The organism is Staphylococcus sp. HMSC055C03 (assembly GCF_001809385.1).
Lineage (GTDB): Bacteria > Bacillota > Bacilli > Staphylococcales > Staphylococcaceae > Staphylococcus > Staphylococcus simulans.
The window spans coordinates 57,672-115,342 of sequence record NZ_KV797483.1; the positions used below are offsets into that span (position 1 = coordinate 57,672).

59 protein-coding genes and 2 pseudogenes (1 of these 61 only partly in view) are annotated in these 57,671 nt (G+C 36.5%); 25 read left to right on the plus strand and 36 right to left on the minus strand.

Translation table 11 applies throughout. The annotated features are described in order from the left end of the window. Nucleotides 1-512: 512 nt before the first annotated feature. The 4 genes from thrS to tarA all read right to left on the minus strand — a co-directional run bounded on the left by thrS (nt 513) and on the right by tarA (nt 5,419). Nucleotides 513-2,420: a threonine--tRNA ligase gene (thrS, locus tag HMPREF2603_RS03740; RefSeq protein ID WP_060803716.1), complete on the minus strand. Its 1,908-nt coding sequence runs from the start codon at nt 2,418-2,420 to the stop codon at nt 513-515. Nucleotides 2,421-2,848: 428 nt separating this feature from the next. Next, nucleotides 2,849-3,199, minus strand: a complete 351-nt coding sequence (locus HMPREF2603_RS03745; RefSeq protein ID WP_023015450.1) for a DUF2200 domain-containing protein — start codon at nt 3,197-3,199, stop codon at nt 2,849-2,851. Between the two features lie 32 nt (nt 3,200-3,231). Beyond that, complete coding sequence (locus HMPREF2603_RS03750) at nt 3,232-4,428, minus strand: MFS transporter (protein ID WP_060803717.1); 1,197 nt, start codon at nt 4,426-4,428, stop codon at nt 3,232-3,234. Between the two features lie 235 nt (nt 4,429-4,663). After that, entirely contained in the window at nt 4,664-5,419 is a 756-nt protein-coding gene (gene tarA / locus HMPREF2603_RS03755; RefSeq protein ID WP_060803718.1) for an N-acetylglucosaminyldiphosphoundecaprenol N-acetyl-beta-D-mannosaminyltransferase TarA, read from the minus strand. Between the two features lie 137 nt (nt 5,420-5,556). Between tarA and HMPREF2603_RS03760 the strand changes: the two genes are divergently transcribed. The 3 genes from HMPREF2603_RS03760 to HMPREF2603_RS03770 all read left to right on the plus strand — a co-directional run bounded on the left by HMPREF2603_RS03760 (nt 5,557) and on the right by HMPREF2603_RS03770 (nt 7,479). After that, a complete protein-coding gene (locus HMPREF2603_RS03760; RefSeq protein ID WP_023015453.1) occupies nt 5,557-6,114 on the plus strand; it encodes a sugar O-acetyltransferase in 558 nt (185 codons plus the stop codon). 110 nt (nt 6,115-6,224) lie between these two features. Then, nucleotides 6,225-6,977, plus strand: a complete 753-nt coding sequence (locus HMPREF2603_RS03765; RefSeq protein WP_057510155.1) for a M50 family metallopeptidase — start codon at nt 6,225-6,227, stop codon at nt 6,975-6,977. A gap of 10 nt (nt 6,978-6,987) precedes the next feature. After that, nucleotides 6,988-7,479, plus strand: coding sequence for a GNAT family N-acetyltransferase (locus HMPREF2603_RS03770; protein ID WP_070501939.1), 492 nt, complete (start codon nt 6,988-6,990; stop codon nt 7,477-7,479). Between the two features lie 114 nt (nt 7,480-7,593). Here HMPREF2603_RS03770 and HMPREF2603_RS03775 read toward each other — a convergent pair whose 3' ends face one another. Both HMPREF2603_RS03775 and HMPREF2603_RS03780 read right to left on the minus strand, forming a co-directional pair. Next, nucleotides 7,594-8,211, minus strand: a complete 618-nt coding sequence (locus HMPREF2603_RS03775; protein ID WP_257243693.1) for a phosphatase PAP2 family protein — start codon at nt 8,209-8,211, stop codon at nt 7,594-7,596. Between the two features lie 156 nt (nt 8,212-8,367). Beyond that, a complete protein-coding gene (locus HMPREF2603_RS03780) occupies nt 8,368-9,024 on the minus strand; it encodes a metal-dependent transcriptional regulator (protein ID WP_002481410.1) in 657 nt (218 codons plus the stop codon). Between the two features lie 125 nt (nt 9,025-9,149). Here HMPREF2603_RS03780 and HMPREF2603_RS03785 point away from each other — a divergent pair, with 125 nt between their 5' ends. The 5 genes and pseudogenes from HMPREF2603_RS03785 to lif all read left to right on the plus strand — a co-directional run bounded on the left by HMPREF2603_RS03785 (nt 9,150) and on the right by lif (nt 13,493). Then, nucleotides 9,150-9,863, plus strand: coding sequence for a metal ABC transporter ATP-binding protein (locus HMPREF2603_RS03785; protein ID WP_023015455.1), 714 nt, complete (start codon nt 9,150-9,152; stop codon nt 9,861-9,863). A gap of 24 nt (nt 9,864-9,887) precedes the next feature. Continuing rightward, complete coding sequence (locus tag HMPREF2603_RS03790) at nt 9,888-10,724, plus strand: metal ABC transporter permease (protein ID WP_002481408.1); 837 nt, start codon at nt 9,888-9,890, stop codon at nt 10,722-10,724. Beyond that, nucleotides 10,721-11,653 (plus strand): manganese ABC transporter substrate-binding lipoprotein MntC, encoded by a 933-nt coding sequence (gene mntC / locus HMPREF2603_RS03795; protein WP_002481407.1) that lies wholly within the window; start codon nt 10,721-10,723, stop codon nt 11,651-11,653. The genes HMPREF2603_RS03790 and mntC overlap by 4 nt, the downstream gene beginning before the upstream one ends. A 382-nt stretch (nt 11,654-12,035) precedes the next feature. Continuing rightward, a pseudogene (locus HMPREF2603_RS13330) lies at nt 12,036-12,130 on the plus strand. A gap of 121 nt (nt 12,131-12,251) precedes the next feature. Next, on the plus strand, nt 12,252-13,493 hold the full coding sequence (lif, locus tag HMPREF2603_RS03800) for a lysostaphin resistance FemAB family serine transferase Lif (RefSeq protein WP_142351472.1): 1,242 nt from the start codon (nt 12,252-12,254) through the stop codon (nt 13,491-13,493). A gap of 107 nt (nt 13,494-13,600) precedes the next feature. Here the strand turns inward: lif and HMPREF2603_RS03805 are convergent, their stop codons facing one another. Beyond that, nucleotides 13,601-15,649 carry a cation:proton antiporter gene (locus HMPREF2603_RS03805; protein WP_060803720.1) on the minus strand — a complete coding sequence of 683 codons (2,049 nt, stop codon included), beginning with the start codon at nt 15,647-15,649 and terminating at the stop codon, nt 13,601-13,603. 305 nt (nt 15,650-15,954) lie between these two features. Between HMPREF2603_RS03805 and HMPREF2603_RS03810 the strand changes: the two genes are divergently transcribed. Both HMPREF2603_RS03810 and HMPREF2603_RS03815 read left to right on the plus strand, forming a co-directional pair. Next, nucleotides 15,955-16,158 carry a DUF1659 domain-containing protein gene (locus HMPREF2603_RS03810; protein ID WP_060803721.1) on the plus strand — a complete coding sequence of 68 codons (204 nt, stop codon included), beginning with the start codon at nt 15,955-15,957 and terminating at the stop codon, nt 16,156-16,158. 15 nt (nt 16,159-16,173) lie between these two features. Continuing rightward, a complete protein-coding gene (locus tag HMPREF2603_RS03815) occupies nt 16,174-16,386 on the plus strand; it encodes a DUF2922 domain-containing protein (RefSeq protein WP_002481403.1) in 213 nt (70 codons plus the stop codon). Between the two features lie 52 nt (nt 16,387-16,438). Here the strand turns inward: HMPREF2603_RS03815 and HMPREF2603_RS03820 are convergent, their stop codons facing one another. Further along, nucleotides 16,439-16,663 carry a hypothetical protein gene (locus HMPREF2603_RS03820; protein ID WP_002481402.1) on the minus strand — a complete coding sequence of 75 codons (225 nt, stop codon included), beginning with the start codon at nt 16,661-16,663 and terminating at the stop codon, nt 16,439-16,441. A 322-nt stretch (nt 16,664-16,985) separates the two neighbouring features. On the opposite strand from HMPREF2603_RS03820, the gene HMPREF2603_RS03825 reads away from it, so the two are divergent. Continuing rightward, entirely contained in the window at nt 16,986-17,909 is a 924-nt protein-coding gene (locus HMPREF2603_RS03825; RefSeq protein WP_060803722.1) for an efflux RND transporter periplasmic adaptor subunit, read from the plus strand. Between the two features lie 326 nt (nt 17,910-18,235). After that, nucleotides 18,236-18,610 (plus strand): global transcriptional regulator SarA, encoded by a 375-nt coding sequence (gene sarA / locus HMPREF2603_RS03830; RefSeq protein ID WP_002481400.1) that lies wholly within the window; start codon nt 18,236-18,238, stop codon nt 18,608-18,610. A 138-nt stretch (nt 18,611-18,748) separates the two neighbouring features. Here sarA and HMPREF2603_RS03835 read toward each other — a convergent pair whose 3' ends face one another. From HMPREF2603_RS03835 to HMPREF2603_RS03890, 12 genes are all read right to left on the minus strand, one after another. Continuing rightward, nucleotides 18,749-19,462: a hypothetical protein gene (locus HMPREF2603_RS03835; protein ID WP_060803723.1), complete on the minus strand. Its 714-nt coding sequence runs from the start codon at nt 19,460-19,462 to the stop codon at nt 18,749-18,751. A gap of 116 nt (nt 19,463-19,578) precedes the next feature. Continuing rightward, a complete protein-coding gene (locus HMPREF2603_RS03840; protein ID WP_002481398.1) occupies nt 19,579-20,085 on the minus strand; it encodes an SA0570 family protein in 507 nt (168 codons plus the stop codon). A gap of 166 nt (nt 20,086-20,251) precedes the next feature. Continuing rightward, nucleotides 20,252-21,076, minus strand: coding sequence for an alpha/beta fold hydrolase (locus HMPREF2603_RS03845; protein WP_060803724.1), 825 nt, complete (start codon nt 21,074-21,076; stop codon nt 20,252-20,254). Then, nucleotides 21,051-21,794: an HAD family hydrolase gene (locus tag HMPREF2603_RS03850; RefSeq protein WP_060803725.1), complete on the minus strand. Its 744-nt coding sequence runs from the start codon at nt 21,792-21,794 to the stop codon at nt 21,051-21,053. Before HMPREF2603_RS03850 ends, HMPREF2603_RS03845 begins: the two co-directional genes overlap by 26 nt. Before the next feature lie 58 nt (nt 21,795-21,852). Then, on the minus strand, nt 21,853-22,812 hold the full coding sequence (locus HMPREF2603_RS03855; protein WP_398575015.1) for a FecCD family ABC transporter permease: 960 nt from the start codon (nt 22,810-22,812) through the stop codon (nt 21,853-21,855). Further along, the gene (locus HMPREF2603_RS03860) at nt 22,802-23,707 is read right to left on the minus strand and encodes an ABC transporter substrate-binding protein (RefSeq protein ID WP_060803726.1); all 906 of its coding nucleotides are present in this window, start codon (nt 23,705-23,707) and stop codon (nt 22,802-22,804) included. Before HMPREF2603_RS03860 ends, HMPREF2603_RS03855 begins: the two co-directional genes overlap by 11 nt. A 136-nt stretch (nt 23,708-23,843) precedes the next feature. Continuing rightward, a complete protein-coding gene (gene argS, locus HMPREF2603_RS03865; RefSeq protein WP_060803727.1) occupies nt 23,844-25,508 on the minus strand; it encodes an arginine--tRNA ligase in 1,665 nt (554 codons plus the stop codon). Next, nucleotides 25,509-25,925: a YwiB family protein gene (locus tag HMPREF2603_RS03870; protein WP_002481392.1), complete on the minus strand. Its 417-nt coding sequence runs from the start codon at nt 25,923-25,925 to the stop codon at nt 25,509-25,511. A gap of 130 nt (nt 25,926-26,055) precedes the next feature. Continuing rightward, nucleotides 26,056-27,240 (minus strand): amidohydrolase, encoded by a 1,185-nt coding sequence (locus HMPREF2603_RS03875; RefSeq protein WP_060803728.1) that lies wholly within the window; start codon nt 27,238-27,240, stop codon nt 26,056-26,058. 156 nt (nt 27,241-27,396) lie between these two features. Continuing rightward, complete coding sequence (locus HMPREF2603_RS03880) at nt 27,397-27,924, minus strand: YwhD family protein (protein WP_142351473.1); 528 nt, start codon at nt 27,922-27,924, stop codon at nt 27,397-27,399. A 64-nt stretch (nt 27,925-27,988) separates the two neighbouring features. After that, entirely contained in the window at nt 27,989-29,287 is a 1,299-nt protein-coding gene (locus HMPREF2603_RS03885) for an HD domain-containing protein (RefSeq protein ID WP_060803730.1), read from the minus strand. Between the two features lie 33 nt (nt 29,288-29,320). After that, nucleotides 29,321-29,797: a GNAT family N-acetyltransferase gene (locus HMPREF2603_RS03890; protein ID WP_060803731.1), complete on the minus strand. Its 477-nt coding sequence runs from the start codon at nt 29,795-29,797 to the stop codon at nt 29,321-29,323. A gap of 424 nt (nt 29,798-30,221) precedes the next feature. Between HMPREF2603_RS03890 and HMPREF2603_RS03895 the strand changes: the two genes are divergently transcribed. Beyond that, nucleotides 30,222-30,455: a hypothetical protein gene (locus tag HMPREF2603_RS03895; RefSeq protein ID WP_002481387.1), complete on the plus strand. Its 234-nt coding sequence runs from the start codon at nt 30,222-30,224 to the stop codon at nt 30,453-30,455. A gap of 151 nt (nt 30,456-30,606) precedes the next feature. On the opposite strand, the gene HMPREF2603_RS03900 is transcribed toward HMPREF2603_RS03895, so the two are convergent. From HMPREF2603_RS03900 to pta, 6 genes are all read right to left on the minus strand, one after another. After that, nucleotides 30,607-30,948 (minus strand): YuzB family protein, encoded by a 342-nt coding sequence (locus tag HMPREF2603_RS03900; protein ID WP_002481386.1) that lies wholly within the window; start codon nt 30,946-30,948, stop codon nt 30,607-30,609. A 162-nt stretch (nt 30,949-31,110) separates the two neighbouring features. After that, the gene (locus HMPREF2603_RS03905; protein WP_060803732.1) at nt 31,111-32,187 is read right to left on the minus strand and encodes a phosphomevalonate kinase; all 1,077 of its coding nucleotides are present in this window, start codon (nt 32,185-32,187) and stop codon (nt 31,111-31,113) included. Beyond that, on the minus strand, nt 32,184-33,179 hold the full coding sequence (gene mvaD, locus HMPREF2603_RS03910; RefSeq protein ID WP_060803733.1) for a diphosphomevalonate decarboxylase: 996 nt from the start codon (nt 33,177-33,179) through the stop codon (nt 32,184-32,186). Before mvaD ends, HMPREF2603_RS03905 begins: the two co-directional genes overlap by 4 nt. Before the next feature lie 5 nt (nt 33,180-33,184). Then, complete coding sequence (gene mvk / locus HMPREF2603_RS03915) at nt 33,185-34,108, minus strand: mevalonate kinase (RefSeq protein ID WP_002481383.1); 924 nt, start codon at nt 34,106-34,108, stop codon at nt 33,185-33,187. A 460-nt stretch (nt 34,109-34,568) separates the two neighbouring features. Continuing rightward, nucleotides 34,569-35,408: a lipoate--protein ligase family protein gene (locus HMPREF2603_RS03920; RefSeq protein ID WP_002481382.1), complete on the minus strand. Its 840-nt coding sequence runs from the start codon at nt 35,406-35,408 to the stop codon at nt 34,569-34,571. Next, nucleotides 35,408-36,397 (minus strand): phosphate acetyltransferase, encoded by a 990-nt coding sequence (pta, locus tag HMPREF2603_RS03925; protein WP_060803734.1) that lies wholly within the window; start codon nt 36,395-36,397, stop codon nt 35,408-35,410. Before pta ends, HMPREF2603_RS03920 begins: the two co-directional genes overlap by 1 nt. A gap of 168 nt (nt 36,398-36,565) precedes the next feature. On the opposite strand from pta, the gene hemQ reads away from it, so the two are divergent. The 4 genes from hemQ (at nt 36,566) to HMPREF2603_RS03945 (ending at nt 40,378) form a co-directional block, all read left to right on the plus strand. Beyond that, on the plus strand, nt 36,566-37,315 hold the full coding sequence (hemQ, locus tag HMPREF2603_RS03930) for a hydrogen peroxide-dependent heme synthase (protein WP_023015472.1): 750 nt from the start codon (nt 36,566-36,568) through the stop codon (nt 37,313-37,315). An 809-nt stretch (nt 37,316-38,124) separates the two neighbouring features. Next, a complete protein-coding gene (locus HMPREF2603_RS03935) occupies nt 38,125-38,907 on the plus strand; it encodes a threonine/serine exporter family protein (RefSeq protein WP_070501941.1) in 783 nt (260 codons plus the stop codon). 15 nt (nt 38,908-38,922) lie between these two features. Then, nucleotides 38,923-39,384: a threonine/serine exporter family protein gene (locus tag HMPREF2603_RS03940; protein ID WP_060803735.1), complete on the plus strand. Its 462-nt coding sequence runs from the start codon at nt 38,923-38,925 to the stop codon at nt 39,382-39,384. 205 nt (nt 39,385-39,589) lie between these two features. Further along, nucleotides 39,590-40,378, plus strand: coding sequence for a hypothetical protein (locus HMPREF2603_RS03945; protein ID WP_060803736.1), 789 nt, complete (start codon nt 39,590-39,592; stop codon nt 40,376-40,378). A 592-nt stretch (nt 40,379-40,970) separates the two neighbouring features. Here the strand turns inward: HMPREF2603_RS03945 and HMPREF2603_RS03950 are convergent. The 5 genes from HMPREF2603_RS03950 to HMPREF2603_RS03970 all read right to left on the minus strand — a co-directional run bounded on the left by HMPREF2603_RS03950 (nt 40,971) and on the right by HMPREF2603_RS03970 (nt 44,800). Then, the gene (locus HMPREF2603_RS03950) at nt 40,971-41,597 is read right to left on the minus strand and encodes a DedA family protein (protein ID WP_023015475.1); all 627 of its coding nucleotides are present in this window, start codon (nt 41,595-41,597) and stop codon (nt 40,971-40,973) included. 195 nt (nt 41,598-41,792) lie between these two features. Then, nucleotides 41,793-43,295 (minus strand): APC family permease, encoded by a 1,503-nt coding sequence (locus HMPREF2603_RS03955; protein WP_002481373.1) that lies wholly within the window; start codon nt 43,293-43,295, stop codon nt 41,793-41,795. Nucleotides 43,296-43,360: 65 nt separating this feature from the next. Further along, the gene (locus HMPREF2603_RS03960) at nt 43,361-43,744 is read right to left on the minus strand and encodes a DUF423 domain-containing protein (RefSeq protein ID WP_002481372.1); all 384 of its coding nucleotides are present in this window, start codon (nt 43,742-43,744) and stop codon (nt 43,361-43,363) included. Between the two features lie 20 nt (nt 43,745-43,764). Next, the gene (locus HMPREF2603_RS03965) at nt 43,765-44,142 is read right to left on the minus strand and encodes a DUF5327 family protein (RefSeq protein WP_002481371.1); all 378 of its coding nucleotides are present in this window, start codon (nt 44,140-44,142) and stop codon (nt 43,765-43,767) included. Beyond that, nucleotides 44,135-44,800, minus strand: a complete 666-nt coding sequence (locus HMPREF2603_RS03970) for a uracil-DNA glycosylase (protein WP_060803737.1) — start codon at nt 44,798-44,800, stop codon at nt 44,135-44,137. Before HMPREF2603_RS03970 ends, HMPREF2603_RS03965 begins: the two co-directional genes overlap by 8 nt. Nucleotides 44,801-44,907: 107 nt before the next feature. On the opposite strand from HMPREF2603_RS03970, the gene thiD reads away from it, so the two are divergent. Next, nucleotides 44,908-45,738 (plus strand): bifunctional hydroxymethylpyrimidine kinase/phosphomethylpyrimidine kinase, encoded by an 831-nt coding sequence (thiD, locus tag HMPREF2603_RS03975; RefSeq protein ID WP_023015477.1) that lies wholly within the window; start codon nt 44,908-44,910, stop codon nt 45,736-45,738. Between the two features lie 207 nt (nt 45,739-45,945). Here the strand turns inward: thiD and HMPREF2603_RS03980 are convergent. Both HMPREF2603_RS03980 and HMPREF2603_RS03985 read right to left on the minus strand, forming a co-directional pair. Further along, nucleotides 45,946-47,493 (minus strand): annotated as a pseudogene (locus tag HMPREF2603_RS03980) (bifunctional metallophosphatase/5'-nucleotidase). 21 nt (nt 47,494-47,514) lie between these two features. Then, nucleotides 47,515-49,095 (minus strand): hypothetical protein, encoded by a 1,581-nt coding sequence (locus tag HMPREF2603_RS03985; protein WP_060803739.1) that lies wholly within the window; start codon nt 49,093-49,095, stop codon nt 47,515-47,517. A gap of 238 nt (nt 49,096-49,333) precedes the next feature. Here HMPREF2603_RS03985 and HMPREF2603_RS03990 point away from each other — a divergent pair, with 238 nt between their 5' ends. The 4 genes from HMPREF2603_RS03990 to phnE (HMPREF2603_RS04005) all read left to right on the plus strand — a co-directional run bounded on the left by HMPREF2603_RS03990 (nt 49,334) and on the right by phnE (HMPREF2603_RS04005) (nt 52,800). Next, nucleotides 49,334-50,284: a phosphate/phosphite/phosphonate ABC transporter substrate-binding protein gene (locus tag HMPREF2603_RS03990; protein ID WP_060803740.1), complete on the plus strand. Its 951-nt coding sequence runs from the start codon at nt 49,334-49,336 to the stop codon at nt 50,282-50,284. 137 nt (nt 50,285-50,421) lie between these two features. Beyond that, nucleotides 50,422-51,195 carry a phosphonate ABC transporter ATP-binding protein gene (phnC, locus tag HMPREF2603_RS03995; RefSeq protein WP_060803741.1) on the plus strand — a complete coding sequence of 258 codons (774 nt, stop codon included), beginning with the start codon at nt 50,422-50,424 and terminating at the stop codon, nt 51,193-51,195. Nucleotide 51,196: 1 nt separating this feature from the next. Next, complete coding sequence (gene phnE / locus HMPREF2603_RS04000; RefSeq protein WP_060803742.1) at nt 51,197-51,991, plus strand: phosphonate ABC transporter, permease protein PhnE; 795 nt, start codon at nt 51,197-51,199, stop codon at nt 51,989-51,991. Further along, nucleotides 51,988-52,800, plus strand: a complete 813-nt coding sequence (gene phnE, locus HMPREF2603_RS04005) for a phosphonate ABC transporter, permease protein PhnE (RefSeq protein ID WP_023015483.1) — start codon at nt 51,988-51,990, stop codon at nt 52,798-52,800. The genes phnE (HMPREF2603_RS04000) and phnE (HMPREF2603_RS04005) overlap by 4 nt, the downstream gene beginning before the upstream one ends. Nucleotides 52,801-53,408: 608 nt before the next feature. Here the strand turns inward: phnE (HMPREF2603_RS04005) and folE2 are convergent. The 3 genes from folE2 to HMPREF2603_RS04020 are packed head-to-tail and all read right to left on the minus strand — an operon-like array spanning nt 53,409 to nt 55,341. Continuing rightward, a complete protein-coding gene (gene folE2 / locus HMPREF2603_RS04010; RefSeq protein WP_023015484.1) occupies nt 53,409-54,287 on the minus strand; it encodes a GTP cyclohydrolase FolE2 in 879 nt (292 codons plus the stop codon). 16 nt (nt 54,288-54,303) lie between these two features. Beyond that, nucleotides 54,304-54,969, minus strand: coding sequence for a bacillithiol biosynthesis deacetylase BshB2 (gene bshB2 / locus HMPREF2603_RS04015; protein WP_057510138.1), 666 nt, complete (start codon nt 54,967-54,969; stop codon nt 54,304-54,306). A 12-nt stretch (nt 54,970-54,981) separates the two neighbouring features. Continuing rightward, the gene (locus tag HMPREF2603_RS04020) at nt 54,982-55,341 is read right to left on the minus strand and encodes a YojF family protein (protein WP_002481360.1); all 360 of its coding nucleotides are present in this window, start codon (nt 55,339-55,341) and stop codon (nt 54,982-54,984) included. 340 nt (nt 55,342-55,681) lie between these two features. Here HMPREF2603_RS04020 and nagB point away from each other — a divergent pair, with 340 nt between their 5' ends. The 3 genes from nagB to hxlB all read left to right on the plus strand — a co-directional run. Next, complete coding sequence (gene nagB / locus HMPREF2603_RS04025) at nt 55,682-56,410, plus strand: glucosamine-6-phosphate deaminase (protein ID WP_023015486.1); 729 nt, start codon at nt 55,682-55,684, stop codon at nt 56,408-56,410. A gap of 91 nt (nt 56,411-56,501) precedes the next feature. Further along, nucleotides 56,502-57,134 carry a 3-hexulose-6-phosphate synthase gene (gene hxlA, locus HMPREF2603_RS04030; protein WP_002481358.1) on the plus strand — a complete coding sequence of 211 codons (633 nt, stop codon included), beginning with the start codon at nt 56,502-56,504 and terminating at the stop codon, nt 57,132-57,134. A 3-nt stretch (nt 57,135-57,137) separates the two neighbouring features. After that, nucleotides 57,138-57,671, plus strand: the 5' portion of a protein-coding gene (gene hxlB, locus HMPREF2603_RS04035; protein ID WP_002481357.1) for a 6-phospho-3-hexuloisomerase. 12 nt of this gene lie beyond the right edge of the window; the window shows 534 of its 546 coding nt (coding positions 1-534); it begins with the start codon at nt 57,138-57,140; the stop codon falls past the right edge of the window.

The following is a 57,671-nucleotide window of genomic DNA, read 5'->3' on the forward strand; positions in this document are numbered from 1 at the left end:
TAATCAGTATGCCTATAACAGCAATTGATGGTTAAAATAATTCTGCGTTAAAATTTAAAACGCGCTAAGTATTGAAATAAGGTAACAATGCATATATTCTGCTGATTGAATTCCCACAATTCATCACCGCCAGCAGTGCCCTCAACTTTCTTATGCTTCACGTTACTATTTCAAACTTACAACACAACCCTTACTCAAATAAAACAGAGTTTAAGTCGCTCTGAATGATAATCATCGATCAAACGCACACCTGTTATATGGAAATGAGCCCAAACAAAATGTTTAAACTCAATCTTGAAAATCACACGACGATTCAGAACGTGATTAACCCTGCATTCTGAATCCTACCCTCATTAATAAAAATGTCAAAAAACCTGTGTTCAATTAAGCTCCCTCAACTACTTAATTGAAACACATGAAACTATAAAATAATAACCCTTAAAAATAAAACGCATTGCAGCTACCCTTTCTACTGCAATGCGTATTTTTTATATTCAATTATCGTTTTAAACTTACTCTACTGAGTTTAAAACATCTCTTTCTGCTTTTAATTGTTCGATGAAGTCTTTCACATCTACGCTAGTTTCTTCAGAAGCACCGCGTTTTCTTACCGCAACTGTACCATTTTCTACTTCGTTATCTCCCACAACAAGTGTATATGGTACTTTTCTTAAGTGTGCTTGACGGATTTTATAACCCATTTTTTCGTCTGAAAGATCTAGATCTACTCTGAAGCCTTCAGCTTTCAATTGACGTTTCAAGTCTTTTACCGCATCTAAATGCAAGTCTGCATTGACAGGAATCACTTCTAATTGTACAGGTGCTAACCATAATGGTAAGTTTCCGCCAAAGTGTTCAAGTAAGATACCGATAAAACGATCGCTTGAACCATAAATTGCACGGTGGATAACCACTGGACGTTCTTTTTCTCCGTCTTTATTAACGAAAGTTAAATCGAATTTTTCAGGCATTTGGAAATCTAGTTGTACAGTACCGCATTGGTGACTACGTCCTAATGCATCTTTGATATGGATATCAATTTTAGGACCATAGAACGCGCCGTCTTTTTCATTGACTGTATATTCAAAACCATGTTGATTCAATACATTTTCTAATGATTGTTCAGCGAAATCCCAAAGTTCGATTTCACCCATAAAGTCATCTGGACGAGTAGAAAGTTCAATACTGTAATCGAAGCCGAAGACACTATAAACTTTATGAATCAAACCTAAGACATCTAAGATTTCTGATTCGATTTGGTCACGACGTACAAAGATATGTGCATCATCTTGGTTGAATGTTCTTACACGGAATAAACCATTTAAAGAACCGCTTAATTCATGACGGTGGACTTGACCGAATTCAGCCATACGAATTGGCAAGTCACGATAAGAATGTAAATGATTTTTGTAAATCAACATATGTCCAGGACAGTTCATTGGTTTTAATGCATAAGTTTGTTCATCTACTTCAGTGAAGTACATATTGTCTTGGTAGTGATCCCAGTGACCACTGTTTTTCCATAAAGTTTCATCCATGATAAATGGAGTATAGACTTCTTCATAATCCGCTTCAAACTGTAATTGTCTCAACATATTTTGTAATTCCAAACGAATCACTTGGCCGTTATGCGCATAGAATGGCATACCTGGTGCAAATTCTGAGAATGAGAAGATATCTAATTCTTTACCTAAACGACGATGGTTCACTTGTTCATATTTATCAATAAACGCTTGATGGTCTTCTAAGGCTTTCGCATCTGCGAATGCAAAACCAGATACACGTTGTAATGCTTCGTTGTTCACATCACGTAACCAGTTAGTTGCGGATACTGCTTGTAAACTGAAGTGTTTCACTTTAGATAAATTGTGTACTAAAGGTTGGTCGATAACTGCTGCGTAATCTCCATGCACTGCAACTTTCACAGGCTCTGAGGCTTGTTCAATATGATGTTGCATAAAAGCATTTTCATTAAATTGGTCTAATGCGTCTAATTTTGATAATTCACGAACTTCAATTGGATGATTGGCGCTTACTGCTTTTTGAATGTCTTTAGAAACTTTTTCTAAATCCGCTGCTTTCAAGTTTTCTTCAGGTTTGAAGTCTACAAAGAATTGTTCTTTGTTTACACCGAATCCCGCAACTTTTGCACCGTGTTTTTCTAGGACTTCACCTGCTAAATAACCTAAAGTATAACGAATGGCTTCTAACCCTTTTTCATCTTCATATGTCAAGAATTCAACTTGGCAATCTTCTCCGATGTATTCGTTCAAACCATAAAATGTGCCATCCACATTCGCAACCGCAACTTTTTTCGCAAAAGAACTGCCGATTTGTTGCGCAACTTGGTAAAGTGTTGTGCCTTGTGCCACCTCCAATTTGCGTTGATCTGGTAAAGTAACGATAACTTGTTCTGCCATAATTATTGCCTCCTTAAATTCTAATGGTTGATTTTATTCAATAAAAAAACTGCACTTATCCTCTGATAACAGGGACGAGTGCAGTTTATGCTCGTGGTACCACCCACATTCGAAACAAGTCATTAAACAAGACTTCAATTGGAGTTGCTCTCCTAGAAGTCTCAACTTGCTTCCTCATTAGAATGGCGTAACATGCCATTAGTCGGTATGCTTTCACATACATCTCAAAAGGAGTAAAACACAGTTTAAGTAATTAGAAAGCTTCCAGCCGCTGACTTTCTATCTCTGACTTAAATCTTGTATTTCATATCTTTTTCATCGAATCCGTTTTTAAATTAAGTACATTGTATCGTAACGATTACGATTCTGCAATATATTTTTTATAAGTTCATCATTTTGTAAAACTTGAAAACGTTTTATTCTTTAAATCATTTCCTCATTATTTTATTTAATGGCTTACCTTTTGCGAGCTCATCTACGATCTTATCTAAATAGCGAATTTCCTGCATTAAAGGTGCTTCAATGTTTTCAACACGAATGCCGCAAATGACACCCGTAATTAACTTGCGGTTCGGATTTAAGTCAGGTGCTTGCGCAAAGAAATCTTCAAACGGTACTCGCTCATCTAATACTTGTTGTAAACCTGCTTCATCATATCCTGTTAACCAAGTGATTACTTCATGCAATTCATCTTTTGTACGCCCTTTTTTCTCAACCTTTGTCACATAATGCGGATAAACACTTGCGAATGCCATATCATAAATTTTATGTCTTGCCACGCATGTCACTCCTCTGCTTGTATTTATTTCTATTATACCCCTTCTTTTGATGGCATGTTGATGCCGTTATCAAACACATCTTTTGGCACAATTTTAGTAAATACAACTACTATCATGACGAAAACTAATCCTGTAATCAGAAATACAAGCGTGTAATTGAAACCAAGAATAAAGCTGAAGAACATAATACTTAAAGGTTTGGTGAATTGACTGAGCGCAAAGCTGACAGAGAAGACCCTTGCTTTATAACTTTCCTCGATACGTTTTTGGAAGTAGATTTGAAGTGGAATATTACTGTATTGTGCGCTGAAACCTAATACAATATAAACGCCAATTAACGCTAACACCCCAGCTAAATTTCCCATTGCCATCATCGTAATCAATGCCAACGCAAAGAAAATCATCGCAATCGTGTAGCTCGATCCAATTAAATATAAACGTAAATTTTGTTTAGGCGGGAAAATCGCAAGAATGATACTGCCTAACGCCATGCTGATTGTTAAAGAAGCCTCTATCCATCCAAATGCACTTGAAGATACATGCATCTTTTGAATGGCTAATATTGAAATGCCAATCGGTATCGCATACAAAATAATATTAATCACTGCCAAATAAACCACCATCGTCGCTAAATCCTTTTTAGCCCATATGTAGTGAAAACCTTTTTTGAAATTATTGATGAAAGCTTGGTTCTCTTTTTCCACATGTCTGTTTAAAGGTATAAATGCTATCGTCAACATGGCGAGTGATTCAGTCACTAAAATCACATATCCCATTTGTTCAATAGAAAGGAATCCTACCACAATACCGCCGATTACTGGCGCTAAGAATGATGTGGCCATAATTACAATATTCCTTAAAGACACAAAGCGCTCTAATTGCTCCCCTGTTATCTTCGCTAAATTAGATTCAATGATTAAACCTACTGGCACATCAGTCGCAGTAAGCATCATCATTAAAATAACCAGTGCCCATAAATGATTTTGATACCCCACTAAAAACACAGTGATGGATAGCACGCTTAATAATTGCGCAATGAAGATTATCTTTCGATTACTTTTATAATCGGCTAGGTTCCCCATAATTGGACCTAACACAATTTGAACTACAGCCATCATACCTATAACAAAACCGTATAATGCACCATTGCTTGTTTCTCTTAAAATATAAAACGAACAAGCAAAGAAAAAGATTTCCGAACCAAAGGTCGAAACTAAATCGAAAATCAATAATAGAATCCCTTTTTCATGTTGTCACCTCTTGATGTTTGTTGTTTATGCTCTTAAAGAAATGATTGTCACAAATCATGTCTCAATCATGCTTATCAAGACACTTCATATGTGAATGATACAATATTACTTTATTTTTCTAAATATTCAATACACATTATGTAGATATCATATTTTGTTCATAAAAAAGCCTGCTCTAACTTTCCTGTATTGTTAGAGAAGGCTCATTTAAATATTATTTACGCTTCAAACGTTTACGGAAAACTTTGGATACAAATCTAGGTAATCTGCGCATTCTTGCCATACGTTTCCAGTCTGTAATTAAGCGGTAAAACCATTCAAGATTCGTTTTACGGAAGAATAGAGGTGCACGCTTTTTTGTACCGCTATAAATCTCAATGGATCCGCCGACACCCATCAGTAATGTATGTTGAAGGCGATGACGGTGTTGTTTAATCCATTGTTCTTGTTTAGGATAACCCATACCGACAAAAACATAATCTGGATTAAATTTACTTACTTTACGAACCACTTGTTCATCTTTTAAATCAATATAACCGTGATGTGCATCGAAAGTCACATGAGGATATCGATGTTGTAGCTCTTGTTTGGCTTTTGCGACTACAGCTTCAGATGCACCTAATAAGAAGACACGCTGATGATAACGCTCAGCAATTTCTAAACACTTTGCCATAAATTCGATACCTGGCACACGTTCTTTTAACGGGGTATCTAATATTCTGCCTGCTTGAATAATCCCTGATCCATCTGGAATGATATAATCTGCTTCACTGATTAAATCATAATAACTTCGATTATCTAATGCGTAATCTACAATTTCAGGATTTGCAGTCACAACAAACATGTTATCAGTTGTATCTGTTTCTCTAAAATGCATGACCGCTTCTTTCATCTCGTCCATTGTGACGTTATCAAATTGAACAGACAAAATATCTACTTTATTCTGTTTATGCTTATGTTGAATACTCATCGCTTCAAACTCCTAACTTGCACCTCTGATTAATAAAAGTTCATTTCATCTTATTATACACGCCAGTTGAATTGATTGCATTCCTCACTATAAGTGGTAATCTGAATTTATTATGAGAATCAAAGAGGTTAGATACTATGACAAGTGAAAAAGACAAAATGTTGAGCGGCCAGCTCTATGACTCAAGAGACCCTGAATTAGTAAAGGAACGTCATAAAGCACGCCACGCAACAAAAGCAATCAACAATGCCTTTTCTATTAAAGAACGTATGCATTTATTCCGCCAAAGTGTAGGGGCTTGCGGTGAAGAAGTCTTCATTGAGCCAGATATCCACTTTGACTATGGTTATAACATTACAATTGGAGACCATTTCTATGCGAACTTTAATGCGACGATGTTAGATGTCGCAAAAATTACGATTGGCAATCACGTACTCTTAGGTCCGAACGTTCAGTTGATTACCGCAACTCACCCTTTAAATCCTAAAACACGTGCCGCTGGATTAGAGTTAGGCTACCCTATAACAATCGGTAATCATGTTTGGATCGGCGCAGGTGCGATTATTTTGCCAGGTATTACCATTGGCGATAATGTTGTTGTCGGCGCAGGCAGCGTCGTCACTAAAGATGTACCCGCAAATCAAGTTGTCGCAGGTAATCCAGCACGTTACATCAAAGATGTGCCGAATGATTAAAATAGGTCCGAAGACGCAAGACGTAAATGCTAAAAATTCATACAATGAAGATAAATCATAAGTTGAGGTCATGTATCTCAACTTTTTCTAATTCAAGAAGAGGTTAAATTATGCAGTTGATTAAAGATATTCTAAGCACTTCTATGACACTCCATTTATATTGGGTAGTATTAATCGCTATTGCTTATCTATTTGTGCATCGCAATCGTCATAAACCAAGTTTTGCGATTCTAGACATTATATTAAATTACATTCCGGTACTGACACATGAATTCGGTCATATTCTATTTAACAAAATCAGTGGCGGTCATACAGAGGATTTAGTGATTGTTACTTCTCCTAGAGAACGTATACAGACCTCGCGACAAGGCTTTGCGGTCACCAGAGCTAGAAGTAGAGTGACGATGATAATTACGACACTTGGTGGTTATATGATGCCTCCGTTGATGTTGGCAGTCGGGCTCTTTGCGGGTTATTATCATTATCCTTCACTCTTCGTATTCAGCTATCTAGCTATCTTTATTTATTTTGTGCTGATTACTTCAAGAAAAGGTATCCCTATTTTACTCACGCTCTTATTAGGTGTCATGATTTATGGTTTAGTTCAAAACGGTCAACCTGAATTCATTGTCATTATCTTATCATTGATTTACCACTTTATTTTAGGTGTGCTGTTCGGAGAGTTGCTACAATCGACTTGGACGATTATTACTTTGACTTTTACGAAACATGTTATCGACTGGGATGGTTTAGCTTTACGTCAATTAACCGGCATCCCTGTCGTAATTTTCAGTTTGTTATGGATTGCCTTTAACGTTTATATCGTGTACGCTATTATCACTATTCTACTTTTACAGAATTAAGGTGATAAAAATGGTAAAGCTTCGTCCAGCAACACAAGTCGATTTATCTTTATTTACAAAAGTTTATAATCAAGCCATCGCTGCACGTAACATCACAGCAGATATTGATGAAATGACAGAACAAGAAATGGCACACGTCTTTGATAAACACGATGCCATGCGTCCATTGTTTACAGTATACGATGAAGAAATGCGCCCAATTGGTTTTGCGAGTCTGAATTACTTTTACGGCAGACCTGCTTATGATGAAACTGCAGAAGTCAGTATCTATTTGGATCAACAGATTAGTGGGAAAAGTATTGGTACTAAAGTGATGCAACGTCTAGAACAAGAAGCCAAAGCGTTAGGGATTCGCTTCTTAACTGGCTATGTTTTCGCACAAAACATACCATGTAATAAATTATTTGAAAAACAAGGCTACGTTCTTTGGGGAGAAATGCCGCAAATCGCACACATCGATAATCAACGCTTAGACTTAAATATTTGGGGCAAACAAATTTAATAGAGATGAATAGATGAACAAAAGAAGCTTTGCGACACCGCAAAGCTTCTTTATTTTACTATTTTATATAAAACATCTTACCTTTTCGCAGTAAATTGATTTGAGGCAACTTCGTTAATAACAAGCGATACCTAAAGAGACACCGCCTATCACATCAGTTAAAAAGTGTGCGTGAAAGTACATTCTTGAAAATAAAATACTTGCCCATAACACTGAAAGCAAACCAGCAATTGTCACTTGAATTGCATGATGTTTCACTTTCGGTAAAAACACCGCAAATATAATGATCACAATCAGCGTACTAGATAATGAATGCCCGCTTGGAAAAGAAAAACCTGTGTCTGCTAACAAATGGTCATACGGACGATGGCGATGAATGACATCCTTAAAAATAATTCCTAAGATACCTCCTGAAGCCACTGTGCCTAACAACCATAAACTTAACACATAGTAACGCTTGAATAATAAAATAATCGCAATGACAATAGACATCACTACAAAGGTTAAAACATCTCCATATGTAGCCAGTGCATTCATATAATCATTAAGAAAACCATGACCAAACTGCATTTTCGGTTCACCAAACGTTTGAATAAACCATCGTAATGTCGTTTGATCCATATATCGTAAAAAATCTAACTTTAAATAATTCCCAATCATTATAAACAAAAAGATCAGTAAGCTGACAACTAACACTATTTTTTCTGATTGATGTGCTGTATTCTCCTTCATCCTTATACCTCTTTTATCTTTTTTATTATTATATGACGATTTTTTGAATTATCCATAGGTACAAAGAATGATATACATCTCATTAATTAGAACGACAAAAAAGACGTAATCTAAATAGATTACGCCAATGATGAACCACTCTGATTCCTATTCTATTTATACGTCCGCTAATTCCCCAAAAATATGTGCCGCGTTTTCATAACTTAAAATAATTAATGGGTCATCCCCTTTTTGAATAGCAATAACTTCGTTAGTATCATCACGAGATATCACCGTCACCGCATCCCCGATTGAAATAAATTTACTAGAAAGATAAATTAATAATTTCGTACGGTCTCGTACACGACGAATCACGATTTGATCTCCTGCTTGGAATGTTTTTAAGGATTCATTGTAAATTTCTTCAAATTTACCATCTCTTGGGATGATACCGCCATGTGGGCATGTTGTCGGATAATTCAACAATGAGTCTAAACGTTCGACAAACAAATCAGACACTCTATGTTCAAGCACTTCTGCTTCTTGGTGCACTTCTTCCCAGTTGTATTTCAATATCTCGATTAAGAAAAGTTCTAATAAGCGATGACGCTTAATAATTTCTAATGTATGGTTGAAACCTTCTTCGGATAATTTGACACCCTTATAAGGTTTGGTAGTTACATAGCCCGCTTTTTCTAAACGATTGACCATCTCACTCACGGATGGGGGTTTAATATTTAAGTATTGAGAAAGTTTTTTATTTGTAACGAATGAAGTTGCGCCGCCATTATTCAAAATCGCTTTGAGGTAATCTTCTTTTTCTTCCGTTAACATCTTGTCACCGTTCCTTCCATCCAGATTCACTTTATTGTATCACGAAAAGACTTGACACGCGAAAATTCATGTCTTATGATGAAATAAATTAGGTTACCCTAAAAATTCTTTTAGGAGGTGTGATATTGTTAGAAATTGAGAATTTGGATTTGTATTTAGGCAATAAGCATGTCTTGCGAAACATCAACTTGTCTATTCCTGTTCACGGTGAAATTATCGGTATTATGGGTCCGAACGGTGCAGGAAAATCCTCATTAATCAAAGCGTTAATCGGAGAGTTTAAATCACAAGGTGTCCAATTGTTGAACAATCAACCAGTCGAATCACAACTTAAGAACATCACATACATACCGCAAAAAGCCTACTTAGATTTAGATTTTCCAATTGATGTTGAAAACGTCGTACTATCAGGCGCTTATAAAGAGATTGGGTGGTTTAAACGCCCTTCTGCACAAATTAAACAACGCTTAACTCAATTATTAGAAGAAATGGAATTAACACATTTACGTAAACGCCAAATTTCTCAATTAAGCGGTGGACAGCTGCAACGTGTATTAGTTGCACGCGCCTTGATGTCGACGAGCGAACTTTACTTATTAGACGAACCTTTTGTAGGAATTGATTTTACGAGTGAACAATTAATTATGCGTAAAATAGAAGGCTTAAAGGCCGAAGGCAAATTAATTTTAATCGTGCATCATGATCTATCAAAAGCAACTACTTATTTCGATCGTGTCATTCTGCTCAATCAAACTTTACGTTATTTCGGACCAAGCGAAGAAGCAATGACCACAGAACGATTAAACGAGACATTCATGAATCAACCACAGCGCCATTAAAGAATTAGAAAGAGAGTCAAAATTATGTACGAATTTATACAACAACTCACACAATATCAATTTTTAAACCGCGCTCTGATTATTTCCATTTGTGTCGGCATTGTGTGCGGAACAGTCGGCAGCCTGATTGTTTTAAGAGGGTTGTCACTCATGGGTGATGCGATGAGCCATGCTGTATTGCCTGGGGTTGCACTATCATTCCTCTTCAAAATTCCGATGTTTGTCGGAGCTTTAGTTACTGGAATGCTAGCCAGTCTATTCATCGGTTTTATTTCTGAACGAAGTAAAACTAAACAAGACGCAGCCATCGGCATCAGCTTCACAGCATTCTTAGCTACCGGAGTTATTATTATCAGCTTGATCAATAGTACGACGAACTTGTATCATATTCTATTCGGTAATTTGCTAGCGATTACCAATAGTGCATACTGGTCGACTATTGTGGTCAGCATAATAGTACTCTTGCTTATCATCATTTTTTACCGCCCATTAATGATTTCTACTTTCGATCCAACCTTTAGTAGAATGAGCGGTTTAAACACAACAGCCATCCACTACTTTGTGATGCTGCTCTTGTCACTTGTGACAGTTGCAAGCATTCAAACTGTGGGTATTATACTCGTTGTTGCACTGTTGATTACACCCGCTTCAGCAGCTTTTCTCATCACCAAGAAATTATGGTCTATGATGATTGTAGCCAGTCTGATCAGTGTAATCAGTTCAATAATCGGTATGTATTTCAGCTACATTTATAACATCCCTAGTGGTGCAACAATTGTCTTGTGTGCGTTTGCTATTTATGTCGGTACATTTATCTATTCTAAATTGACTCTCAAAATCAAAAAAGGAGTTACATCATGAAAAAATTAGTACCATTATTAGCTATCATGTTATTACTGTTAGCAGCATGCGGCGGAGGCAAAGATTCAAACTCAACAGCCTCTGATAATCATAAACTTAAAATCGTCACAACCAATTCAATACTATATGACATGGCCGACAACGTAGTCGGGGACCATGCGGATATACATAGCATAGTTCCTATCGGCCAAGATCCTCATGAATATGAGGTCAAACCTAAAGACATCAAAGCCTTAACAGACGCAGATATCATCCTTTATAACGGATTGAATCTGGAGACAGGTAATGGTTGGTTTAAAAATGCTTTAGACCAAGCTGGCAAAACAACTAAAGATGATAGTGTCGTACGCGTTTCTAAAGATGTAAAACCAATTTACCTGAACGGTGCTGAAGGCGATGAGACAAAACAAGATCCTCACGCTTGGTTAAGTCTAGAGAACGGCATCAAATATGTAAAAACAATTCAGCAAGCTGCAATCAATCATGATAAAGCACACAAAGCAGACTACGAAAAACGAGGTGATGCTTATATCAACAAGCTTGAAAAGTTAAATAAAGACAGTCACGACAAGTTCGATGACATTCCTAAAGATCAACGCGCTATGATCACAAGTGAAGGCGCATTTAAATATTTCTCAAAACAATATAGCATCACTCCCGGCTATATTTGGGAAATTAACACTGAAAAACAAGGAACACCTGAACAAATGAAACAAGCAATTAAATTCGTTAAAGATCACAACTTGAAAAATCTATTAGTCGAAACAAGTGTCGATCATAAAAGCATGAAGAGCTTGAGTGAAGAAACAGGCGTTCCAATTTCAGGAGAAGTCTACACAGACTCTATTGGCAAAAAAGGCAGTAAAGGAGATTCCTACTACAAAATGATGGAATCTAACATTGAAACCGTTCATCAAAGCATGAAGTAAACAATTTATCCTTTCAATTAGCGGAAAAAGACCTCCTAGTATGTCCATTCCATTTCCGCTAATCCATAAATAATCTATCCTAAACATAAATAAGCTGTGGTCTTTCCTCCCACTGGACCACACACCACTTTAAGAAAATCGGTGCTTGCGATGACATCGATTTTCGAAGCGACAGTTCCCCTCAAGAGCTGTCGCTTTTTTGTGTTTAATTCACTCAATCTTTCATCACAAGATCACATCTTCACCCTTTTAAATATAAACAACAAAAAATTTAGTCATTTATTATATTTCTTTAAATATCTTCAATTGTTTATCTACAAAATATTTATAAATTTCCTTTACTTTTAGAAAAACTAAAGTTATGATTAATTTAGTTATTCATGGAGGGATACCCAAGTCTGGTTTAAGGGGGTTAATATTTATTTATTAATTAGGAGCACGTCAGTGCTTGCGTTGGTTCGAATCCTTCTCCCTCCGCTTAGTTTTAAACAATATTGATATCGGTTGATAAGTTAACAATTGCGGTTACTTAATCAATCGATTTTTTTGTGTATATCCAATCAATATTAAAAAATTCTATATGAAAGTAGGTCTTTTTTTGAATTTTTCTAAGTTAAACATTCAAGAATTTGAAAATTTTGTTAATGAAAATGCATCACATTATACCCAATCATCCTCACATTTCAATTATCAAAATGAGCATCAAAATAATGTACATTTAGTCGGCGTAAAAAATGAAACAGGTGATGTATTAGCTGCTTGTTTACTGACTGAGGCACGTTGTTTAAAGTTCTTTAAATATTTCTATACACATCGCGGTCCAGTCATGAACTTTAAAGACCATGAGTTAGTCAGATTTTTTTATGAAAACTTAACGACATATCTAAAAAAGCATAACTGCTTATATGTTTTAACTGATCCTTACCTGTTAGAAAATATTCGAAGTTGTGACGGAGAAATCCTTGAATCTTATGATAACGAAACTTTTATGAATGTGATGAATTTATTAGGTTACCGTCATCAAGGGTTTACTACAGGTTATTCTCAAACAAGTCAGATCAGATGGTTGTCTGTCTTAAACCTAGAAAACAAAGATGAAAAACAATTGTTAAAAGAAATGGATTATCAAACACGCCGTAATATTAAGAAAACCTATGAAATGCAGGTGAAAGTCCGTGATTTATCAATTGATGAAACAGATCGATTTTTTAAATTATTTAAAATGGCTGAAGAAAAACACGGCTTCAAATTTAGAGATCAAAGCTATTTTGAAAGAATGCAGAAAACATACGCTGATAACAGTATGTTAAAGCTGGCTTACATCGATTTAGAAGAATTATTAGAGGCACAAAATGCGAAAGTCGCTGAGTTAAATACAGATATTGAAAATGTTCAAGCGGCATTAAAAGAAAACCCTAATTCTAAGAAAAACAAAAATAAATATGCGCAATACCAAAAGCAATTAGCAGCACAAGAACGAAAAATTACTGAAACGAAAAAATTGATAGAAACAGATGGACCTGTATTAGACTTAGCTGCAGCTTACTATATCTATAACCCTCATGAAGTTTACTACCTATCCAGCGGTTCAAACCCTAAATACAATGCCTATATGGGTGCGTACAGACTCCAATGGGAAATGATTCAATTTGCGAAAAATAAAGGTATTGATCGCTATAATTTTTACGGTATTACAGGAGATTTCAGTGAAGATGCTGAAGATTTCGGTGTTCAAAAATTCAAAGAAGGCTTTAATGCCCATGTTGAAGAATATGTCGGCGACTTTATTAAACCGATTAAACCTTTCTTTTACAAGATTTATCAATTGTTAAATAGATAAAAGTTAACTATTCTCAACTATCTAACAATTTATAATAGTTCTTTCTTTTATCTTACTATATGAAAAAGCACAGCCTGTTTGTTATGCAGGCTGTGCTCTATTTATAATTATGTTAAACGGTCCACTAAGACCATTTCATCATAGTTAATCGCTTCACGTAATTTTAAAGCTGTTTTTTCACTGATTTCTTCATCTTCGACCAATTCATTCAAAATATGTCGTTGTTCACGTAAAGCATTGAGCTTGATTCTAGCTACATTATTACGATGACCCGTTTTATTTGAGAAGATATTAGCCGCTGTCAGATTATCTGAACGCATTAAATAACTATCACAAATTGTGCCGATTTCTAATTTGTTATCAGTATTAGCTTCTTTTTTTAATCGTTTGACTACATTGTAGTGAACGATACGCATAATATTCGAAATTTCTTTTAAGTTCTGTTGCACATCTAATGAGGAAGATGCGTTTGTTTGTACACGCACACGACGTCTTAAAATAGCTACTTTAATGCGCATAATAATTCTGCGAATCAATGAAGCTTGACGATACACTTGTGTACGTTCGGCATAGCGCATATAGTTATCAAAATCACTTTGTGTAATTCTGCCTTCTTTCACGAGCTCGTTTAATGTTTCTGTCTCTGTATCAATCGCAATCCCTTGTAAGCGTTCAAGTTCTCTAGAGTTTTCATCATCATCGTCAATCACTTTCATAAAAGCAATACGATCATGATAAATTTTAATGACATTACCATAATTGAATGAAGTTTCAGGCGTCGCATGTCTTCTTAAGTAGTCAATTGTCTGTTCAAGAATATAGATACGAGCTTCTCTGAAACTCATTCCTTCCACTTCGACTTTCTTCATGACTGGTGTAATTAACGGTAATAAAACTTGAGCAATTACCAAACTTAATACCACCATACCTGCAGAAATAAAGAGTAAGTCATTACGATAAACAAATGATGTATGTTCTCCAAGCATATAAGGAAACGTCAAAGCAATGGCTAATGAAATCGTTCCATGTACCCCGCATAAAGTCATAATCATTGCGTATTTACTACGTTTAGGTTTCGTTTCTCCTTGTTCTTTATTCTCACCATCATTCATTGCGCGTTGGAATGGACTGACCGGTAAGTAGAAATACGGATATAAAACATACACCCATAAGAAACGAAATACATATACCGCTAAGGCAATCAAACCTGTAATTCCAAGTAAGAAGACTAGGTTCTGTGGCTCTGTTTTAATAATGTTTTTAACAGTTTCAGGTACAATATAGCCTAAAATTACGAATACAAAGCCATTTAATACATAACTCAATAAGTTCCATGTTTGTGTATAACTCAATTTCAACTGGTTACTGATTTGATTAATCCGATCACGCTCAAAACCATGAACTAGTCCTGAAATCACTGCCGCGATAATACCTGAAGCATGGAAGACTTCTGCCGCAAGATATGACACAAATGGTGTCAATAACTGAATGAATACAAACATATTATTGCTTTCTACACCTTTACGTGCTAATACAATGCGTAAACGAACTAAGATAATACCGACAAGCAGACCAATAACTAAACCGCCGATTGAAGTAATTAAGAACTGACCAATCGCATCCGTAATAGAAAATGCGCCTGTAATCAGTGCTGCGACAGCAATTTTGAATGAAATGATACCTGCCGCATCATTTAACAATGACTCCCCTTCTAAGATTGTCATAGAACCTTTTGGTAGAATTTTCCCTTTCGTAATTGCCGACACAGCTACCGCATCTGTCGGACATAAAACAGCAGCTAACGCAAAGCCGGCTGGCATGGGTAAGCTTGGCCATACCCAATGAATAAAGAACCCTACCCCTATGACTGTTGTAAATACTAAACCTAACGCCATCATCATTACTGGTTTTATGTAGCGCTTCAAACTCACACGCGATACATTAACACCTTCAATGAATAGTAAAGGTGCGATCAACGCAACCATAAAAACTTCTGTATCAAATCTAAAGTTTACCGGAATTGGTGTTAAAAAGATCAGCGCTCCTAAAATGATTTGGATAAACGCTAGTGGTACTTTAGGGAGAAATAATGAATGGATTAATGAACTTAAAATAATTGCTGCTATAAAGACCAAAAGACCTTCAATAATTTCCACAGCGTCACCTCTTTCTTTGTTGTATATACTTCATATATCTTTCTTCAGTATCATTGAAGATTCCGACCATATATCAAGTGTCTATGTTTAATAATACTATAATCAATTGTGTGAAATCTATTCTAAAAACTTCATCATCTTATAGATATTGCGATGATTCATCTACCTTAGAGAAGAAGCCTTATATACCTGTTTAATTACCCCGTCACACACTCCTTCAAAAGTTTTTGAAATTAATTTTACAAAAGGGTGTGCTTTTTTTCTAGAAATTTCGATATATAGAGTGAGCAAGGAGGTGAACAGAAATGAAAACAATCAAAGAACTTGCAGTGACACTTATTCGTGTCGAAGACAAAAAAGAAGCAAAACCAGTTATCAAACGTCGTAGATTTGCCCGTTTAAACCCACAAAGCACTGAAGCACAATTAAACAGCTTCAAATCAGCTATTGAAAAATTAACAAGTGAAACATACGACAACATCGAAGTCACAACAGTAGAAACTTTATAAGAGGAGAATCAGATTATGACAAAATCACTAGAATTGATTTATATCAATGAAGCACACAAACCGGTCAAATTCCAAGTTCCAGATATTAAACAACAAGTATCTGAAGAATCCATCCGTAATGCGATGAGCACTTTGTTAGAAAGTAATGTATTAAATCCTCCATCAGGTAAAATCATTGCGATTAAAGGAGCACAAATCGTAGAAAAAGAAACACATGTTATCTTCTAATTAAATATAGCCGAGTTTGCTCAACATTTGAGTAAACTCGGCTATTTTTTGATTATTGCCTCGGTTGAATTACATCTCCGAAAAACACGCGTTTACTACCTAACTTTCTACATAAAGCATAATCATCATAAACATCCACGACTTGCGCTAAATTTTTATATGAATGCTTAGCGTTCAATACTTCTATAAATTGGTGCTGTTTAATACAAGCACTATGTCCTGCATCTATAAAAAATGTTTCCTCGTCTAACACCCGAATGATAGTCATTTTTGTCATGATGCGCCCCCCCTTTTCCCACTTTTCATAAATCGCTTTATGTAAAACATCTCGTTTCAACAAATTATATATTGATATTTCAAAAAAATCTACAACTTTTACAATTTACAAATAAAAAGTGACACAATTTACCTATTACTTAACACAGAGCATAACGAGATTAAGTTGATATTCGTCGTTTTTCAGTGCATTTGTGTTATTTTTCTACTTTTTTTATATTTATTAAAAATATGCGACAAGATAATTAATTTAGGCGTTGCACCAACCATTATTTACATTGTATAATAACCAAGAAATTAAATAAGATGAGGTGAGCATAATTTTGTTTAAACACCCCTGGTTGATTGCCTTAATACTCCTTCTCCTTTTAAGCGCAACTGCCGTCGGATTATATGCCGCATTCCGACATTACACACTTCAGGCAACTCAAAACGTTAAAACGTACACCGCAACCTATAACCGACCGATTCAATTTTCTGGTATTCAATCTGCTGAAACAACACAATCCTTTTACTATGATGCTCGTATGGGAAGCATCCATGACTGGTATAGTGCTGAAGGTAAAATGATAAAAAAAGATCAGCCCTTGTTCGAATACTACAATAAAACACTTGAACAACAATTAACTGCAGTACGTATGCATTTGAATACTTTAGATAGTCATCAGCATCGTCAAAACTTCCTAAATATGCATACCTATTTGGAACAAGAATATGATCGTATTCAGCTTGGACTCAGAACACAAGTCTTCAGTATGTCAGAAGGCATTGTCCATATTATTGATAAGCATCCAAGTAAGAAAAATCAATTATTTGCGCAAATTCACAGTTCAAAGCGTATAATTAAAGCTTATATTTCTGAGACTGAACTCAAACAATTGAAACTTAACCAATCTGTTGAAATTAAAACAAAAACAACGGAACAGTTTAAAGGCAAAATTTTGAGTATTAGTCATTATCCTGATGTTACAAAAAGTGAAACAAATAAATCTTATTACGAAGTTCAAATTTCTACTAATGGTGTTATACCTGTAGGAACCCACTTTCAAATTACGATTCCTACGCACTTAATTGCTCTTCCAAAGGACGTACTATATGATAAAAACGCAATATTAATTAAAAGAAATGAACAAATGGTTAAAAGAATTATTAAATACCATGAAAAATCGGGTATGGTTATTATTAGTGAAGGTTTATTACCGGGAGAAAAAGTTATTGCTCAACCCAAAAACTTCACATTAAACTAGAGTTCTTATATAATTAACCAATATCAAAAGGCTAAATAGAAAAAATAGACATTATCTTAATTTATAATGTGTAATTCAAATGATGTTCAATAAATTTTCTGGGTTCATTGGGTAATTTTTTGAAAGTATCATTTGTTTGAAATAGCCATTGTTTTATAATGTTTTTTTGTTTACATTTCATTTTTATTTAGTTATAATTAAATAAATAATAGGGGCAGGAATATTTTGATGTAATAGCATCTAGTCCCAATTATGAAATTAATGTTAATATTAGTCTATTTGCCAATAATACTACGATAATGGGAATGTCAAGGGAGGAAATACAAATGGCAGTATCAAAAATTAAAAATTCATCTGATCTTTTAGCAATGGTGACATATGCTGACAAGATGAAAAGCATTATTAAAAAAGAGTTTACAATCAGCTTCGAAGAGTTTGCAGTGTTAACTTTCCTTAGTCAATCAGATGACGAGGAATATTTCTTAAAAGATATTATTAATCACTTAAACTACAAACAACCACAAGTTGTTAAAGCTGTTAAAAATTTATCACAAGAAGATTACTTCGATAAAAAACGTAACGAACAAGATGAAAGAACTGTTTTAATCTTAGTAAATTCTAAACAACGTGAAAAAATCAATGAATTATTAAATCGTATTAACGAGCGTATCTTAACTGCAAACAAAGAAATCAAAATCTGATCAGCTGACGATAGATTATAAAGGATAATACAAAAAGCGTGATGCTTAGAATGACATACATTCAAAGCACCACGCTTTTTGTTTACAACGAAAATACGTATTTTATTGTCATTTTGTATTTTATTTGGACAACTCTTATTATTTCCCTCGTGTAGATAACTTGATTGAATAAAAGATAATAACCGCCAAGATTAATACCCAAATGATAATCGTACCGATTTGTGCTATATTAGGGTCTAAAATAACCGCATCAATCGTTTTTTGTGCTAACAATAAACCTACACCTGTAAATTCAAAACGCTTATAATACAGGCCTAAACCAGCCATAATTAAGCCGAAAAAGAACATAAAAATATGCGCATATTTCGTTACGACTATAACACCAAGATCAATATTCAAACCATGCAGTGCCACTAAAATAGCCGCCACAATCACAATGCCTATCCCTATCATCACTTCAGCTTTATTGCTATATAAATAATTCTTTCGCACAATCCTAAAATATACAAAAACAGTAATTGGAAAAATGATTAAACAATAGATGAGTGATAATCCTGTCGCAGCCTGAAATGGCACGAACTGTTTATCGTACAGGTAAGAGATTAATAAGAAATTGATAATGAAAAAGAGAATCGGATTCAGCTGTAAACCAAATAAGTTCCTTTGAATGGTTAAAATAATCTCTGCCGGTGCCTTTTTACGATATTCGATATAATCGACGTCATGCGCTTCAGATTTCGGTAAATCTTGACGAATTTTCTCTTTAATATCGTCAATCATGTTTGGCGCAATCCCTTTATAGTTGAAGTAATCACTGATATTTTCTAATAAAATTTTGTCATTCGGTCGCATGATGTGACTCCTTTAAATTTACTATCCTTACTAATTTATCATGGCACAATTGCTTAGTTCAATCAATATAAAGAAGACAGGAGTGTACAACACCCCTGCCTTTATTTCATGTATACTTATTTACCAATATCAATGCGATAAAGTTTTAAGTTTTTATCTTTTGGTGATTGGCTTGTAAATTGATAAGAAGTATCTTTATCTTTAATATAACCGAAGTTTCCTGTAACTTCATTATAGTTATATCTCCAAGTGACCGTATTGCCTAACTGTTTACGTACAGTATTAAAGCTTGGGCCATCTGCTTTGTTGTATTTCATTGTAACGTGTGTTACCTTGCCGTGGTCTTTTTGACCATCAGCAGTCACAATCAATAAGCCTTTGTCAGAGTTAAACTCATAATAGTGTTTTGTTTTATCAGGTTTATAAGAGTACCCTGTGAGTTTTTGTGATTTCAAAACATCTTGGATGTTTTGACCTAGCTTAACGCCTTCTAGAGAAGTATCTCCGTGGTGGATTTGTTGAACGGTTTGAATCGTATTTCCAGACGCTGCATCTGCTTGAGAGATGCCTAGTCCAGTTACCACTGTTGCAGAAACAATAGCCGCTGAAAGTAATTTTTTCATAAGCAATAACTCCTTTGCTCTCTTTTTGTAAATTTCTTGTAACTTTTTCTGCGCTTATTACACTATACCCCTAATTACCCTTGATGTAATCAGTCTCTAGATGTAATCTTTTGTAATATTGTATAATATATTGGAGTTTAATTGCTAATATTAATGATTAAAAACTTTACTGTTGCGTAGTTACGCGTTTCTGCTCATCTTCTAATACTTCATTCACATTGATAAATGCTGTTACAGTTTCTAAGAAAGCTTTCTTTTCTTCACCCATCGGATACAATCCTGAATGTTCAAACGTTTCAACTTGTGCTTGAACGATTCCTTTTGTATAAGTATCTAACTCTTGTGGGGTTAAACGTTCATCATATTTTCCGACGATAATTAATGCCGGTGCTTTAATTTGATGTAAGTCTAAATCAATTTCAGTTTGTTCAAATGATTTTGTTACCGCTTCTTTTTCAAGTCTTGTCATTAATGTCAGTGTATCAGAAAAGTGTTTCAACATTTTTCCTGCTTTTTTCGGTGAACCATACGTATGTTTATCTAAGAATTTTTGTTGTTTGTTTTCTTCTAACGTTCTGATTTGATCTGCGTACTTTCTGTATAAACGCGCTTCTGGCAATTCTGCTTGTAATGTTGCTGGGTTTATTAAAATAATACCATCACTATACTCAGCGTATTTAGACGCAAAATCTGCCGCAATCGTCGCACCCAGTTCTTGACCGATAAAGAATGCATGTTTGATATATAAGTAATCTAACAAGTCTTTAATATCTTCTACATAATCTGCAAAATCAATATTTAAAGGTTTATCTGAATAACCATGCCCACGTAAATCTACGCTGACGACTTGGTAATCATATGATAATTGCGTCGCAATATCATCGAAAATCGAATAGTTCTCAAAAGCGGAATGAATCAACACAACAGGTTGTCCGCTTCCCTTTGTTATATAATTTAACGTCGTATTATCCTTCGTCGTAAATAGTTCCATCTGCTTTTTCACTCTCCTTAGAATGTGGGGCGATTTTTGGTAATATCTCTAGCAATTCTTCCAAAGTTGAAATTTCAAAGTCCATCTCTTCAGGTTCTGGTGCCAATTCTACTTCATCATCTTCATGATTGAACCATACACTGACCATACCCATTGCACGGGCCGGTGCAACATCATTTAAGGCATCATCACCGACGTACATCACTTCTTCAGGCTTAACATCTAATTGATCCATGATATCTTCAAAGATTTTAGGATGCGGCTTTCTAAACCCTACCATTTCAGAAGTAGATAAAAAATGAATATAGGATAAGATACCTAAGTTTTCTAAACGGTATTGTTTAATTTTAGATTTACCATTCGCAATCACACCTGTCAAATAACCTCTTTGGATTAAACGCTCTAGTGTATATTGTGTATCATGGTAAGGGAACACGTAACGATAAAAATGTGTTTCAAAATCGCGGAACAAATCTTTCCATGTTAAACGATCGACATGAAATCGTTTGATAATCGCTTTATACAGTTCAGGCTTATCATGATCTTCGTCATCATCTAATTCAATAAACTGTTTTTTAAAATCACGCGCTTGAACATGAACTAAATAATCATGAAATCGTTCATATTGTTCTTCAATAAACTTCTCTCTTGATTTATTACGATCCAACAGCGTGCCTTCTAAATCGAATACGACTGCCTTAATCCCCTCTAAATTCATAAGCTTCTCTCCTATAAATGCCTATTTGGCATCTGTGATTATTTCTTTATTCATCAGATTATTCATACGAGTGTTTCTGGGTTGCGATTAAATACCCGAGTACAGGTATTCCTAATAAAGCAAGAATGATACTTGCTGGAATTTCAATCGGATTCCATAATTGTGCACCTAACGTGTCCGCAAAGACCATCACTGTACCGCCGACAACGCCGTTCAGCAACATTTGTACACCCAATGTAGTCTGCGTCGTTCTTCTAATCAGCTGTGGCACAATCATACCGATAAAACCAATAATGCCGGTATACGAGACAATAATAGCTGTCATGATAGATGATAAAGTTAACACCATAAACATCATTTGTCTGACATTCAAACTTAAAGAACGTGCTTTCAACGTTCCGACTTGCAGTAACTTTACCTTCGGCAGCAGTAAGCCTAGTAGCACGATACATAACATCATAATGGGTGCAATCACGTATACTTCATGCAATTCTGCATTAGAAAAACCGCCGAACATATACATCACAATACTTTTCATTCTGCGTTCATCAAGTAGAATCAATAGATATAAAAACGCATTGAATAATGCACCTATCATGATACCTGATAATATCAACGCGCGCATCATATAACCTTGTGAAATTGCGGCAGTCACCCCTAAAACAATAGCTAAAGTTAACATACTTGCAACAATTGAAGCGAACGGAATCCATAAACTGCTTAAACCGATAAATACAGCTAAACCGCTACCTAAAACAGAACCGCTCGCTAAGCCTAAAGTCAGGCTATCTGCAAGCGGATTATTCAAAACGGTTTGAAACATCTGGCCGGCTATCGATAAACCGATACCAGCCAACAATGCCTCGAACACTCTCGGTAAGCGCACTTCAAACAAAATACTATGATTTAAGGGGTCCGACCAGCTGCCTAAATTCCAAAACAAGCTGATTGCGATACTCGCGATTAACGCGAGACACCATCCTATAATAATAGTGGTTTGTTTCATATTATTTTTCATCGCGGTAAATCGCATCTCTTAATGCTTTAAGGCCTTGGTCGATACGAGGACCTGGTCTTGAAATCGTATCACCATCTACCGCTTCAATTCGGCCTTTCTTCACAGCTTCTAAATTCTCAAAGCCGCCACGTTTACGAATAATTTTCAAGTAATCCGAACGTGTGATACCTTCTGTCGTAATTAAAACATTTGGGTCATGTTTAATAATACTTTCCTTGCTGACTTTCTTCCAGCCTTCTAGATCTGCGAAACTATTTTTCGCATGCAGTTCTTCAATCATATAGTTGAAGAATGTATTTTTTCCGGCTGTATAAATCTCTGGTTCATGTGAGACTTCTAAAAAGACAGTCGGTGCTTTTTCATGCTTCGGCACATCTTTCAACACAGCGTCAACACGATGTTTTGTATCATAAACTAATGTGTCAGCTTGTGATTCACGACCTGTGATTTTACCGATTTGTTTGAACGTACCATAAATTTCGTCAAAGTTATGTGCTTCAGGTATGTAGACGACTTTAATGCCTTTTTTCTCTAAATCGCCTAATACTTTATCACCCATACCTTTTTGTGATTCATGCGCCAAAATCAAATCTGGCTTTGCTTTTAATAACTGCTCTTTATTGAGTTTCATCGCATCAAACTTCTGTTTATGTTTAACACTCTTAGGATAGTCATCCACTGTAGACACTCCTATAACTTCTTTACCCAAACCGAGTTGATAGAGTATTTCAGTGTTACTTGGCATCAACGAGATAATACGATGATATTTTTGCGTTTGCTTTGTCTTTTCTTCTGATTGGTTTTTGTTGTCTGCTTTCTCTTTATTACTCGGTGCAGAACACCCAGCCGCAACTAAGATAATTAAGATTAAAAACACCCATAATTTCTGTTTCATCAATTTCTCCTCATACTTGTATTGTAAATCTCATTTTAGCATATTTACGCGGGCTGAGAAGATGAATCTTACAAAAATTTTACAAGTTTAAAAATAAAAAAAGAAGCACCCGTCAAGAATGCTTCTTTATATAATCTTACATCGTATGAGGAGCAGTTACCCCTACTAATGCCAAGGCATTGCGTAATGTAATTTGTACTGCCACAATCATAGAAACGTAAGCTTGTGTTTTAGCTTCATCGTCTGTTAAGACTTTATCAGCGTTGTAGAATTTATGGAAAGCTGCTGCTAATTCTTGAATATAGTTGGTTACACGATGTGGTGCGCGTTGTTCTGCAGCACTTTCAATCATCGGTTCAAATTCTGCAACTTTCTTCAATAAATCAATCGCTTTATCATTTTTAATAACACTGAAATCTGCATTTTCAGATGGCACTACGCCACGTTCACCCGCTTGTTTTAAGATAGATGAAATACGCGCATGTGCATATTGTGCATAATAAACAGGGTTTTCAGCTGAGTTTTCTTTCGCAAGTTCCATATCAAAATCAAAGTGCGTATCTGGACTACGCATTGTTAAGAAGTAACGTGCCGCGTCAATACCGACTTCATCCATGATTTCACGTAATGTAATCGCGTTACCCGTACGTTTACTCATTTTAACTTCTTCGCCATCTTGCATTAAACGCACCATCTGCATGATTTGAATTTCAAGACGTTCTGCATCAATACCGTATGTTTCAACAGATGCTTTCAGACGGTTAATATAACCATGATGGTCTGCGCCGAATAAGTTGATCAAGATATCTTGGCCGCCGTCACGGTGGAATTTGTCATAGTGATATGCCACATCTGGTAAGAAGTAAGTGTATGTGCCGTCTTTTTTGATTAATACGCGGTCTTTATCATCATTAAAGTCCGTTGTACGTAACCAAGTCGCACCATCCGCTTCATACGTATGACCATTTTCTTTCATTAACTCTAAGACACGTTTGATTTCGCCTGAATCATATAACGTTGTTTCACTGAACCAATCATCAAAGTGTGTATTGAAATCAGCTAAGTCTTTTTTAAGTTTTTCCATTTCATAATCGACGCCTAATTGTCTGAACACTTTTAAGCGCTCATCATCAGGGAGTTCTTGTAGATCAGGGCGTTTTTCCGCTAAATCTTTACCGATATTCACGATATCTTTACCATGGTAGCCATCTTCAGGTAATTCTGCTTCTTTACCTAAAGCTTGATAGTAACGTGCTTCGATAGAGCGTGCTAAATTCGTAATTTGGTTACCGGCATCGTTGATGTAATATTCACGTGTAACATCATAACCAGCCGCATCTAAGATATTACATAACGTATCACCGACTGCCGCATTACGCGCATGTCCGATATGCAAATCACCTGTCGGGTTCGCAGAAACATACTCCACTAAGATTTTTTGGTTCTTTTTCTTTTCAGAGCGACCAAAATCTGTATCTTTTTCTAAAGCTTCAGGGATAATCGCAGTTAAGTATTGGTTATTTAAATAGAAGTTGATAAAACCAGGTCCTGCAATTTCGATGTTCTCAACATTCGCTTTAGATTTATCTAAATTGTCCACGATAGCTTGCGCAATTTCGCGTGGATTACGTTTTGCGATTTTTGTTAGCACCATCGCAATGTTTGTAGAGTAATCCCCATTTTTTGGGTCTTTCGGAATTTCCACTTTGACTTCAGGAACTTCTTCTGCAAGTCCAGCGGCTTTAACACTTGCTGTTATTTCTTCAATTAATGTTTGTTTGACTTGATCAATAATATTCACTTACTTCAGCTCCTTATAGGTAATTTGGTAAAGGTATGTGCCCATCTTCTCTTCGTTTTGGAAGAGTTCATAACGAATTTTAAGTTTTGATTGGTCTGGTTGTACGTAATGATGAATGCTTAAAGTACGAATAGTTAAAGGAATTTTGCCCGTCGGTATCTCGTATAAAGATACGGTGTCTTTTCCTTCAACAAAATGCAGGTTCTGTTTAATATTCCCGCTGCGCATTAATCTAACTTCATCTTCTTGAATTTTCAATGTAATATGCACCGTCAAGTCTTCAACTTGTTCATCATAGCGGATAAATTCAGCATTCCGCTTCTCTTGCCAAGTGCCATCTGTTTCAAATTCAAATTCATCAAACTCATCATCGCGTTCAATCGTCTGTAATGTTTGGATACGAATGTTTTGATTCAAAGACGCGCTCACCCTATTCTGAATTATTCATTAATATACCAAATTATAACATAAAGATACAGCACACACAGTGACTAAATTCACACTGTATGCGCTGTACATCATAAAATCAATTAAATTTTTCTGCTTATTAAGATTCATCCTTCAAATAATCTAATACAACCGTACCGACAGCTTCAGCCGCTGTCATCATTGAAGATTCACTGATATTAAATTTAGGATGATGATGCGGATAAACTTCACCTTCTTCAGGTGCTGCTCCTGCATAAATGAATACACTTGGTACTTCTTTCGCATAGTATGCAAAGTCTTCTGATGGTGGCCATGGATCACAGCGTTCTACTTTTTGAATCGCAGAACGTTCTGCGTTATTTAAGGTATCAGCTACGTACTCTGTAAAGTCTGGATCATTGTATACCGCTGGATAATCATCTAAATACTCATAGTCGCAAGTCACACCGAACGTTGTTTCTAAACCATCGACGACACGTTGTAACTCTTGTGCGATTTTATCTTTCGTTTCATCATGCAAACCACGGACGTCACCTTCGATTTCCACTTTATCTTTAATAATATTGAACTGGCCTTTCGCATCGAAAGAACCGATTGAAACGACACCTGTTTCAAATGGGCTGATACGTCTTGAGACTACACTTTGTACCGTTGTCACAAAGTTCGCCCCCGCTACAATCGCATCATTTGCGTCATGTGGAGAAGAACCGTGTCCACCTTTACCGTGAATGACTAATTTAAAGTAACCACGTGCAGTTTGCACGTTGCCTTCACGATAATAAATCGTACCACGTTCACCATTACTCATCACGTGTACACCTAAGACATGGTCTACGCTCTCTAGCACACCATCTTTAATCATACCGATGGCACCACCTGGCGGCATTTCTTCAGCTGGTTGGTGAATCACGACCACTTTCCCAGAAAATTGATCTTTCATTTCAATCAACGTTTCAGCCAAAATCAACATATACGCCGTATGTGCATCATGCCCGCACGCATGCATCACGCCTGGATTCTCTGACGCAAATGGCAGTCCTGTTGCCTCTTCAATCGGTAAAGCATCAAAGTCAGCACGAATCGCAATCGTTTTCCCTGGTTTACCGCTATCTATAGTGACTTTCACCCCATTGTCACCGACGTTTGTTTCTACTAAACAATCCTTATCTTTATAGAAATCCGCAATATACTTTGGTGTTTCTACTTCTTTAAATGATAACTCTGGATGTGCATGTAAATACCGTCTGATTTCGACCATACGTTCTTCTTTCTCTTGTAAACGTTTGATTAATTCTGAACTCATATGCCCTCTTCCCTTTTATTATTTAACTATTGTGATTATTCAAAATATAATACTTACACTCTAACATTCTTATCCTTTTTAAGTATAAAAATAACTTAGTATTAAGAAAGAAAAACAGAAACCACATGACGTGATTTCTGTCTTTAATGATTGCTTTTATTTATCGTGTAGTGCTTCTTTTAATTCATCACTTGAGTTATCCCACATGTCTTTATCATGATTTTTTAAGAAATCACGGATAATCCCAATATTTTCATCACCGATATGATCAATGACAATTTTATGTTTCATAGATTTATCCATCATGTTGACATGTTCAGGCATACTCTTATAACCTCTGCGGATTTTCTTGTTCACTAATAAATAACAAGCTGTCAATCCAGCATAGTAAGCACCTTGTTCACCACGTTCAGTTGTCACCCAGCATAACCAATAAGCTTTTGCTTCAGGGCCTTCAACAGTTTCTTTATCTGTAATCCATTTAACACCCTTTTCAACATCTGCACGTGCATGCATCGCACCAATATCAATAAATGCTTCTTTTTCTTGTAAATCTATAAATACAGGTGCAACGTTATCCAAACTGATTGCCCCGATATTCGTTCCTTTATGGCCATCTAACGGGTCATTTTTAATAATATTGAATTGAAAACCCTTATTCTCTGCCACAAGCCACACCTCCATTTTTAATTACCTTTATCTATTTTACCGTATCATCTGATACTTTTCGAACACAATCGTTTGACTATCAATTCAATTCGTTCAAAATACTGAGAATACGTTCACGAACTTTTTCATCTTCAATGTGATGCACCAGTTCTTTAGGATAATATAATTTATAATCTTGGCGATTAATGCCTGTAATACTTTGAATAATCATAGATTGACTGCTGATTTCTCTAATATTGCCATTACGTTGCAGTAGATGAATCGGTTGGCGATTAGACCCCGGTCGGTCATAATCGTAAGGCAAATCAGAGAAAGATTCACTGACGAAGTAATAATCTGGATTAATACCGCCCGCTTCAAACAGCTCTCTTAATTCATTCATCGTAATAATCGAGCCGTCAAACGGCAGATGTTTAAATAAATCACGATTAATAAAACGGCGTGCTAAGTCGCTTAAAATGGTATCATCTTCTTTAACCCAAGCTTTCAAGTAATACAGCACCACCGCTTCATCCAACTCTACATACTGTTCAATCGTCATCGTTCCTTCAAAGAACGGAATAAAGTCTTTAGGGAACAATTTAAATTGATAACCTGATTGATATAATTCCTTCGCACGTTTTAAACAATTGTTTAAAATCACTTCTCCAGCACGACTTACCGGATGGAAATAAATCTGCCAATACATTTGATAACGGCTCATAATAAAGTTCTCTACCGCATGCATCCCGCTTTCTTTAATCAACACTTCATCTTTAGTTGGACGCATTAACCTTAAAATACGTTCCATATCAAACATCCCATAAGAGACTCCTGTAAAATAAGCATCGCGTTGTAAATAATCCATACGGTCTGCGTCAATTTGTGATGAAATCATAGAAATCACCAGCTTATTCGGATGTGTTTTATTGATGACATCAGCAACAGCTTTTGGGAAATCCGGTGATACTTTACTTAATACCGCATTAACTTCTGTATTCCCTGTAATAATCGCTTGTGTAAATGCCTCGTGATCGGTATTGAAGATTTTCTCAAAACTATGAGAGAACGGACCATGGCCTAAATCATGAAGGAGTGCTGCACATAATGCCAACAGACGATCATCATTATTCCATGCTTCACGTCCCGCAAATGATTCATCGATGATGCGACGTACAATTTCATAGACGCCTAATGAATGGCCGAAGCGGCTATGTTCTGCTGTATGGAAAGATAAATACAACGTACCGAGTTGTTTGATACGACGCAAGCGTTGGAACTCTTTTGTTTTCACCAAATCCCAAATCACTTGGTCTTTGACATGAATATAGCGATGAATCGGATCTTTGAATACTTTCTCTTCATATAATTTTTGAGTACCGTAATCTGTCTCAGCCATGAGTATCCCTCCATCGTGTTAGCATTATTTTCATTAAAATGCTTTCTTCATCAAGGCAAGGTCCATTACTTCACCGTATACTTCACGGTTATACGCACGCACCATTTCAAATCCTTGTTGACGGTAGTATTCAACACCCTCTTCGTTTTGGTTATCCACTTCAAGATACACTGCATCATATTGTCCTTTAAAGTGTTCTAACCCTTTCTTAAGCAACGCTGTACCATAACCTTTACGTTGTGCTTTAGGGTGAATATAATGTGCAGATAAGAAAAGTTCGCTGCCGTTAATAAAATTCGCAAACCCGACAATTTCGCCTTCTTCTTCTGCCACTAAAAATAATTGTTCTTTTAATCGTTTAAGTAAATGCTGCTCGTTATAAGCTGCTGTAAGCAATTCATTCACTGTTGTCGCAGCATAAATATTTAAATACGTGTCATACCATGCTTTTGTTGCCACATCTCTGATGCCGACAACATCTGCTGGTGTTGCTTCTCTCACTGTACGCATCGTTAATCACGTCTCCTTACATAGTTCAACTTTCAAAATGAATAAATTAATTATATCATATAGTTTCTCAAATTGTGGTAAAACGCACTCTCATTTTACCTTGTACTTATCATCTTTACCCTGTTTTTTCATTGTCTTTAACTTTTACATTTAAAACCCTTTTTTCATACTCTAATTTTTATTATACTTAAAACCTCTTTGCTCGATATTTACGTATTAAGCAAAATTCATGAAGGTGCTCTAACCCATATCGTGTATTAATTCCGCCCTATTTACACTAAAATTGAACAAAAAGTAAAGTTTTTGTAAAAAAGATGAATAACTCATATATAAGCGGGGTATATGAATTTTGCAAGAAGAAACTCAAGGTACCCTATCTAATTATGCTTAAGGGACTAAAAATTCAATAAAAGGTGATTAAAATATGGATGATACGAGCTTTGGTAACATTTATATTGACTCACAACCTGTTACGTTAGATTGGGACACTTTAGTTACAGATGAATCAGAAATGGTGGTAGATGGTATTCCACCTTCACTGATTGATAAATGGGTGAAACGTAAAGAATTAATCCCGTCTTATACTAAAGATAATTTACGTCACTTCTATACTAAAGATGTCTTAAATGCGTGCAGATCATATGTGGAAGTTTACTAAAAGAATCAAACATCACGAGTGCAGTCACATCATGTTCATTAAACAGTCAATATAGAAACGAATCTCGCGATAATTATAACGATAAGAAAGTAGGCCCGTTGTCTGGTAGCACACCAGTCATACGGGCCTGTTTTTTATATACTTTGTATCATTATTTTGCTTGTTTACGTTTGGCTAATTTTTCTTTTAATTTTCGATCTTGTTCTTCTTTTCTGCGTTTACGTTCTTCATTACGTTTACGTAAACGTTCTTCCTCTTCAGGGTCGCGAGGTTTTTGAAGTTGCTTCTCAACTTTTTCCATCAATTCATCTTCCGTCAATGCGGCTAATGGACGGTTATTCACGAAAGCAAATGTCTTTCTGCGACCTGGACCGCAGTATGATTGGCAGCCCACCTCTATTTCAGCATCTGGATCTAGTTTCTTTAATTTTCTTTCCAAGGATTTGCAATTTACGGCTTGGCAATCATCACAAATCAAAAATTTGTTTTTCACTGCTCTGTCCACCTCACTTTATCTCTATAATTTGTTTTAAACTATTTCAACTTTATCTATTTTACTCTTTTTCCGTAATTTTTCAAGCAACGATTTTGTGACCGCTTTAAACATCAAAAAACTGCCGCACCGTAAAGTTGACCGGTGAGACAGCCTGATGTCTTATTGTCCTTGATAAACGTGGAAAGGTAAAGGCTTAATCCGAGAGGCTTTCCAGCTTTCATAAATAGACTGGCGATGTTTTGAGTCGCCGATAATCGCAATTCCGCAATCTCCGCCGCCTGCACCTGATGTTTTGGCAGCTGCGCCGTAGGTTTCTGCGATATCACATAGTAATTTTAATTGTGGTGTTTCGATGTCTACAATCGCTTGTTTATCCATCATTTGGATGATTGAACGGTTGCGTCTAATCATCGCTTGCACACCTTTTAAGTTGTTGGTTTTGAATGCGTAGATAAGACGTTCTACACAAGATTGCGATTGTTCCAGGAAGCGGCTGTAGAAATCAGGATCTGATTTGAGACGCTTCACTTCACTGACTAAGTAAGGAGAAGAGGCTGGTGAGCCGGTCCAGCCAATTAAGACTTCCATGTTTTCTGGGGCTTGAAGCGGTTCTGTATAAAGACCTGGCCAGTTTTTCTTCACAACTTCTGCGACAGATGACGTTTCAATCTGCTGCATGACCCAGTCATGATCAAACGTACTATATGCAAGCCAACCTGTGAAAACACTGACTGCGATATCACCGCATGAACTTAAACTTTGTAGTTTCATATTCGCAATGACTGCTAATTTATAAATATTCAGATTAGCTAAGTCTAACTCATAAAATTCATTTAAAGCTTTAACCACTGAAACCAATACTGCAGCACTTGAGCCTAAGCCATATTTATGGCCTGAAGCATCGTCTAAGTTACTATCAATCACTAAATTAAAGTGTCTTAAGGTTTTACCACAGCTTTTAGCGTATTGTTCAAACACTTCTACTGCCGTAATGACGTAAGCTAGTTGTTTCGCCGCATCTGCATCAGATACAGAAATCTTATCACCTTCTCTTTGGAAGGTAATCGGTTCATGGTGTAATGTTTTAGAATGAATAGAACCACCATTGTCTCCAGAAGCTTCAATGCTGGCAGTAACGAAACGATTTACTGCTATTAACACGGATTTATATCCGGGTTCTGTTACCGCATATTCACCTGCAATATAAAGTTTACCTGGGGCTTTGACTTGAATCATAGCTCATCTTCCTCATTTATAATTTCAACGCCTGTACCGATATCACTTGCGATGATCTGGTCTGAATCAAAATACGTTGTTAATTTATCAATCACAGCTTGTTGATGTTGTTTTTGTACTAACACTTTTACATTAGGTCCTGCATCCATAGTAAAGTATGCGGGCAGACCTGCTTCACGACATTCATGCACTAAAGCCATCGCATCATAACTTTCAGGTACTAAATATGTAAATGGCGGTTGTGCACCTAGATTTGTCGCATGCATACGTAAACCATTTTCTTCAAAGACACGACCTAAGCGGTCAAAATCTTTATCGGCAATGGCAGCTTTTGCTTCAGCGATGTCCGCTTCTACATGATCTAACCAATACTGATAGAAACGTGAAGTATTTCTCGTCAACGACATCCCTGCACGACTTTTAACCTTTTTAGATTTTTGATTAATGACTACAAAAATCATCGCTAAGTCATCTTCCCAATGATCTGCATCAATCGCGTGTGCATAAGAGGATTCATCATCATGTCCTTTTTCCCATTCCGCGAATCCGCCAAAGATACTGCGGCTTGCTGAGCCTGAACCACGACGTGCCAAGCGTGATAAGTCTTTATCAGAAAGGTTCATTTCTAACGCTTCATTACATGCAGCAGCTAAAGCCGCAAAAGCACTCGCTGAAGAAGCTAAACCAGCTGCTGTCGGTACAAAGTTTGTACTATCGATACGTGCGTGCAACGCTGTTCCTGCACGTTCTCTGACAAGATCTAAGTATGCTGAAATCTTTTGAGTTTCTTTTTCATCCACTTCTTCACCATTTAAGTAGAAGTAGTCTCGATCTAATTGCGCATCAAATGTTGCGCGTGTCTCTGTATAAAATTTATCTAAAGTTAACGATAGACTGTTATTCATCGGAATAATCAATGCTTCGTCAGCTTTCCCCCAATACTTAATCAGCGCAATATTCGTATGCGCTCTCGCTTTGCCCGTCTTCACCAATTGAATTAACCTCCTAAATTCTCAATCCATGTATGTTGCGCGCCTGCTTCTTTAACTGCTTGAGCGACTTTTTTCGCTGTCGCATAATCTTTCACTAAAGTAATCACACTGCCGCCACGTCCGCTCCCTGTCAATTTTCCAGCTACTGCACCTGCTTGTTTCGCCACTTGCAGTAAACGGTCAATCTTCGGATGACTGACAGTCAATGTAGATAAGTATGTTTGACACTCATTAAAAATCTCTGCTAAAGATTCAAAGTTATGTGTATTAATCGCTTGATTTGCTTTATGCACCAGACGTCCAATGCGTTCTATAAACGCCATATTTTCTTGATTGTTTTTCACTAATTCATGCACATCGCTGACAGCTTCTTTGGTATTCCCTTTTATGCCTGTATCTAAAACGACCATATAACCTGCCACATTCAAAGTTTTTAAAGGCGTAAAGACACCTTCTTGGAACCAAGTCGGTTTATTAGAAACAATCGTTTGTGCATCAATGCCACTTGGTTTACCATGTGCGATCATTTCCGCCCAGTTTACATGTTCAATTAATGTTTCATCAGATAGCGGCTGATCCATAAAATCAAATGCTGCTCTCGTAAAAGCAACCGCTACTGCAGCACTAGAACCTAAACCTCTTGAAGGCGGTAATTGTGCATCAATTTTTATCATTACAGGTGATTCAATATGATTTTCTTCTTCGAATCTGCTGATTAAAGCATGTAAATGTTCAGGGGCATCTGCAATTTCACCTTCGAATACATCACTGATCATCGTTGACACTGCCAATTCTGGCATTTCTTCAATTGTTACTGTCACTTTTCCAGAAGAAAATGGCATCGCAATTGCAGGTTGACCAAATGTTACCGCATGTTCCCCTACTAATATTATTTTCCCATTAGATTCTCCGTAGCCTGTTCGTGTCATATCGCATCACCTTTAGCACTTTCCTAGTTTGTCATGGTATATCTATATTCCACCCTGTTTCTCTGCATGTTAAAACATCCAGTCACTCTCTTTATCTGGGTTGATAGAAAATGACAGGATTAAAAGATGCTGTCTGCGTCTTTTTGTCATTGATATATCCATAATTTATTTCCGACATTCTAATTTTTATCAATTAGCTTGTTCTCTTTTGATATATTTATTCAAACACCGTTTTATTATACCCTATTTTTTGCATTGTTTTATCATACCTAGGTTGTAAAATTAATACCTGATATTAAACTACTTCCCCATTTTACCGAAAATTGATGATGATTTAAACGATTTGTTCATATATCGGTCATAATTTTCACTTTCATGGGTAAATTATAAGAATATTTTTCAAGGCGCACAATATAAAAGGGATGCACCTAGCTTCTCAGCTATTTACATCCCTTTGTGCTTAATCGTCCATTTTAGCGTTGATTTTAGCATTACGTGCAATCATACGTTCGAAATATTTCTCAAAGCGTTCCCACTCTTCTTCACTGATAGGCTCCATATTCAATGTTCCACCTAAATCTTTGATGGCATAGAGTAGTTTAAACATCACATCTTGAACTGTCAGTTCATGTCCGAACAACGTTTCAAGCGAAGCCATACAAGATGGATCGATATCTGGATATTTAAATTTTGTTTCTTCGCCTTGTAGAGCTTTGTCATAGAAAGCCTTCATCATTTCAGCACGTTCTTCACCTGAACCTTCCACACATAAGTACACTTGAACGGCAATGCCGCCTCTGACTCTGCGTTGTGAAATACCCGCGAATTTCTTATCATTGATACTTAAATCAAATTTTCCCGGGCAATAGGAGCGTTCAATTTCTTTCGTTTCAATCGTTACATGTTCATCTTCGAACATTTTATTTACAACTAAATACATTAAATTAAATGCTTCATCAATGGAAATTTCTGTCTTTCCTTTAAAAATCAACGAAAAGTTTAAAATACCTTGATCTAATACAACACCTAATCCCCCAGAATTACGGACAATCACATTATAGCCGCGTTCATCGACTAAATAACGAATGCCTTCTTTCAGATGTGGCAGACGTGCATCATGTGTACCTAAAATAACGGTATGTTGATGAATCCAAGTGCGGACTACACTGCAAGATAAATCCTTGCCCACACTTTCTGAAAATGTGTCATCAAACGCAAAAGATTGCATAGGCGCAAACCCTGTTGAATGGTCTACATAGCGCCAATCTTTACCGTCAAAATAACGTTCAGCTAAATCCATTATTGTAATGTTTGCGCTGCAGTGATGATTGATAAGTTGTATACATCTTCAGTTGAGCAACCACGGCTTAAGTCGTTTACTGGAGAATTTAAACCTTGTAAAACAGGTCCGATTGCTTCATATCCGCCTAAACGTTGCGCAATTTTGTAACCGATGTTACCTGCTTCTAAGCTTGGGAATACGAATACATTTGCGTCACCTTTAATTTGTGCATCTGGTGCTTTTTTAGCCGCCACTTCTGGAACGATTGCTGCGTCGAATTGGAATTCACCATCGATAACAACGTCTTTTAAGCCTTCTGATTCAGCTTTTTCTTGTGCAGCTTTTGTTGCTTCCGCTACTTTTTCAACATCGTCTGATTTTGCTGAACCTTTTGTTGAGAAGCTTAATAATGCTACTTTAGGATCCATGCCGAAGCTTTTCGCTGTTTTTGCACTTTCTACCGCAATTTCAGCTAAGTCTGTTGCTTCTAATGTAGGGTTGATTGCACAATCACCGAAAACATATTGTTCTTCGCCTTTAATCATGAAGAACACACCTGATGTTTTCGCAACACCTGGTTTAGTTTTGATGATTTGTAGTGCTGGACGAACTGTATCGCCTGTTGAATGTGCAGCACCGCTGACTAGTCCTTCAGCTTTACCTGCATAAACAAGCATTGTACCGAAGTAGTTTAAATTGTTAAGCATATCTTCAGCTTGTTCTTTTGTCGCTTTGCCTTTACGACGTTCTACAAATGCGTCTACTAATTCTGGTTTCAAGTCGCTTGTTGAAGGTGTGATGATTTCAATACCTGAAATATCTAAACCTTTGTCTTTCGCTAATGCTTCAATTTTGTCTTGGTCACCTAATACAACAGGTGTTACGAAATCTGAAGCTTGTAATTTTGTTGCTGCAGTCAATACACGTTCGTCTTCACCTTCAGGTAATACAATACGTACATTCTTTCCTGAAAGTTTGTCTTTCAATACATCTAATAAACTAGGCATAATATCCTCCTTGAAAATCTCGCTTTTTAATATTTTTTCATCCATAATTATACGCCATTTACGAAGTAATTTCCACGTTCCGACCTTTAATCGATTTGTATGCTTTGTCTCTGTCTTTATGATAAAATTTGAATTGAATTAAAAGATATTTCAAAAGGAGCGATATTAATGAGTCAAGCAGCAGAAACATTAGATGGTTGGTACAGCCTCCATTTATTATATGCAATCGATTGGCCGACATTACGTCTTGTACCTAATGAAGACCGTCAAGAAATTGTCAAAGAATTCCAAGATTTCTTAGAAAAATTAGGTTCAGTACGTGAGCATCATAACGGTGACCATGTACTTTATAACGTAACAGGTCAAAAAGCTGACATTTTACTTTGGGTATTACGTCCTGAAATGCAAGAATTGAATGCAATAGAACTAGCATTGAACAAATTACGTATCGCAGATTACTTAATCCCGACATACTCATATGTTTCTGTCATTGAATTAAGTAACTATCTTGCTGGAAAATCAGACGAAGACCCATATGAGAACCCTCATGTAAAAGCACGTCTTTACCCTGAATTACCAGAAAAAGAATATATTTGCTTCTACCCAATGAATAAACGTCGTAACGAAACATATAACTGGTACATGCTTTCAATGGAAGAACGTCAAAAATTGATGTATGACCACGGTATGATCGGACGTAAATATGCAGGTAAAATCAAACAATTCATCACAGGATCAGTCGGCTTTGATGATTACGAATGGGGCGTTACACTATTCTCTGATGATGTACTGCAATTCAAAAAAATCGTTTATGAAATGCGTTTCGATGAAACAACAGCACGTTATGGAGAATTCGGTAGCTTCTTTATCGGCCATAGATTACCTGAAGACAGTCTAGAAAAATTCTTCAGTATTTAAATAACGCTACACAAAATAATATAACGAAACTAAGGGACTGATATCGATATCAGTCCCTTCTTTCATATATAAATAGCACCTGCTCTAAAATCAAAGAACAGGTGCATCTCTATGTATAAACTCCTCCAAGGGCTACAAGATAACGTACGCTATTAAGATGGAAGAGAACTCTACAACGCCCCTCTCGCTGTAAGTTCTCTTCAAGTAATCTATAGTAATGGTGTTATTCATTAATTAAAGCAGAAGACTAGACCAGCATTAAGAATTGAACGACACCTATGTACCACATGTACGCTGTCGACACAGCCTGTACGTTAGCGGCACGTTCTTCTCGGCATCATCCACTCTTAATGTCGGTAGCTTCTGCCGTCTAAGCGTACACATGTATGGCTTGAAATACAGTGCCGCTCATCCCTCGTGTAGTGTCCTTGGAGAACTCTGCCACTACTTGTTTAGCTGGTTAACTGATAAGCAGCCACTGTCGCTACTCAGTTAACATGCTTTAACAGCTAACCACTATAACTTTAACTGTTTTGAAATATTTGAAACATTAGATATAGTATGCAAGCATATTATGATACCTAATTAGAAATTATACACATAATATTTTACATTTATCATTTATTGTTTATATATATCATTTTAACCTCTTTCCACTCTCCTATGTCACTGTTCTTGAAAAAAGTTTACATAATCGAAACGAAATCTTAGGTTGTTTCTCTATGTATTTTCCGACATAATAGGTATACTAATTGAATTTTCTAAAAAGTTTAATATTACATATACAACAAAGGAAAATGAGTGATGTTATGGAACTAGATAATAGAATAAGTTATATAGAAGATACCCCGAAAGAACGCCTTGCGAAAGATACTATCATGTTAGCAGGACGTATTTTATTAGAGTCCGGCGCTGAAGGCACACGTGTAGAGGGAACAATGACACGTATTGCCGAAACACTTGGTTTTTACGAAAGCAACAGCTTCGTCACAAATACAGTTATCAATTTTTTATTAGATAATCAAACGACACCACGCATGTATCGTATTGAGTCACGTGATACCAATCTAATCAAAATTTCACAGACAAACTCTGTTTCTCGTAAGCTTTCGGCAGGAAAAATTGACCTAGAAGAAGCCTATGAGACTTTAAAAAGGATTTATGATGCCAAACAAACCCATGATTTAATTTATAAAGGCATCGCAGCCGCAATTATTTCAATCAGCTTCTTATATTTACAGACTGGTAATTTTGTAGATATTGTTGCTACTATTTTTGCTGGAAGCTTGGGTTATTTGTTAGTCGAAATGTTATATCGTGCGAACTTAAAAACTTTATTTATCCCAGAGTTTTTAGGCTCTGTTGTCATTGGAGGCATTGCGATACTCGGTCATAACTTAGTACCAGACGGATCGCTTTCTGCGATTATCATCGCGGCCGTCATGCCGATTGTACCTGGAGTATTGATTACGAATGCAATTCAAGATTTATTCGGCGGTCATATGATGATGTTTACACCCAAATCTTTAGAAGCATTAGTGACTTCATTCGGCATAGGCGCCGGTGTCGGCACAATGCTATTAATATTTTAGGAGGGTGATGACAAGATGCTATTTTGGATTTCACATTTTTTCTTTAGTTATATTGCGTCACTGTTCTTCTGTATTATATTCGATGCGCCAAAACGCATGTACTTTTATGCAGGTTTTGTAGGTGCATGTGGTTGGACGGTCTATATTATTTTATATTCCGGACTCCATATCCATACTATTTACGCCTCTTTCTTTTCAAGTCTCACACTCGGCTTAATCAGTCATATTATGGCACGTTTAAAGAAAGAACCTGTCATTATTTTTATGATTCCTGGTATTATTCCTTTAGTACCTGGAGGATTAGCCTTTGATACAACCAAAAGCTTGATTATATTACAATTTAGCAAAGCTGTTCCAACTATGCTTGAGGTTACATTAATTGCTGGCGCTATCGCAATGGGCTTACTGTTTGCCGATCAGATTGCACGCTTAGTCATTACCAGCAAAAGCAAGCTAGCGCCTAAAACAAAACACTAATCTATCACAACCCCTTATAAAAGCTATTGTGAAATGTGCTTTATAAGGGGTTGTTTCTACGTCTCTCCCACTTCAAAATAATTAATTTAAGTATCAAAACAAACTTGTTCTACATAAAAATAATATAAAAGCGCTTGCATTGAATTATCTGAAAATTTAAAATGTAAATAAAGGTATACATAACATCAGGAAGAAGGATAACATCATGAAAAAGTTCAAACTTGTTTTTAAAGGTTCGCTTTCTGAGAAGAAATTTCTAGAACAGAAAAAAGCAGAAGGTTATTATTTAACAGGTGTCATTAATGGTGTTTATACATTTAAGCACAATCCGAAAGTTAAAGACACTCAGCTTCAAACGCACTTTATAGAAACTAAGCATCTTAAAAATGAACATAACATTAAAGACACTTCTCCATTCTTTGCGATTATTACTAAAAAGCTCGACTTATCTCGATACGCCATTGTCTATACGTATTTAAAAGATAAAGACAACCCGATTTATAACAGTACGGATACTCGAATGACAGAGAATCTTTATTTAAAACATCTTCAAAATATATTCTTAGGCATCACCATGGCCATCATGTTTATATGCCTTGGTTTATGGATGTATTTGATTCAACAAAGCTATAAAAATTCTATAGCTGCTGTACCGTTAAAGTTTATGTTGCTCATTTTATTAGGATTATTCATACTCACATTTATCATCAACTATCGTATTAAAACGACTTGTCCGACTCAAGTAGATGCAATTTATCTCAGCTATTCAGTATCTATACAATCAATGGATGGAAAGCCTGATATTCAACCCCTGCAACATTTAGGGGCTTGGCGTTTTGTGACTGAGAAAAACGGAAAATATTATTATAATTTATATAGTAAACACCCAAAAGACGTACTTATCAACACCTTAAGCCACACCCTAAATATTCAACCAGATCACATTTTTGTATATTCACAATGGGACTTATTCCCTGTCTATATGCATTTCTAGACACTTAACATCATGAAGGAAGTAACATCATGAATTGGAAGCACGTTCAATATTTTTAATTACGCTTATTATTATTCTAATATGCGGGGGCTATTTGATAATAACCAACTACTTATCACATAGTCCTGCATTACTAGACAAAAATAACTGTATCGATTTACTAGAGTATGGTGTCATTACTTTTATTGTCTTATATTTGATTCAAATCAGAAAGGCAAAGAAACATAACTAAAACCATAAAATAAATACGCATACTTTCATCGTTTAGAAGGTATGCGTATTTATTTTACTTATCTTTCGACTTAAATCGTTTCATAACGATATTAAATACCATTACACAAGCTGCTCCAAGTATCAATGGGATAGGCTCAAAGATATCCAGCTTATAGTTCACCGCAAGTATTACTCCAATTATTACAGTGATTACAACTAATTTTGTGATATTCATGGTGTCACCTCACTATTTCTTCAGACAAAATAGTGCCTTTCTTTTCAGTCTTAAAATAACGACATCAAACTACATATTCATACATATTATAATATAAAAATCGCCGTTATCCCTTTTTACTACTGAGGAAATAACGGCGATTGATTATTCATCTGATTTTGAGTTTTTAAAACGATTCTTCACAAAATAGATAATCGCAATAATAAGTAAAATAACTAAGACAATAAGTACGATATTTGAGAAAGAATCAAATGCGGCTGAAATTTTCGGCCATGCTTCTCCAGCTTGTTGACCTAAAATTACGAGCACTGTATTCCATATTAATGTACCAAGTGTGGTAAGTATAATAAACGATGTTAAAGGCATATTGGTCGTTCCTGCTGGTATAGAGATCAAACTTCTAATGACAGGAATAAATCGCGCAAAGAAAACAATCTTTTTACCGTGATTATCGAACCAGTCATCTGCCTTTTCGATATCACTCGCTTTAAAACGCAGAATTTTTCCAGTTTTACCATTCGCTAATTTCTGCAAACGTTCTGTAGATAATAAACGACCAACAAAGTAAAGTACAATTGCTCCGAATACAGAACCTAGTGTCGCCGCAATAATGACACCTACGATATTCATATCAGAATGTAACGTCAAGAAACCGCTGAAAGTTAAAATCAATTCTGATGGAATGGGTGGAAAAATGTTTTCTAATGCGATTAACAAGAATACACCGAGGTAACCAAATTGATCGATAAACTGCTCGACCATCTTTTCCATATCGTTCCTCCTAAGTGGATTTTCAACAAATACCATGGAATCTCCATTTTATTTGTTTTTAATAACTTATATTATTCCTTTAGTTAATGCAAGTAATTATGCGTGATTATAGTACAGTTGTATCTTTTAAAACTTATGATTTCATAAGAAAAGAGCGATGAACCTCTAATTAGATCATCGCTCTTAATATATAATTTATGCTTTTGTTTGAGTAGGTTCAGAGTCTGGTTCATCTAAGATTTCATCCACTTTTTGTTGACTTGTATCTAAGATTAGTCGACTCAGTTCGTCTTTATCCATATTTTTTAATTTTGGATAACGTACAACGAAGAATGCTAAGCCTAGAACTAACCATACAATCAACGCAATATAAGATGGTGTTGATAATGCGGCTGGTGATCCTGGGATTAAGAGTAATCCTAAGAAAATAAACGCAAAGATTGAACCGACAATCGCAAACGTTTTATAAATCGGTGCGTAAGTATTACTTTCTTTATTATAACTGAATAATTTCGTTGCTGATAAACATGTCACAAGATATGCGACAGATACACCTGTTGAAGACATATCTACAATCCATGTCAATGCAGTACGTCCTAACCAAGGTGCAATTAATGTTAAAGCACCTAAGAATAAGATTGCGACATATGGTGTCTTAAATCTTGGGTGGATTTTACTGAATACACCAGGCATAATACCTGAACGTCCCATTGAGAATAACAAACGACTTGAACTCATTAAGAAACCATTAAGTCCTGTGAAAATCCCCATAGTAATTGCTACAGCTAAGACAAATAAACCAATATAGCCAAAGGATTGTTGTGTCACAGCACCTGTTACCCATAAGTCGCTGTTTTCTGCGCCACGGCTGCTTAACCAGCCCGTATATAAAATCATTAAAACGTATGTCCCAGCTGCCGCAAGCAAGCTATAAACAATCAATTTAAATGTTTTATTCGGCGCAAAGTCGAATTCTTCCGCGGTTTGTGGAATATTATCAAATCCGACATACGCCCAAGGTGCAACAGCTACAATCATAATAATTGATGTAAACCATCCTTTTTTCTCCTCAGCTAAAGGTTGTAAGTTGCTCAATGAGAAACCACTACCGAAAAATGATCCGAAAAACATTAATAAAACAACGACTACCATTGCGATACAGAAGTAGTACTGCAGACTACCTGAAACTTGTGCACCACGAATGGTAATAAATGTAAAGAGTAAAAGTAAAGCTGTTGCGATAATAATTTCGGTGATGTAAACATCCCATCCAGCGATGGTATATAGCTTACCGTGTTCAAGTACGCCCGGCATCATAAACTTCAAGAGTAAGCTAAACGCGGTGGCATTCAATGCGACCACACAAATATAACCGAATGTCAGGAACCATGATGAGAAGAAGCTGACATACCTCCCGAAGCTTAAATAACTGAACGCAAATGCACCCCCAGATACTGGGAAGTGTTTCACTAATGCGCCATAACTCACGCCAATAATAATCATTAGTAATGCACCAATTGTAATCCCGATTGCTGCTGCGATAGAACCAGATTGACTGATCCAGTCCCCTGGTAAAATAAATGACCCCCAACCTATACATGAACCATAGGCAATGGCCCATACAAATTTCTCAGATAGGTTTTGTTGTAAATCTCCTCGGTCTACTTTTTTATGGTGTCTTTTCTCTATTTTTCCCATAATAAAAATTCACCTCATTCGATACATTATACCCTGTGAGGTGAATTTTTGAACCGTTTATTTATTTATTTTTTTAATTTTAGTGTTTGTACGAGTAAAGTTACCCAAGAAGCGATAAATAACACTCCGCCGATTGGTGTAATTGCACCTAACGGTTTAATTTGTGTTAATGATAAAGTGTATAATGAGCCACTGAAGATAACAATACCGCCAAGCATCATCCAGCCTGCAGCTTTTAAGTTCAATTTAGTTGTACCGCTTAAGATACCAATACCGATTAAACCTAAGCTGTGATACATTTCATATGTTGTTGCTTTGTTCCACACATCTAAATAATGCGGTGATAATTTATCTGCTAATGCGTGTGCACCAAACGCACCAGTCGCAACTGAAAGTGCTGCACACCCAGCGCCAATTGCTACGAACGTTTTCATCGTTTTAAAGTTCATATAAAGTCTCTCCTTTGTCATTAAAAGTCAAAAATAGAATCGCCATTTCCTAATTCGTCATCAGTTACCATTTTATTAGAGTTCCCCGGTGGTGTCGATAAATTCGATGAGTTCTGTTGCGATGACACTTTCCCGCCCATCGCTTTAATTTCTGCCGCTGATACTTGTGAATGTGAACTTGTCGTATAACTTGGAGACGTCACTGAAGGCGCTTGCTGATACGTCATACTTGTTTGTTTTGATGAACGTGCAGGCACGTCACTTGAATCACTATCTGTATACAGTGAAGTCAGTGTATGAATCGCATACATATGCTTGCTGAATTCCGCTTCACTCGCCGCTTCATCCGCTTGTACTAATTCACGTTCAATTAACGCAATTAACTTCTCTTTATTCATCCATAGCCTCCTCACCACACCAATTTATTGGTGTTTGATGATGTGCTTCTAAATAAGCATTCGCTTGAGAATACGGCTTAGATCCAAAGAAACCGCGATACGCTGATAATGGACTTGGATGTACTGACTTAATCACATCATGTTTAGACGTATCTATTAACTTCTCTTTTTGTTGTGCAGGTTTACCCCACAAAATAAAGACCACATGGTCACGCTGTTCAGAAACGGTTTTAATAATCTCATCCGTAAAGATTTCCCAACCGATACTACGGTGTGAATGAGCTTCACCTTTACGCACAGTTAAGACAGTATTTAATAATAACACGCCTTCTTTCGCCCAATCTTGCAAGTGAGATACTGTTCTCTTGCAGCCGATATCATCTTCTAGTTCTTTATACATATTGCGTAAAGAAGGTGGAAACTTTCCTTCTGGCTGAACAGAGAATGCTAGTCCATGCGCTTGTTTAGGGCCGTGATATGGGTCTTGGCCTAAGATAACGACCTTCACTTTATCAAAAGGCGTTAAATCAAACGCTTGATATATATTTTCTCTATCAGGATAAACTATTTTTGTCGTATATTCTTTTTCTAAAAAATCATGCATTGCTTTGAAATCATGACGACTTGTTATATCATGAAATACTTCAGACCACTCCATGGTATCACCTCAAAACTATGATAACACACGATATATCAAAAAGTTCAATCCACCCTTGTAAACATGTTATTATAGAGTAAAAGAAACGTTAGGGAGTGTATGAACATATGGCATTGAAAAAAGTATTAACAATTGCAGGCTCAGATACAAGTGCAGGAGCTGGCATGCAAGCAGATTTAAAAACATTCCAAGAATTAGACACTTATGGAATGGTTGCTTTAGCAGCAATCGTGACAATGGACAAAGAAACATGGTCACACGATGTAACACCAATTCCTTTCGACGTATTTAACAAACAATTAGAAACAGCAATCTCTATTGGACCAGACGCTGTCAAAACAGGTATGTTAGGTACTGAAGAAGTCATCAAACGTGCAGGAGAAGCATTTGAAGAGTCAGGTGCGAAATACTTCGTTGTTGACCCAGTTATGGTTTGTAAAGGTGAAGATGAAGTACTCAACCCAGGTAATACAGATGCAATGATTAAATATCTATTACCTAAAGCAACAGTTACAACACCTAACCTATTTGAAGCTGGTCAGTTATCTGGATTAGGCACATTAAAATCTATCGACGATATGAAAAAGGCAGCTAAAATCATTTATGATCAAGGTGCACAAAATGTAGTCATCAAAGGTGGTAAAGCATTAGATCAAGAAAAATCTTATGACTTATACTACGACGGCGATAAATTCTATCAATTAACAACAGATATGTTCCAACAAAGTTATAACCATGGTGCTGGTTGTACGTTCGCAGCAGCCACAACTGCTAACCTAGCAAACGGCCAATCACCTAAAGATGCAGTTGTTAACGCAAAAGCATTCGTCGCATCTGCAATTAAAAATGGTTGGAAAATGAACGACTTCGTAGGTCCTGTAGACCACGGTGCTTATAACCGTATCGAAAAAATCGATGTAGACGTTCAAGAAGTTTAATCTAATAATCAATAAAATGAATGTCAGAATATAAATGTTCCAATATTCAAAAGGACGATTTTCGCAAAATGAAAATCGTCCTTTTACTATTTAATAAACCTTCTAATACACGTTTGTGTTTCAAAGCCAAGGAAAATCTAGATCTTTTCTTTGGCTATATTATTTGGATGAATCCAATTGGTACTATTCATATAAATACACACCTAGTTATACTTCCACTTTGAAATCAGTAACATTTGGAATCTTAAGTTCTGGGTGCGCTTGCAGATAATCAATAATCAGTTGTGCTCCTTCAGTTTAAATATCTTCAACAATTTTATCCGCACTGAACATCGGATAATTCCCCCCGCCTACTGCACGATAGTTATTTAAGACAACCTTATAAGTCTCTTTCATATGGATTGGATTCCCTTGATAATCTAATTGCACGACACGTGAACCGACAGGGTTGCTGACTTTAATGGTATAACTGATACCTGAGTAAATATCATAATTGTAATGTTGCGGCTTAGGATAAATGAATTCTGGGTTCACAGTGACTTGGTCATCCTCGACAGAAAAATATTCTGCGGTTAATTCAATCGCATCTTTAATATCCTCTCCTGTCAGTTCAAGTACATTGAACGTATTAGGAAATGGATAATTATTTAAGACATCCCGCATAGTCACTTCGTTTCCGAATCCACTAGACAAATCAAACAACGCAGATGCTGCAATATCAGCACCGCTCACATCCATTAAGATGTAATTTAAGAAATTAATGTAAGGATGCGGTGTTGTGCGGGCGACAAATGCATCATCTACAATCATCGTCTCCTCTAATCGCGCAATCGGCACATCTAGCCAAGCATCCACTTCCGCATCAAATGCGGCCATTTTTTGTGCGAATTCAGGATCTGTATCAGAAGCTGGTGTTATTGTTTCATTACTAAGCAGACTGACTTCCGCATTTTGTATTTTGCCTCTTTCAACGTCTAAGATGATTCTTCCTACCTTCTCACCTTTCGCACCGGGCTGGATGACTGGGATATCATAAACAGTTTCCGCAATTTCACGATGTTGATGTCCTGTGATGAGTAAGTCAATATCTTGATGGAACTGCTTCAACATCGCATAACCTTCGTTTTCTCCTGTCAGGTCTTCCGTCGGTTCGCCTGTTGTTAAATCACATTCAAAACCACCGTGATAACAAACCGCAATGATATCCGCATGTGCTTTCACTTCTGGCAGCCAACGTTCTAAAGCGGTTGCTGCGCTTTCGAAGGTAAGACCTTCAATATGTGCTGCTTGTTCCCAATGAGGAATATATTGTGTTGTTAATCCGATGATTCCGATAATCAACCCGCCGCGTTCAATATAGCGTACACCGTGGCCTGTGAACGATTCGCCATCTTTTAAAATATTAGCAGACAGTACAGGATAATTGAGTGCCTCTAGTGTCTGGTTTAAATACGACATACCGAAGTTGAATTCATGGTTGCCGATCACACCTGCATCGAATTTGAAATGGTTATAAATATACGCTAATTGTTTTGCTGAACCAAGTTCTTTGGCTAGATAATGACCCAGCGGAGAACCTTGTAAGAAGTCACCGTTGTCAATGAGAACGTGAAGCGGGTAATTGACTTTATCCTGATTGATGAGTTGTTCCGCATGTAATAAACCCATCGGCAATTGTTGTTGTCTTTCTTGATAATTCGTCGGGAAAATATATCCATGCACATCACTGACGATGTAAAAAGCTATCTGTGTCACTGTGATTCCTCCTGAAATACGTTAATTGATTTGAATAGGTTGTGTCTTAATCGTTGTATCGCCTTGTTTTAACCTTACATTTGCGTCACCTTTAAAATCAGAAGCTGTTTTACCTTCGAATGTTAATACAGCATTGCCTTGACTACCTGTTTTCACTTGTTGCGGTGTACTGTAACCTGGCGTTGTATTTTCTCCAAATATACCTAATTGTTGACCGCCTTCTGCATAAATACCTAGACGTATATTAGAGAGTGTTTGATTTTTCGGTTGATGCTTTAATGTTACTTTAACTGAAAATGTACTGCCCACCTCTAAATTACTTGGTAATTCGAAAGACACCCCGCTGCTGTTTAATTTCGTATTAGATGTGTTGCCATCCGGCTCTTGATTGTCTTCTGGTTGTTCTGGTTTTACAGTATCATCCTTATTTTCTTTTGCACCAAAGCTGCCTGCCGCAAAAGTAGAACGGTCATACCACTTATAATGGCTTGGTGGTGTATTCCAAGGCTCTTGTTGCGGTTCTGTAGAATTTTCAGGTTGCTCGAAATCTTTTAGTGCAGTGGCTTTATCTTTTGAAACACCTAATCCTGTAATTGAATCTGCATTTTCTGATTTACCTAACCATGTCGTAAGATTTTTAAGCAATTGTGCGTTGTCTGCTTCTTTAAACCCATCATATGTCTTCTTAGCTTGACCGTTATCTTCACGTTTATATTTAGGAGAACTATCTTCTACTAATGAAGAATCTCCAATAAAGGCTGCTTTACCTTTTCCGACTTTTGAAACCGCAATATAAGGTCCCTCTGCTTGACCGCCGCCATTATAAACACCTTCGTCTACCGCATGTCCCCATTTCTGCTTAGCAGTCAGACCCTCAGGTGTGAAAACAATTCCTTTAGCTTTATCAGGATTTGTAATCGCAAGTGTAGAACCTGCATGCATTGTGACACTTTTGACATTGTCTGTGATTCCTAAACCTTCTTTCCCTTGTAACATATGAGAGGTTGTTAAATTATTTAAAGCGTTATATCTAAAGCGTACGCCAAATGTTTGTGCTAACCAGTCTGTACTTTGAACATCTTGCATCGCTTTAGATTTACGTTCCCCGTCCGTCATACCTTTTGTCATATCTGAATATGCGCCTCTGCGATAACCATTCATCGCTTCTGATGAATCAATTCGGTTTAAGTTGCGATCGGCGTTATAGTGATCAGAAATAAATAGAATACTGCCTCCTTGTTGTATGAAATCAGTCATTGCTTTTTGTTCTGAGGTTTTAAAAGGAATGTTTGCTTCTGGAATAACCAATATCTTTTTACCTTTTAAGGCTTGTGGTGTGATATTAGATTCCCCGCGCAGTTCTGTCACCTTATACCCTTGTTGCGTAATACTGTTTGCATAATCTGAGAAGCCGCCATCAATCGTCCAATCTGCTGCTCCCGCAGTTTGCCCGTGTGAATTATCAAATACTACTTCTCCTTTTTGGTTCGTACTGATAGTCGGTGCTGCTTGTGCAGCATTTAAGTATGTATCAATTGGAACAGTAGTGATGGAAATTGTAGAAATAGCTAAAGCTGCAAAAAATTTGTTTAATTTTCTCACTTTTAAAATACCTCCAAATGTAAATTCTGTCTTTATTATAGAACCTGTCATAGTTTAGAGACATAAGATGAACGCAAATTTACAATAACTAAATTTAGATTTAACAATATTAAACTAAAGAATTGATTATATTAAATATTTACCTAAACTTAACAATTAATATATTGTATCATATTTACACCGTGTATATAATGAACCTGTATCAAATTTTATACATATGGAAGGGGTTAACAACGTAATGAAAGCACGTTCATCTTTTAAGGCATTACTTATTTTGGTGATGACAGTTATTTTATTTGTTTCAGCATGTGGAAAAGGAAGTTCATTAGACAACAAGAAAGAAAGCGACAGTAAAGGCGGAGATTACAAACCTAAAGAATTAACTGTACAGTTTGTACCTTCACAAAACGCGGATAAGTTAGAAGCGAAAGCGAAACCTTTAGAAAAATTATTATCAAAAGAATTAGGCATCCCAGTAAAAGTTTCTGTTTCTACAAACTACAACACAATTGTAGAAGCGATGAAATCTAAAAAAGTAGATGTTGGTTTCTTACCTCCTACTGCATATACATTAGCGCATGATCAAAAAGCTGCTGATGTATTACTACAAGCACAACGTTTCGGTGTAAACAAAGATGGTTCTGATTCTAAAGAATTAACAGACAAATACAAATCAGAAATTTTAGTGAAAAAGGATTCAGGCATTAACAGCGTGAAAGATTTAAAAGGTAAGAAAATCGCATTACAAGATGTTACTTCTACAGCAGGTTATACATTCCCTGCCGTTGAAATGGATAAAGAAGGCGTGAACGTCCTTAAAGATATGAAAGTCGTTAACATGAAAGGTCATGATCAAGCGATTATCTCATTGATGAATGGCGATGTAGATGCGGCTGCTGTATTCCAAGATGCACGTAAAATTGTGAAAAAAGATGAACCTAATGTCTACAAAGATACAAAAGTATTGAAATTAACAAAAGACATTCCAAATGACACGATTTCAATACGTAGCGACATGGATCAAAAATGGAGAGACAAATTGAAAAAAGCCTTTAAAGATATTGCTAAAACAAAAGAAGGACATCAAGTGATCAGTGATGTTTATTCACACGAAGGCTATACAGACAGTAAAGATTCTAACTTCGATACAGTAAGAGAGTACGACAAAAAAGTTAAAGAAATGAAATAATTCAAGTTAAGAAAAACTGACTGAACCTAAGCGTATCTCAGCAAGATTGAACTCTGTTAGCAAGTATGTGCAGAAGTTAATCTTTTGAGTACGCTTATGTTTTTATCTCGATACTTAATTTAGAAAGGACTACTATTATGAGTCAGATTGAATTCAGAGATGTAAGTAAAGTATATGATAATGGCCATGTCGGTTTAGACCATATCAACTTAAATATTGAAAAAGGTGATTTTGCGGTTATCGTCGGACTATCGGGTGCTGGTAAATCAACCTTATTACGGTCGATTAACCGTCTGCATGATATTACCGAAGGCGATATTGTGATTGATGGAACATCCATCTCCAAAGCATCAGGTAAGAAATTATTAGAAATGCGTCGTAATATCGGCATGATTTTCCAAAACTTTAATTTGGTGAAACGTTCTTCTGTAATGCGTAATGTGCTGAGTGGCAGAGTCGGCTATCACTCTACTTGGAAAATGGTCTTAGGCCTTTTCCCTAAAGAAGATAAAATCAAAGCATTAGAGGCTTTAGACCGTGTAAACATTTTAGATAAATATAAATCACGTTCAGATGAATTATCAGGTGGTCAACAACAGCGTATTTCTATTGCTCGTGCACTCTGCCAAGAACCTTCTATTATTCTGGCAGATGAGCCTGTGGCTTCTTTAGACCCCTTAACCACTAAACAAGTCATGGATGATTTGAAACGTATTAATGAAGAATTAGGAATCACCATCATCATTAACTTGCACTTTGTGGACTTAGCACGCGAATATGGCACACGTATTATTGGCTTACGTGACGGTAAATTAGTCTTTGACGGTCCAGTCGATGAAGCAACAGATGAAGCATTCAATAAAATTTATGGACGTTCGATTAATGATGATGAGAAGTTAGGGGTAAATTAATATGACACCCCACAAAAATTATGCAGAAATGCTGAATCATAAAATGTCGTTTAAAACAGCGATGACCACTATATTAGTATTGTTTTTAGTGTTTTGGAGTGTCTTATATACGGGATTCAGCTTTAGTGATTTGATTTATGGTTTACCGCAAATCGGGACCCTATTCACTCAAATGTTTCCACCTGACTGGAGTTATCTTGAACAGATACTTAATCCCATGTTAGATACAATCAGAATGGCAATTGTCGGGACATTTATCGGTTCTATCATCGCAGTACCTATTGCCTTATTGTGTGCAAAAAATATTTCACGTTCTAAATGGATTGCGATGCCAGCACGTTTCATCTTAAATATCGTGCGTACTATCCCCGATTTATTATTAGCCGCTATCTTTGTAGCAGTCTTTGGTATCGGCCAAATCCCCGGGGTATTAACAGTGATTGTTTTAACAATCAGTATTGTCGCGAAATTATTATATGAAGTACTAGAAGCTATTGAACCTGGACCACTTGAAGCGATGACGGCTGTCGGTGCGAATAAAACAAAGTGGATTATATTCGGTGTTGTACCGCAAGCTTTAGCTTCTTATGTTTCTTACGTACTCTTTGCGTTCGAAATCAATATTCGAGCCGCTGCAGTGTTAGGTTTAGTCGGTGCCGGAGGTATCGGATTGTTTTACGATCAGACGCTGGGATTATTCCAGTATGACCGTACGGCTATGATTATTTTATTTACATTGGTCATTGTGGTGATTATTGATTACATCAGTTCGAAAGTGAGGGAACAACTCACATGACACAATCTAAAGCAGAATTATTAAAACATTATGGCAGTCCTCGCACAAAGTTAAAGTATGGCATTATTTCCGTGGTAATAATAGCTTTATTGGTTTGGGCCTTTGCGGGTATGCCCGCCTTAGAAATCAAACAAAAGTCGCAACAAATCCTTGGGTCCATTATGCATGGTTTAACACATCCAGATTGGGGATTTGTCTATCAGCCTGGTGGTGAAGATTTATTACGCGGATTATTAGAAACCTTTGCGATTGCGGTTGTAGGTACCATTATCGCAGCGGTCATTTGTATTCCTTTAGCCTTCTTAGGTGCTAGAAATATTATACGTTTCAGACCTATATCAGGCGTCAGTAAATTTATTTTAAGTATCATTCGTGTCTTTCCAGAGATTGTGATGGCTTTGATTTTTATAAAAGCTGTTGGACCAGGGTCATTCTCTGGTGTACTCGCACTAGGTATTCACTCAGTAGGTATGCTTGGTAAATTATTCGCAGAAGATATTGAAAACATCGATTTAAGTGCTACTGAGTCATTAAAAGCGAGCGGTGCGAATAAAATGAAGACGTTAGTCTTTGCGGTCGTCCCACAAATCTTACCGACATTCTTATCCTTGATTTTATATCGCTTTGAGTTGAATTTGCGTTCCGCTTCCATTTTAGGTTTGATTGGTGCAGGCGGTATCGGCACACCGTTAATCTTCGCCTTACAAACACGTTCATGGGACCGTGTCGGCATTATCTTAATCGGTTTAGTCATTATGGTCGGTATTGTGGATTATATTTCAGGTAAAGTACGTGAAAAAATCGTCTAATCGCTTTGTTGAGTCATTTTATTGAACAACTCAATCTCAAAAATCAATTGTAACGCTCTCGGCAATTAGTCCTAGATAAAGTTGATACCATAGCCTCATGTATTTTATGTAGAGATATCATACAATAATCAATGTAGAGGAAACGCAAGTAATGTATGCATCCTAAATCAATCCTAAAAGCATATTCTATAAATAATCGTTACACCTTTCTACCCACCCAAACAAAAGGACAGACGTTTCCTCTACACCGACATAAACAATGCTTAAAGTCGCAACTAACCTCCTAAATTAATCATAGAACATATCCTAAAATATGCATGCGACGGCATTAACAGTTAATCTAATCATTGAATTTAAAATCGACAAGTATGTTTCCCCTGACGTAAATTGTCGATCACCCTAAAAAAATAGAGCACTGCTTAGCTTACGAGGCTGTCCCTCCTCACAGCAACCTGAAGTCCCAACAGGTTAGATGCAGTGCTCTATTTTTATTTGCGATATTTATCATGAATTCAGTGAACTTTTAAACTCACGCCCATTTTCTACATATTAAAAGACCTTCCCAAGCAATGTCATACCATTACTTAAGAAGGCCTTATTTCATTCTATTATTTTCTATATTTCAACTTCGCAAAAGCATCGTGTTGATGAATAGATTCTTCATTACGACATTCAATGTCAAAACCTTCAATCCAATCCACTTCTACTAAGTCTGCAGCGATTAAACGGATTAAATCTTCCACAAAACGAGGGTTTTCATAAGCACGTTCTGTAACGCGTTTTTCATCTGGACGTTTTAAGATTGGGTAAAGAATTGAACTTGCGTTAGCTTCCATCGCATCTAAAATTACTTCTTTATAGTCAGACGGTAGTGTCGCTTCACGATTCAAGTACGTTTTTACAGTAATTACTCCGCGTTGGTTATGCGCAGAATACTCACTGATTTCTTTTGAACATGGACATAAAGTAGTTACTTTCGCTTCCATTGTCAGCTCTTTACGTGTCACTTTATCCCCTTCAACTGCCATGCCATACGTTACATCCGCATTGCCGACAGCTTTTAAGTTCGTAACGGGACTATAGCGATTAAAGAACCACTTACCTGAAACATCTACCCCTGCTGAAGTTTGTTTCATGTGTTTTTGAAGTGTATCTAATACCGTATGCAGATTATCAAATGTTAATGCTACACCGTTATCATAATGTTTCTCAACACTTTCTAGGATACGGCTCATATTAATACCTTTTTCTTCTCTCGTTAAGCTAGTTGAAAATGCGAAAGTACCTGCCGTTTGATATTCATCTATAATCACGGGATATACTAAATTTTTAATCCCGACTTCTTCAATTTCAAATAAAAAATCTTTGTGCGTGCTTTGTAGATCTGTCATTTCTTCTTTTACTGTTGGTTTTGTACCTTTAATAGGATCAACAGAACCGAAGTGTTTCCAACGACCTTCTCGTGTCGATAAATCAAATTCAGTCATCTGTGTGCCCCTCCACTCATGATTCAAAATTGTAAGTCCAATATGTTTCTTGTTCTAAGAAACTTTTGGCTGTATCTGGAACTTGCGGTTCAGCTAACTGATGCAAGAATGGTCCAGATTGAGATGCATGTGCTTTGAATGCATCTAATTTCACTTCTCTATAATCAGTAATATCGTTAATGATATCAGGCATACCTAACTCATCAATCGCATCATTGCTAAAAGCAACTAATTGTAAACGTGGACGTTCTGCTTTAGGCATACGTCCTACTGTTCTAACTACCGCTTCTGCTGTTGCTTCATGATCTGGGTGTACCGCATAACCTGGATAGAATGAAATGATTACTGAAGGATGCAATTCATCAATCAGACTTTTAACCATCCCGTCCATTTTTTCATGTGGTTCGAATTCCACTGTTTTATCACGGTAACCCATCTTTCTTAAATCTTTAATACCAATCGCTTTTGCTGCGTCTTCCAACTCGCGCTCTCTGATTTTCGGCAGAGATTCACGTGTCGCAAATGGCGGATTTCCTAAATTACGTGCCATTTGACCTAAAGTCAAACAAGCATACGTAACTGGAACACCTTCATCAATATAATGTGCTAATGTTCCTGCTGATGAGAACGTCTCATCATCAGGATGCGGAAATATAACTAATACATGACTTTCCTCTGACATGATACGTCCTCCTTATATTTCAAACGGTACAGCACTGATTTCAAGCGCTGCCGCTAATTGCCCTTCATAATTAAAACCAGCGAGCAAGAATTCATTATCCTCGTTCACTTCATAATGTGTCAGTCCTTGTACATAAACCCATCCATTATCTTGTAGTTTCAAACCCACTCTGAATGGTTCTTTGCCACCGCCCTTAAGTTTGGCATGTTCAAAGACTACTTTGATATTTCTTAAAAACGTTCCAGCATTAAAGACACGTTGATCAAAATGGTTCGCATACGCACCATTGGTTGTTTCAACATGCAGGTATACAGGTTGATCTACATAAGATGCCAGTAACGTTTGTACTTTCTCATATTCTATCGGCTCCAAGCTGCTCACTCCCTTACACTAAGCAAAATCAAATGTTGAACCCCATCTATATCGTGTTATTCTTGATTTATTTATCAATCTCTTTATCATTTAATTGTACTAAATCCTCGTCAATAAATATAACCTACTGCTCATTCTTGAATTAACGATAGGTTTTCTCGGTTATCAATTCTTAAATTAGAAACAATATTTACATTATATAACTGTTCCTCCACTTTCTAAAGAGGTTATTGAAATATTCCTATAATTTGAGGGGGATTTACTATCTGTTTAAACTTCACCTCGTTATAATGGACATGTATGTCTTCATATATAGATACAAATAAGGAGGTCACACAACGTGAAAATTATTAATTTAGGGGATAAAGAGAAAGCATCATTCTACACAGCTTACGAGCTGTTCAACCAAATGAACGAGAATCCTGAAAGTAAACTAGGTCTAGCAACAGGAGGTACAATGGTAGATGTTTATTCTGACTTAGTTAAACTGATGGAATTAAATGACTTAGATGTTTCTAATGTAGAAACATTCAACTTAGATGAATATGTTGGTTTATCAGCCGATCATCCAGAAAGCTATCATCATTATATGCATGAAGTGCTATTCGATCGCTATCCACACTTCAAAGAAGAAAATGTGCATTTACCAATCGGTGATGCGAAAGATTTAGACGCTGAAACTGCAAGATACGAACAACTGGTTAAGGATAAAGGGCCTGCAGATATCCAAATTTTAGGTATCGGGGAAAATGGTCATATCGGTTTCAATGAACCAGGTACAGAAAAAGACAGTATTACACGTGTCGTAGATTTAACTGAAAGTACAATTCAAGCCAATAGCCGTTACTTCGATAACGAAGAAGATGTGCCGAAACAAGCTATTTCAATGGGTCTTTCTACAATTTTATCTGCAAAACGTATTATCTTATTAGCGTTTGGCGAGAAAAAGAAAGATGCGATTACAAAACTTGCGAGCGGCATTCAAGACAAAGATGTCCCAGCAACAGTTTTATACGATCATCCTAATGTAGAGGTTTACGTAGATAACGCAGCTGCACCCGAACAGTAAAATTCACTGTTGTTTGTCAAAAACTAAAAAGGGTAAATAATCTAAGTAAAGCAAAAGTTACAACACATACATTATGAAAGGATGAATCATTTTGGAACTACAATTAGCAATTGATTTATTAAATAAAGAAGACGCTGCAGAGTTAGCTAACAAAGTGAAAGATTATGTCGATATCGTAGAAATCGGTACTCCTATCATATATAATGAAGGTCTGCCTGCCGTTCAATATATGGATGAAAACATCGATGGTGTTAAAGTTCTAGCAGATATGAAAATTATGGACGCTGCAGACTATGAAGTCAGCCAAGCAGTTAAATTCGGTGCTGACGTTGTAACAATCTTAGGTGTTGCTGAAGACGCTTCTATCAAAGCTGCTGTCGAAGAAGCACACAAAAATGACAAACAATTATTAGTAGATATGATTGCTGTTCAAGACATTAAACAACGCGCTAAAGAATTAGATGAAATGGGTGCTGACTATATCGCAGTACACATTGGTTATGACTTACAAGCTGAAGGTAAGTCTCCATTAGATGATTTACACACAGTTAAATCTGTTATCAAAAATTCTAAAGTTGCCGTTGCTGGCGGTATCAAACCAGATACAATCAAAGATATCGTAGCTGAAGAACCAGACTTAGTGATTGTTGGTGGCGGTATCGCAAATGCAGACGACCCAGTAGAAGCAGCAAAAGCTTGCCGCGACGCAGTTGAAGGGAAATAAGCTATGGCAAAACTACAATATCAATTGATTTTAGATGAACTGAAAACGACGTTATCTAATGTTAAAGATCAAGATGTTGAAAACTTTGAACAAGCAATCAAAGATGCCAAAAATATTTTCGTAGCAGGTAAAGGTCGTTCTGGATTCGTCGCAAATGGATTTACAATGCGCTTGAATCAGCTTGAACAACCTGCATTTATCATTGGCGGTATTACAACACCTTCTATCCACGAAGGCGACTTGTTTATCGTCATTTCAGGTTCAGGCAGTACAGAACACTTACGCCTATTAGCTGAAAAAGCTAAAGATCAAGGTGCACAAGTGGCGTTAGTCACAACAAAACCTGATTCTAAAATCGGTGAATTGGCAGATGTCACAATCGAATTGCCTGCCGGAACAAAACATGATGCTGAAGGTTCAGCACAACCTTTAGGCAGTTTATTCGAACAAGCTGCACAATTATTCTTAGATGCTGTTGTATTAGATTTCATGAAAGACTTCAATATTGATGAAACCACGATGCAACAAAATCATGCG

Coding starts and splice junctions, on each gene's coding strand:
- HMPREF2603_RS03890 (WP_060803731.1), bottom strand. CDS start 29,797: ATGCGTACAGTGAGAGAAGCAACACCAGCAGATGTTGTCGGCATCAGA.
- HMPREF2603_RS03840 (WP_002481398.1), bottom strand. CDS start 20,085: ATGAAAAAATTACTTTCAGCGGCTATTGTTTCTGCAACAGTGGTAACT.
- HMPREF2603_RS03940 (WP_060803735.1), top strand. CDS start 38,923: ATGCTATTTTGGATTTCACATTTTTTCTTTAGTTATATTGCGTCACTG.
- HMPREF2603_RS03820 (WP_002481402.1), bottom strand. CDS start 16,663: ATGACAAAAATGACTATCATTCGGGTGTTAGACGAGGAAACATTTTTT.
- thrS (WP_060803716.1), bottom strand. CDS start 2,420: ATGGCAGAACAAGTTATCGTTACTTTACCAGATCAACGCAAATTGGAG.
- HMPREF2603_RS03790 (WP_002481408.1), top strand. CDS start 9,888: ATGTACGAATTTATACAACAACTCACACAATATCAATTTTTAAACCGC.
- HMPREF2603_RS03960 (WP_002481372.1), bottom strand. CDS start 43,744: ATGAACTTTAAAACGATGAAAACGTTCGTAGCAATTGGCGCTGGGTGT.
- HMPREF2603_RS03950 (WP_023015475.1), bottom strand. CDS start 41,597: ATGGAAAAGATGGTCGAGCAGTTTATCGATCAATTTGGTTACCTCGGT.
- HMPREF2603_RS03855 (WP_398575015.1), bottom strand. CDS start 22,812: ATGAAAAATAATATGAAACAAACCACTATTATTATAGGATGGTGTCTC.
- HMPREF2603_RS03955 (WP_002481373.1), bottom strand. CDS start 43,295: ATGGGAAAAATAGAGAAAAGACACCATAAAAAAGTAGACCGAGGAGAT.
- HMPREF2603_RS03880 (WP_142351473.1), bottom strand. CDS start 27,924: ATGGAGGTGTGGCTTGTGGCAGAGAATAAGGGTTTTCAATTCAATATT.
- HMPREF2603_RS03895 (WP_002481387.1), top strand. CDS start 30,222: ATGGATGATACGAGCTTTGGTAACATTTATATTGACTCACAACCTGTT.
- bshB2 (WP_057510138.1), bottom strand. CDS start 54,969: ATGTCAGAGGAAAGTCATGTATTAGTTATATTTCCGCATCCTGATGAT.
- HMPREF2603_RS03860 (WP_060803726.1), bottom strand. CDS start 23,707: ATGAAACAGAAATTATGGGTGTTTTTAATCTTAATTATCTTAGTTGCG.
- mvk (WP_002481383.1), bottom strand. CDS start 34,108: ATGACACGAACAGGCTACGGAGAATCTAATGGGAAAATAATATTAGTA.
- HMPREF2603_RS03935 (WP_070501941.1), top strand. CDS start 38,125: ATGGAACTAGATAATAGAATAAGTTATATAGAAGATACCCCGAAAGAA.
- sarA (WP_002481400.1), top strand. CDS start 18,236: ATGGCAGTATCAAAAATTAAAAATTCATCTGATCTTTTAGCAATGGTG.
- HMPREF2603_RS03875 (WP_060803728.1), bottom strand. CDS start 27,240: ATGAGTTCAGAATTAATCAAACGTTTACAAGAGAAAGAAGAACGTATG.
- folE2 (WP_023015484.1), bottom strand. CDS start 54,287: ATGACTGAATTTGATTTATCGACACGAGAAGGTCGTTGGAAACACTTC.
- HMPREF2603_RS03845 (WP_060803724.1), bottom strand. CDS start 21,076: ATGGAACTATTTACGACGAAGGATAATACGACGTTAAATTATATAACA.
- tarA (WP_060803718.1), bottom strand. CDS start 5,419: ATGAGTATTCAACATAAGCATAAACAGAATAAAGTAGATATTTTGTCT.
- HMPREF2603_RS03775 (WP_257243693.1), bottom strand. CDS start 8,211: ATGAAGGAGAATACAGCACATCAATCAGAAAAAATAGTGTTAGTTGTC.
- HMPREF2603_RS03885 (WP_060803730.1), bottom strand. CDS start 29,287: ATGGCTGAGACAGATTACGGTACTCAAAAATTATATGAAGAGAAAGTA.
- HMPREF2603_RS03760 (WP_023015453.1), top strand. CDS start 5,557: ATGACAAGTGAAAAAGACAAAATGTTGAGCGGCCAGCTCTATGACTCA.
- HMPREF2603_RS03765 (WP_057510155.1), top strand. CDS start 6,225: ATGCAGTTGATTAAAGATATTCTAAGCACTTCTATGACACTCCATTTA.
- phnE (WP_060803742.1), top strand. CDS start 51,197: ATGACACCCCACAAAAATTATGCAGAAATGCTGAATCATAAAATGTCG.
- hemQ (WP_023015472.1), top strand. CDS start 36,566: ATGAGTCAAGCAGCAGAAACATTAGATGGTTGGTACAGCCTCCATTTA.
- HMPREF2603_RS03905 (WP_060803732.1), bottom strand. CDS start 32,187: ATGATTCAAGTCAAAGCCCCAGGTAAACTTTATATTGCAGGTGAATAT.
- HMPREF2603_RS03835 (WP_060803723.1), bottom strand. CDS start 19,462: ATGCGACCGAATGACAAAATTTTATTAGAAAATATCAGTGATTACTTC.
- HMPREF2603_RS03815 (WP_002481403.1), top strand. CDS start 16,174: ATGACAAAATCACTAGAATTGATTTATATCAATGAAGCACACAAACCG.
- pta (WP_060803734.1), bottom strand. CDS start 36,397: ATGCCTAGTTTATTAGATGTATTGAAAGACAAACTTTCAGGAAAGAAT.
- mntC (WP_002481407.1), top strand. CDS start 10,721: ATGAAAAAATTAGTACCATTATTAGCTATCATGTTATTACTGTTAGCA.
- HMPREF2603_RS03920 (WP_002481382.1), bottom strand. CDS start 35,408: ATGGATTTAGCTGAACGTTATTTTGACGGTAAAGATTGGCGCTATGTA.
- HMPREF2603_RS03780 (WP_002481410.1), bottom strand. CDS start 9,024: ATGTTAACGGAAGAAAAAGAAGATTACCTCAAAGCGATTTTGAATAAT.
- phnC (WP_060803741.1), top strand. CDS start 50,422: ATGAGTCAGATTGAATTCAGAGATGTAAGTAAAGTATATGATAATGGC.
- thiD (WP_023015477.1), top strand. CDS start 44,908: ATGGCATTGAAAAAAGTATTAACAATTGCAGGCTCAGATACAAGTGCA.
- HMPREF2603_RS03810 (WP_060803721.1), top strand. CDS start 15,955: ATGAAAACAATCAAAGAACTTGCAGTGACACTTATTCGTGTCGAAGAC.
- HMPREF2603_RS03990 (WP_060803740.1), top strand. CDS start 49,334: ATGAAAGCACGTTCATCTTTTAAGGCATTACTTATTTTGGTGATGACA.
- phnE (WP_023015483.1), top strand. CDS start 51,988: ATGACACAATCTAAAGCAGAATTATTAAAACATTATGGCAGTCCTCGC.
- HMPREF2603_RS03965 (WP_002481371.1), bottom strand. CDS start 44,142: ATGAATAAAGAGAAGTTAATTGCGTTAATTGAACGTGAATTAGTACAA.
- HMPREF2603_RS03945 (WP_060803736.1), top strand. CDS start 39,590: ATGAAAAAGTTCAAACTTGTTTTTAAAGGTTCGCTTTCTGAGAAGAAA.
- HMPREF2603_RS03970 (WP_060803737.1), bottom strand. CDS start 44,800: ATGGAGTGGTCTGAAGTATTTCATGATATAACAAGTCGTCATGATTTC.
- HMPREF2603_RS03770 (WP_070501939.1), top strand. CDS start 6,988: ATGGTAAAGCTTCGTCCAGCAACACAAGTCGATTTATCTTTATTTACA.
- HMPREF2603_RS03850 (WP_060803725.1), bottom strand. CDS start 21,794: ATGAATTTAGAGGGGATTAAGGCAGTCGTATTCGATTTAGAAGGCACG.